The 57,671-nt window shown below is 37.5% G+C and carries 55 protein-coding genes and 2 rRNA genes; 31 read left to right on the plus strand and 26 right to left on the minus strand.

Translation table 11 applies throughout. From position 1 onward, the window contains the following. The 3 genes from J678_RS0104505 to J678_RS18900 all read left to right on the plus strand — a co-directional run. A 23S ribosomal RNA gene (locus J678_RS0104505) occupies positions 1 to 227 on the plus strand; the annotation flags it as partial. Positions 228 to 405: 178 nt separating this feature from the next. Then, positions 406 to 520: ribosomal RNA gene (rrf, locus tag J678_RS18895) — 5S ribosomal RNA — on the plus strand. Between the two features lie 133 nt (positions 521 to 653). Beyond that, on the plus strand, positions 654 to 995 hold the full coding sequence (locus tag J678_RS18900; protein ID WP_006582375.1) for an ankyrin repeat domain-containing protein: 342 nt from the start codon (positions 654 to 656) through the stop codon (positions 993 to 995). 45 nt (positions 996 to 1,040) lie between these two features. On the opposite strand, the gene J678_RS18905 is transcribed toward J678_RS18900, so the two are convergent. The 5 genes from J678_RS18905 to ribF all read right to left on the minus strand — a co-directional run bounded on the left by J678_RS18905 (position 1,041) and on the right by ribF (position 6,624). Further along, positions 1,041 to 1,583 carry an NADPH-dependent FMN reductase gene (locus J678_RS18905; protein ID WP_031956294.1) on the minus strand — a complete coding sequence of 181 codons (543 nt, stop codon included), beginning with the start codon at positions 1,581 to 1,583 and terminating at the stop codon, positions 1,041 to 1,043. A 133-nt stretch (positions 1,584 to 1,716) separates the two neighbouring features. Beyond that, entirely contained in the window at positions 1,717 to 2,199 is a 483-nt protein-coding gene (locus J678_RS18910; protein ID WP_000136002.1) for an FKBP-type peptidyl-prolyl cis-trans isomerase, read from the minus strand. Between the two features lies 1 nt (position 2,200). Next, a complete protein-coding gene (lspA, locus tag J678_RS18915) occupies positions 2,201 to 2,731 on the minus strand; it encodes a signal peptidase II (RefSeq protein WP_001133879.1) in 531 nt (176 codons plus the stop codon). Continuing rightward, positions 2,724 to 5,561 (minus strand): isoleucine--tRNA ligase, encoded by a 2,838-nt coding sequence (gene ileS / locus J678_RS18920; protein ID WP_006582373.1) that lies wholly within the window; start codon positions 5,559 to 5,561, stop codon positions 2,724 to 2,726. The genes lspA and ileS overlap by 8 nt, the downstream gene beginning before the upstream one ends. A gap of 61 nt (positions 5,562 to 5,622) precedes the next feature. After that, positions 5,623 to 6,624, minus strand: coding sequence for a bifunctional riboflavin kinase/FAD synthetase (ribF, locus tag J678_RS18925; RefSeq protein ID WP_006582372.1), 1,002 nt, complete (start codon positions 6,622 to 6,624; stop codon positions 5,623 to 5,625). A gap of 208 nt (positions 6,625 to 6,832) precedes the next feature. Between ribF and J678_RS18930 the strand changes: the two genes are divergently transcribed. Both J678_RS18930 and J678_RS18935 read left to right on the plus strand, forming a co-directional pair. After that, entirely contained in the window at positions 6,833 to 7,966 is a 1,134-nt protein-coding gene (locus tag J678_RS18930) for a TDT family transporter (protein WP_006582371.1), read from the plus strand. A gap of 82 nt (positions 7,967 to 8,048) precedes the next feature. Continuing rightward, positions 8,049 to 8,615: a 5'-methylthioadenosine/S-adenosylhomocysteine nucleosidase gene (locus J678_RS18935; RefSeq protein ID WP_002050511.1), complete on the plus strand. Its 567-nt coding sequence runs from the start codon at positions 8,049 to 8,051 to the stop codon at positions 8,613 to 8,615. Between the two features lie 34 nt (positions 8,616 to 8,649). Here J678_RS18935 and J678_RS18940 read toward each other — a convergent pair whose 3' ends face one another. The 12 genes from J678_RS18940 to ubiG all read right to left on the minus strand — a co-directional run bounded on the left by J678_RS18940 (position 8,650) and on the right by ubiG (position 19,578). Further along, complete coding sequence (locus J678_RS18940; RefSeq protein ID WP_002050490.1) at positions 8,650 to 9,270, minus strand: TetR/AcrR family transcriptional regulator; 621 nt, start codon at positions 9,268 to 9,270, stop codon at positions 8,650 to 8,652. Positions 9,271 to 9,531: 261 nt separating this feature from the next. Continuing rightward, positions 9,532 to 10,332: an ABC transporter ATP-binding protein gene (locus J678_RS18945; RefSeq protein ID WP_000183286.1), complete on the minus strand. Its 801-nt coding sequence runs from the start codon at positions 10,330 to 10,332 to the stop codon at positions 9,532 to 9,534. Positions 10,333 to 10,345: 13 nt separating this feature from the next. Continuing rightward, positions 10,346 to 11,143, minus strand: a complete 798-nt coding sequence (ssuC, locus tag J678_RS18950) for an aliphatic sulfonate ABC transporter permease SsuC (protein WP_002050547.1) — start codon at positions 11,141 to 11,143, stop codon at positions 10,346 to 10,348. Further along, positions 11,140 to 12,315 carry an FMNH2-dependent alkanesulfonate monooxygenase gene (gene ssuD, locus J678_RS18955; RefSeq protein ID WP_000689549.1) on the minus strand — a complete coding sequence of 392 codons (1,176 nt, stop codon included), beginning with the start codon at positions 12,313 to 12,315 and terminating at the stop codon, positions 11,140 to 11,142. Before ssuD ends, ssuC begins: the two co-directional genes overlap by 4 nt. A 26-nt stretch (positions 12,316 to 12,341) precedes the next feature. Beyond that, positions 12,342 to 13,325 (minus strand): sulfonate ABC transporter substrate-binding protein, encoded by a 984-nt coding sequence (locus J678_RS18960; RefSeq protein ID WP_006582370.1) that lies wholly within the window; start codon positions 13,323 to 13,325, stop codon positions 12,342 to 12,344. Positions 13,326 to 13,396: 71 nt separating this feature from the next. After that, positions 13,397 to 14,365 carry a sulfonate ABC transporter substrate-binding protein gene (locus J678_RS18965; protein WP_006582369.1) on the minus strand — a complete coding sequence of 323 codons (969 nt, stop codon included), beginning with the start codon at positions 14,363 to 14,365 and terminating at the stop codon, positions 13,397 to 13,399. A gap of 333 nt (positions 14,366 to 14,698) precedes the next feature. Beyond that, positions 14,699 to 16,054, minus strand: a complete 1,356-nt coding sequence (gene argA, locus J678_RS18970) for an amino-acid N-acetyltransferase (protein WP_031956289.1) — start codon at positions 16,052 to 16,054, stop codon at positions 14,699 to 14,701. 120 nt (positions 16,055 to 16,174) lie between these two features. Then, positions 16,175 to 16,504, minus strand: a complete 330-nt coding sequence (locus J678_RS18975; protein ID WP_002050532.1) for an RcnB family protein — start codon at positions 16,502 to 16,504, stop codon at positions 16,175 to 16,177. Between the two features lie 223 nt (positions 16,505 to 16,727). After that, positions 16,728 to 17,138, minus strand: a complete 411-nt coding sequence (locus J678_RS18980; RefSeq protein ID WP_004706109.1) for an RcnB family protein — start codon at positions 17,136 to 17,138, stop codon at positions 16,728 to 16,730. A gap of 216 nt (positions 17,139 to 17,354) precedes the next feature. Further along, positions 17,355 to 18,101 (minus strand): YciK family oxidoreductase, encoded by a 747-nt coding sequence (locus J678_RS18985; RefSeq protein WP_004706106.1) that lies wholly within the window; start codon positions 18,099 to 18,101, stop codon positions 17,355 to 17,357. A gap of 65 nt (positions 18,102 to 18,166) precedes the next feature. Next, entirely contained in the window at positions 18,167 to 18,868 is a 702-nt protein-coding gene (locus J678_RS18990) for an HAD family hydrolase (protein ID WP_016803557.1), read from the minus strand. Next, positions 18,865 to 19,578 carry a bifunctional 2-polyprenyl-6-hydroxyphenol methylase/3-demethylubiquinol 3-O-methyltransferase UbiG gene (gene ubiG, locus J678_RS18995; RefSeq protein WP_000080759.1) on the minus strand — a complete coding sequence of 238 codons (714 nt, stop codon included), beginning with the start codon at positions 19,576 to 19,578 and terminating at the stop codon, positions 18,865 to 18,867. Before ubiG ends, J678_RS18990 begins: the two co-directional genes overlap by 4 nt. A gap of 179 nt (positions 19,579 to 19,757) precedes the next feature. Between ubiG and J678_RS19000 the strand changes: the two genes are divergently transcribed. Then, on the plus strand, positions 19,758 to 20,375 hold the full coding sequence (locus tag J678_RS19000; RefSeq protein WP_002050528.1) for a thiol:disulfide interchange protein DsbA/DsbL: 618 nt from the start codon (positions 19,758 to 19,760) through the stop codon (positions 20,373 to 20,375). Between the two features lie 78 nt (positions 20,376 to 20,453). On the opposite strand, the gene J678_RS19005 is transcribed toward J678_RS19000, so the two are convergent. Together J678_RS19005 and J678_RS19010 are read right to left on the minus strand one after the other, a co-directional pair. Then, a complete protein-coding gene (locus J678_RS19005; RefSeq protein ID WP_002050537.1) occupies positions 20,454 to 21,101 on the minus strand; it encodes a TetR/AcrR family transcriptional regulator in 648 nt (215 codons plus the stop codon). Positions 21,102 to 21,237: 136 nt separating this feature from the next. Then, entirely contained in the window at positions 21,238 to 21,876 is a 639-nt protein-coding gene (locus tag J678_RS19010) for a TetR family transcriptional regulator (protein ID WP_000027529.1), read from the minus strand. A gap of 173 nt (positions 21,877 to 22,049) precedes the next feature. Between J678_RS19010 and J678_RS19015 the strand changes: the two genes are divergently transcribed. The 6 genes from J678_RS19015 to J678_RS23310 all read left to right on the plus strand — a co-directional run bounded on the left by J678_RS19015 (position 22,050) and on the right by J678_RS23310 (position 28,191). Continuing rightward, positions 22,050 to 23,075 carry a ferredoxin reductase gene (locus J678_RS19015; RefSeq protein ID WP_032027445.1) on the plus strand — a complete coding sequence of 342 codons (1,026 nt, stop codon included), beginning with the start codon at positions 22,050 to 22,052 and terminating at the stop codon, positions 23,073 to 23,075. A 30-nt stretch (positions 23,076 to 23,105) separates the two neighbouring features. Continuing rightward, on the plus strand, positions 23,106 to 24,248 hold the full coding sequence (locus J678_RS19020) for a fatty acid desaturase family protein (RefSeq protein ID WP_080754091.1): 1,143 nt from the start codon (positions 23,106 to 23,108) through the stop codon (positions 24,246 to 24,248). 158 nt (positions 24,249 to 24,406) lie between these two features. Further along, positions 24,407 to 25,123, plus strand: coding sequence for a ribonuclease PH (gene rph, locus J678_RS19025; RefSeq protein WP_001217232.1), 717 nt, complete (start codon positions 24,407 to 24,409; stop codon positions 25,121 to 25,123). A 133-nt stretch (positions 25,124 to 25,256) separates the two neighbouring features. Then, positions 25,257 to 25,388, plus strand: a complete 132-nt coding sequence (locus J678_RS23950) for a hypothetical protein (protein WP_255210327.1) — start codon at positions 25,257 to 25,259, stop codon at positions 25,386 to 25,388. Positions 25,389 to 25,408: 20 nt separating this feature from the next. Further along, positions 25,409 to 27,577, plus strand: a complete 2,169-nt coding sequence (locus J678_RS19030; RefSeq protein WP_031956284.1) for a phosphocholine-specific phospholipase C — start codon at positions 25,409 to 25,411, stop codon at positions 27,575 to 27,577. A 446-nt stretch (positions 27,578 to 28,023) separates the two neighbouring features. Then, complete coding sequence (locus tag J678_RS23310) at positions 28,024 to 28,191, plus strand: hypothetical protein (RefSeq protein WP_031956283.1); 168 nt, start codon at positions 28,024 to 28,026, stop codon at positions 28,189 to 28,191. On the opposite strand, the gene nadC is transcribed toward J678_RS23310, so the two are convergent. Beyond that, entirely contained in the window at positions 28,188 to 29,033 is an 846-nt protein-coding gene (gene nadC / locus J678_RS19040; RefSeq protein WP_031956282.1) for a carboxylating nicotinate-nucleotide diphosphorylase, read from the minus strand. The genes J678_RS23310 and nadC overlap by 4 nt on opposite strands. Positions 29,034 to 29,204: 171 nt before the next feature. Here nadC and ampD point away from each other — a divergent pair, with 171 nt between their 5' ends. Then, the gene (gene ampD / locus J678_RS19045) at positions 29,205 to 29,774 is read left to right on the plus strand and encodes a 1,6-anhydro-N-acetylmuramyl-L-alanine amidase AmpD (protein ID WP_031956281.1); all 570 of its coding nucleotides are present in this window, start codon (positions 29,205 to 29,207) and stop codon (positions 29,772 to 29,774) included. A gap of 74 nt (positions 29,775 to 29,848) precedes the next feature. After that, positions 29,849 to 31,399 (plus strand): murein biosynthesis integral membrane protein MurJ, encoded by a 1,551-nt coding sequence (murJ, locus tag J678_RS19050; RefSeq protein WP_171070758.1) that lies wholly within the window; start codon positions 29,849 to 29,851, stop codon positions 31,397 to 31,399. A 47-nt stretch (positions 31,400 to 31,446) separates the two neighbouring features. On the opposite strand, the gene J678_RS19055 is transcribed toward murJ, so the two are convergent. The 5 genes from J678_RS19055 to J678_RS19075 form a co-directional block, all read right to left on the minus strand. Beyond that, positions 31,447 to 32,142, minus strand: coding sequence for an FKBP-type peptidyl-prolyl cis-trans isomerase (locus J678_RS19055; protein ID WP_031956279.1), 696 nt, complete (start codon positions 32,140 to 32,142; stop codon positions 31,447 to 31,449). A gap of 49 nt (positions 32,143 to 32,191) precedes the next feature. Then, entirely contained in the window at positions 32,192 to 32,914 is a 723-nt protein-coding gene (locus J678_RS19060; protein WP_004884004.1) for an FKBP-type peptidyl-prolyl cis-trans isomerase, read from the minus strand. A gap of 195 nt (positions 32,915 to 33,109) precedes the next feature. Then, a complete protein-coding gene (locus tag J678_RS19065) occupies positions 33,110 to 35,305 on the minus strand; it encodes a polysaccharide biosynthesis tyrosine autokinase (protein WP_031956278.1) in 2,196 nt (731 codons plus the stop codon). Between the two features lie 21 nt (positions 35,306 to 35,326). Further along, positions 35,327 to 35,755, minus strand: coding sequence for a low molecular weight protein-tyrosine-phosphatase (locus J678_RS19070; RefSeq protein WP_031956277.1), 429 nt, complete (start codon positions 35,753 to 35,755; stop codon positions 35,327 to 35,329). A 1-nt stretch (position 35,756) separates the two neighbouring features. Continuing rightward, the gene (locus J678_RS19075) at positions 35,757 to 36,851 is read right to left on the minus strand and encodes a polysaccharide biosynthesis/export family protein (protein WP_031956275.1); all 1,095 of its coding nucleotides are present in this window, start codon (positions 36,849 to 36,851) and stop codon (positions 35,757 to 35,759) included. A 204-nt stretch (positions 36,852 to 37,055) separates the two neighbouring features. Here J678_RS19075 and tviB point away from each other — a divergent pair, with 204 nt between their 5' ends. The 17 genes from tviB (at position 37,056) to J678_RS19150 (ending at position 56,220) form a co-directional block, all read left to right on the plus strand. After that, positions 37,056 to 38,333 carry a Vi polysaccharide biosynthesis UDP-N-acetylglucosamine C-6 dehydrogenase TviB gene (gene tviB, locus J678_RS19080; protein ID WP_031956274.1) on the plus strand — a complete coding sequence of 426 codons (1,278 nt, stop codon included), beginning with the start codon at positions 37,056 to 37,058 and terminating at the stop codon, positions 38,331 to 38,333. Positions 38,334 to 38,362: 29 nt separating this feature from the next. Continuing rightward, positions 38,363 to 39,421, plus strand: a complete 1,059-nt coding sequence (rfbB, locus tag J678_RS19085; protein WP_031956272.1) for a dTDP-glucose 4,6-dehydratase — start codon at positions 38,363 to 38,365, stop codon at positions 39,419 to 39,421. After that, complete coding sequence (gene rfbA / locus J678_RS19090; RefSeq protein WP_031956271.1) at positions 39,421 to 40,293, plus strand: glucose-1-phosphate thymidylyltransferase RfbA; 873 nt, start codon at positions 39,421 to 39,423, stop codon at positions 40,291 to 40,293. The genes rfbB and rfbA overlap by 1 nt, the downstream gene beginning before the upstream one ends. 1 nt (position 40,294) lies before the next feature. Next, positions 40,295 to 41,149: a WxcM-like domain-containing protein gene (locus J678_RS23315; protein WP_080754087.1), complete on the plus strand. Its 855-nt coding sequence runs from the start codon at positions 40,295 to 40,297 to the stop codon at positions 41,147 to 41,149. Further along, positions 41,149 to 42,264: a DegT/DnrJ/EryC1/StrS family aminotransferase gene (locus J678_RS19095; protein ID WP_031956268.1), complete on the plus strand. Its 1,116-nt coding sequence runs from the start codon at positions 41,149 to 41,151 to the stop codon at positions 42,262 to 42,264. The genes J678_RS23315 and J678_RS19095 overlap by 1 nt, the downstream gene beginning before the upstream one ends. A 1-nt stretch (position 42,265) precedes the next feature. Next, on the plus strand, positions 42,266 to 43,516 hold the full coding sequence (locus J678_RS19100) for an O-antigen translocase (protein ID WP_031956265.1): 1,251 nt from the start codon (positions 42,266 to 42,268) through the stop codon (positions 43,514 to 43,516). Between the two features lie 5 nt (positions 43,517 to 43,521). After that, on the plus strand, positions 43,522 to 44,478 hold the full coding sequence (locus J678_RS19105; protein ID WP_031956264.1) for a glycosyltransferase family 2 protein: 957 nt from the start codon (positions 43,522 to 43,524) through the stop codon (positions 44,476 to 44,478). A gap of 7 nt (positions 44,479 to 44,485) precedes the next feature. Further along, positions 44,486 to 45,358, plus strand: a complete 873-nt coding sequence (locus J678_RS19110; protein WP_031956263.1) for a glycosyltransferase family 2 protein — start codon at positions 44,486 to 44,488, stop codon at positions 45,356 to 45,358. 10 nt (positions 45,359 to 45,368) lie between these two features. Continuing rightward, positions 45,369 to 46,436, plus strand: coding sequence for an EpsG family protein (locus J678_RS19115; RefSeq protein WP_031956261.1), 1,068 nt, complete (start codon positions 45,369 to 45,371; stop codon positions 46,434 to 46,436). Continuing rightward, on the plus strand, positions 46,436 to 47,539 hold the full coding sequence (locus J678_RS19120) for a glycosyltransferase (protein WP_031956260.1): 1,104 nt from the start codon (positions 46,436 to 46,438) through the stop codon (positions 47,537 to 47,539). The genes J678_RS19115 and J678_RS19120 overlap by 1 nt, the downstream gene beginning before the upstream one ends. Continuing rightward, entirely contained in the window at positions 47,529 to 48,686 is a 1,158-nt protein-coding gene (locus J678_RS19125; protein ID WP_031956258.1) for a glycosyltransferase family 4 protein, read from the plus strand. Before J678_RS19120 ends, J678_RS19125 begins: the two co-directional genes overlap by 11 nt. Then, positions 48,670 to 49,284, plus strand: coding sequence for a sugar transferase (locus tag J678_RS0104515; protein ID WP_000826952.1), 615 nt, complete (start codon positions 48,670 to 48,672; stop codon positions 49,282 to 49,284). Before J678_RS19125 ends, J678_RS0104515 begins: the two co-directional genes overlap by 17 nt. Positions 49,285 to 49,309: 25 nt before the next feature. After that, positions 49,310 to 50,185 carry a UTP--glucose-1-phosphate uridylyltransferase GalU gene (galU, locus tag J678_RS19130; RefSeq protein ID WP_031956256.1) on the plus strand — a complete coding sequence of 292 codons (876 nt, stop codon included), beginning with the start codon at positions 49,310 to 49,312 and terminating at the stop codon, positions 50,183 to 50,185. A 114-nt stretch (positions 50,186 to 50,299) separates the two neighbouring features. Further along, a complete protein-coding gene (locus J678_RS19135; protein WP_031956255.1) occupies positions 50,300 to 51,562 on the plus strand; it encodes a nucleotide sugar dehydrogenase in 1,263 nt (420 codons plus the stop codon). Continuing rightward, entirely contained in the window at positions 51,559 to 53,229 is a 1,671-nt protein-coding gene (pgi, locus tag J678_RS19140) for a glucose-6-phosphate isomerase (protein WP_031956254.1), read from the plus strand. The genes J678_RS19135 and pgi overlap by 4 nt, the downstream gene beginning before the upstream one ends. Next, the gene (gene galE, locus J678_RS19145; RefSeq protein ID WP_031956253.1) at positions 53,222 to 54,241 is read left to right on the plus strand and encodes a UDP-glucose 4-epimerase GalE; all 1,020 of its coding nucleotides are present in this window, start codon (positions 53,222 to 53,224) and stop codon (positions 54,239 to 54,241) included. The genes pgi and galE overlap by 8 nt, the downstream gene beginning before the upstream one ends. 137 nt (positions 54,242 to 54,378) lie before the next feature. Next, positions 54,379 to 56,220: an LTA synthase family protein gene (locus J678_RS19150; RefSeq protein ID WP_031956252.1), complete on the plus strand. Its 1,842-nt coding sequence runs from the start codon at positions 54,379 to 54,381 to the stop codon at positions 56,218 to 56,220. A gap of 27 nt (positions 56,221 to 56,247) precedes the next feature. Here J678_RS19150 and J678_RS19155 read toward each other — a convergent pair whose 3' ends face one another. Next, complete coding sequence (locus J678_RS19155) at positions 56,248 to 57,618, minus strand: phosphomannomutase/phosphoglucomutase (protein ID WP_006582357.1); 1,371 nt, start codon at positions 57,616 to 57,618, stop codon at positions 56,248 to 56,250. Positions 57,619 to 57,671 lie beyond the last annotated feature (53 nt).

The following is a 57,671-nucleotide window of genomic DNA, read 5'->3' on the forward strand; positions in this document are numbered from 1 at the left end:
GAACCTCTGGTGTACCGGTTGTGACGCCAGTCGCATCGCCGGGTAGCTATGTTCGGAAGGGATAACCGCTGAAAGCATCTAAGCGGGAAGCCTACCTCAAGATAAGATTTCCCTAGGAATTTATTCCTCTAAAGAGCCGTTCGAGACTAGGACGTTGATAGGTTGGATGTGGAAGCATAGTGATATGTGAAGCTGACCAATACTAATTGCTCGTGAGGCTTGACTATACAACACCCAAGCAGTTGTATATAAAGCATCAATCGATTCATAAATCTACAAAGAAACTTGATTTAGTTATTTCACTAGATAAAATGAACACAGTCAGATTCAATCAGCCCAATCTGTAAAGATTTGGAAAACGCTTCGGCAGTCAATAAGACCAAAGCAAGTATCCATAACAGTTGTGCTGGCGACCATAGCAAGAGTGAACCACCTGATCCCTTCCCGAACTCAGAAGTGAAACCTCTTAGCGCTGATGGTAGTGTGGGGTTACCCATGTGAGAGTAAGTCATCGCCAGCTCATTATTCCAAACACCCCAATCTCAAAAGAGGTCGGGGTGTTTTTTATTGCGCGGTATAAAGTGAAAATTTAATTCATAGAAAACACATAACTAAAAATCAGATTTATACAGTTACTCTATTTTAGAGATATAATGAAAAAGCTTTTTATTTGGCGTGATCTCGTGAAATTTAATTCTTTCTCTCAATTACCTGAAAATAATGAAGAACTTTCTCTTCCAGAGTTGATCTATTGGGCATCTTTAGGTGATCTAGAGCAAGTAAAACAATTATTAATAGATGGAGAAGACCCTAACCAGACTGATGATGAAGGGTATAGTGCTTTACAAGCAGCAGCTGAGAACGATCATTTAGAGATAGTGAAGCTCTTGGTTGAAAAAGGGGCACATGTCACTTATAAAAGCGAATACACAGCACTACAGTTAGCAGAAATGGCTGGTAATACAGAGGTAGTGAATTATTTAAAAAGTTTATAAAATTAAAAAGCCACTTTTATTGGGAAAAGAGGCTTTTTGTTCAATTTAAGACAAATGATATTTTTGCAGCTTTTCAACAATTGATTGAAGACCTTTTACTTCAAATTCATTGGCTTCAAACTTTTCATCTTTATTGCGTTTAAAGATATCTCGTATTTCTATTACAGCATTTGGGTCAACAATACTTAAACTTGAGGTGACTTGGCGTATTTGGCTAATAGAGCGAGAGCCATTTGTGGAGCCATAGCCAATAAATGCGGCTGGTTTACCACTCCATTCCTTACCAACATAGTCGAGTGCATTTTTTAAAGCTGGACTGTAACCGTGGTTGTATTCTGGGCTAATAAAGATAAAAGCATCTGCTTGAGCAATTTTGTTTGCCCATTCTTGTTGTTTCGGTTGATCATAAATTCCGGTAGCGGGTGGGTGTGAGCCTGAAAATAACGGTAAATTCCACTCTTTTAAATCAATTACTTCTGTCTGAAAATCTTTTAGATTAAATGATGGAATTGCTGTTTCTAACCAATTGGCAATTTTAATAGCTGTGCGTCCTTCTCGAACACTTCCCACGACAATATAGACCAGCATATATTTTTCCTAAGGATTTTTATCTTTATAACTTAATTCATTACATAGAGCGTGAGAATATAGAATTTGTAAGGATTCTTATGTCATCCATAAAAGGTTAAATAATAAAAAAGCCCTCAATCGAGGGCTTTTTTTACATGATCTTAATGCCTTGCTGGCCAGCTGGAGTTACTTTGAATATCTCTACTTCAAAAGTAATATTTTTGCCAGCTAAAGGGTGGTTGAAATCGATTTCAGTAATATCATCATTCACTGACTTCACAACACCAAATAAAGTTGCTTTTGCTTTATCTTCAAACTCGATCATGTGACCAGGAATAGGTCGTTGTTCGAATTTAACCGTATCAAAAGTTTGTATATTTTCCGGATTCCAAGGACCAAAAGCATCTTCTGGTGGAAGATGTACAGTACGTCGATCACCTGCGCGTAAGCCAAGAAGGGCTTTCTCAAAGCCTGGTAATAAGTTACCGTCGCCAATAGTCAAGCTAACAGGCTCTTCACGGCTACGTGTATTGTCAATTTCTACACCATTTTCGATAGCAACAGAAAAGTGTAGGTCAACTTTAGAACCGTCAGTAATACGAATTTCTTCATTAGGTTGAATAATTTCGGTCATATTATGCATCCGAATTTTTAGGTCTTTGCTTCTCAAGGAAGAATGTATCAATGAGTAGCAAAATGGTACCTAGAGTAATGGCACTGTCCGCTATATTAAAAGCTGGAAAGTGATGATTTTGGTAATAAACATGAATGAAATCGACCACATACCCTAAAGTAATACGGTCAATTAGATTACCTAATGCTCCACCTAAAATTAAAGCGATAGCTACAGGTAGCACCACCATTTTTTTAGGCATACGTAGCAACCAAAATACAAAAAGTATTGAAACTAAGCCTGCCAAAGATGTGAAGAAATAGCGTTGCCATCCTCCAGCATCAGATAAAAAGCTAAAAGCTGCACCATAGTTATGTAATAGTGTCCAGTTTAAAAATGGAAGTACAGGTACAGGATCTGCGTAGTTCAGATGTGTACTTGCAATCCATTTCGTCCATTGATCCAACACAATGGCAAGGACAGAAAGTCCAAGCCAAATGAGGTTGTGCGGATAAAACTGGAATAAGCCTTTTTTAGCTTGTGAATTAGGCATATTTTCTCACTTCGCCACGACCAGTGACGTTCACAATACAACGACCACATAAACCAGGATGATCGGCGTGTGTATTCACATCAGGAAGGACATGCCAGCAACGTGCACATTTTTCACCTTCAGCTGCAGATACTTGTACACGTAAGCCTTCCATTTCAGTTGCTTCACCTTGTTCAGCAAATGGATGTACTACTACTTGCGAAGTAATAAGAACAAAACGGAGTTCATCAGCCAGTTGGTTTAAAACTGTTTGTAATGATTCATTTGCCCAAAGTTCAACTTTGGCTGAAAGATTACTACCGACAAGTTTAGCGTTACGAGCTGCTTCAATCTGTTTATTTACTGCAGATTTTACGCTAATCAATGTTTGCCAATCTGCTTCAGAAAGCAAGTTTGCTTTTGATGAAACAGGTAGGTCATACCATTCAGCTGTAAATACATACTTTTCAGTTTGTTCTGGAATGAGTGGCCAAGCTTCTTGAGCAGTGAAGCTTAAGATAGGGCTCATCCAGCGCACAAATGCTTGTACGATATGGTAAAGCGCTGTTTGTGCAGAACGACGTGCTTGTGAGTCAGCCTTAGTGGTGTATTGACGGTCTTTGATGATGTCTAGGTAGAAACCACCTAAGTCATTAATACAGAAGCTTGTTAATGCACTACAAACGACATGGAAGTTCATTTCTTCATAGGCCGCGATAATAGTTTGTTGTACTTCATTCGCACGTTGCAAGATGTATTGATCAAGGGCAATAAGGTCATCTACTGCCAGAGCATCTGTACTAGGTTTGAAACCATTTAAGTTTGCAAGCAAGAAGCGGAGTGTATTACGAATACGACGGTAGCTATCACTTACACGGCTAAAGATTTCTTTTGATGCTGCAATTTCATAGCGATAGTCGCTAGATGCTACATATAAACGTAAGCCATCGGCACCCAGTTGTTTGATGATTTCTTCAAGCGGAATATAGTTGCCTAAAGATTTCGACAATTTACGACCATTTTCATCCACTGTAAAACCGTGAGTTAACAAGGCTTTATATGGCGCACGGTTGTGAATTGCCATAGAGGTTAATAAAGAAGATTGGAACCAGCCACGGTGTTGGTCTGAACCTTCTAAATATAAGTCAGCAGGGCTTTCTAATTCTTCACGTTGCTCAAGTACAGCGTAATGTGTTGTACCAGAGTCAAACCATACATCGAGCGTATCACGAACAGCATTGTACTGTTCAGCATCTTCACCAATGAAGTCTTTTGCATCACGGTTAAACCATGCATCGATACCTTCTTGTTCGATAAGTTTTGCAACTTCTTCGATAAGTTCAGGCGTACGAGGGTGCAATTCATTCGTATCTTTATGAACGAAGAATGGAATTGGTACACCCCAAGTACGTTGACGTGAGATACACCAGTCCGGACGGCCTTCGATCATTGATTCAATACGGTTTTTACCCCAGTTCGGTACAAACTCGATATCGTTTTCAATCGCCTTAAGCGCACCATCACGTAAACCTTTTTGATCCATGCTGATAAACCATTGTGGTGTAGCACGGAAAATAATCGGAGTTTTATGGCGCCAGCAGTGTGGGTAGCTGTGTTTAATCGGTTGATGAGCCCATAAGCGACCTACAGCACCTAAAGCTTCGATAATCTTTGGATTAGCTTTATAGATGTGCTCACCAGCAAAGATTGGTGCAGTTGGTAAGTAAACCCCGTTACCACCCACTGGGTTTTCAACTTTAAGGTTGTATTGAAGACCTACTTTATAGTCGTCTGCACCGTGGCCAGGCGCAGTGTGTACAGCACCTGTACCGCTTGTTGCGATAACGTGTTCACCTAAAATAACCGGAACTTGGCGATCGGTAAGTAAAGGGTGTTGTAAAGTAAGGTTTTCAAGAGCTGAACCAGTGAAGTCAGCTAAAACAACTGGGTTTTCAAGCTTGTAACGCTCAATTGCAGAAGCAACTAAGTCTTTAGCAAGAATAAAGTTTTGCTTACCACGTTCAGTAGTCACTTGTACCAATTGATATTCAATTTCGGCATGCAATGCAACTGCTTGGTTCGCAGGTAATGTCCAAGGTGTAGTGGTCCAGATCACGATATCAGTTGGATCTTGAACATCTACATTTACACGAGCGCTTAAGTCTTTTAAATCTACAACGCCAAAACCAACGTCAATTGCGTCTGATTTTTTATCTTCGTATTCAACTTCAGCTTCAGCAAGTGCTGAGCCACAGTCCATACACCAGTTCACTGGCTTTAAGCCCGGCTGGATATGACCATTTTTTTGGATTAAACCTAAAGCACGAACGATATCGGCTTCTTGTTTGTAGTTCATGGTGAGATAAGGATTATCCCAATCACCTAAAACACCAAGGCGTTTAAAGTCAGCACGCTGTAAATCAATTTGTTTTAGCGCATATTCACGGCAGAGTTTACGGAAAGTCGCTGCGTCAACTTTTTCGCCTACTTTACCTACTTTTTCTTCAACTTTTAGTTCGATTGGCAAGCCATGACAGTCCCAACCCGGAACATATGGCGCATCGAAACCTGCCAAAGTACGGCTTTTTACGATGACGTCTTTGAGTACTTTGTTAACCGCATGGCCCAAGTGAATTGTACCGTTCGCATATGGAGGGCCATCATGCAAAATATATTTTTTCTTGCCAATACGCGATGCACGAATCTGCTGATAAATGTTGTCGGTATACCACTCTTCTAACCATTTCACTTCACGTACTGCCAAATTTGCTTTCATTGCAAATTGAGTATCCGGCAGGTTTAGCGTGGCTTTGTAGTCCACTGCATTTTCAGTAGTTTGCTTATCGCTCATGCAAGTTGTCTTCCAGTTTAATCAGCTTGGGAGCCGACATGTTTTACAATCAAAATTCGAATTAAAAAGGAAATTGTGTCGTGTCGTTACGATATTGTCGTAATTGCTGCACGTCATTATCAATTCCTGCCTTAAGTGCTTCAAGCGAAGGGTAGTTTAATTCACCATGAAGATAGTGAAGAAAAGTCACCCGCATAAATAAGCCATACAGATTAGCAGAAACATCAGGGAAATGTACTTCTAATCTCCACTCTGGATGTTCTTGTTGAATGGCTGGGCGAGTACCGACATGACCTGCACCATAAAGGCTATTTTCATGATATCCGGCAATTCCCGGTTTTGTAGGGTCATCCTGAAGCACTTTTTGAGTTAGCGAAGTTGTTTCGCAAATGACTTCAACGCCATAAATACCATTTAAACAAGGCTTATGGCGGTTGAGACGAACATTAATCGTTGGAAAATCTAAAGTTCGTCCAATTTGGTCGCCATATTGAACTCGTCCAGTAATATTGTACGGACGGCCTAATAATTTAGCTGCTAAAGCGAGATTACCCACTTGAAGCACTTGGCGAATACGGGTTGAACTGACGCGTTCACCTTCGAGTTCAATCGTATGTAAATTTGTGACTTGAAATCCGTAATTCTTTAAAAATTCGCTGTTACCTTGACGGTCTTTGCCGAAATGAAAGTCATCTCCTAAAACCAAAGCTTGAGCATTTAATTTATCTTTTAATAAATCTGCAAACTCAGAAGCACTCATGCTACGGAAATGCTGGTCAAACTTGGCAACCGCAATGTAATCCACCCCAAGTTCAGCTAGATATTCAACTTTTTCCCGTAAGGAATTAATACGAGGCGGGGCATCGTAGCCTTTAAAGAACTCAAGCGGTTGGGGCTCAAAAATCATGACCAATGTTTTTAAGCCTTGTGCTGCAGCAATTTTTTTCAGTTGAGCAATCATCGCTTGGTGACCTAAATGGACACCATCAAAATTACCAATAGTTACCGCTGTTTGCGGCAACTGGAAATTGGGCGATAACGCATTAAGACGTAGCAGTTTCATGAACTTAAAATATGGCTATTTTTGCAAGGGCTATATATTGCCATAATCTCACAGATTCGTCTTGTTGTTGTGTTTTTACTCAGGTATTTTTCAATATGAATATCTTTTATATCTAAAAAATTGATGAATTAAATAAAAATAAATCAATTTTTCTTATTATTAATTTATCCTACTATAGTTTCATCCACTCTTTGATTAGAGACTTAAGATGAAAAGACCCTTTTACCAATTAAATCAAAGTAAAGATGTTATACGGCATTTTACCCCAAATTGGTTTACAGCAACTATGGGTACTGGTGTGGTGAGTATGATTTTAATTCAGCTTCCATTTGCCAAATCATTTTTATTTATGCTGGCTACACTGTTATGGCAATTTAATATTGTTCTATTTAGTGTTTTTTCAGTTCTCTATTTATTGCGGTGGTTACTATTCCCACATGAAGCGAAGCAAATATTTAATCATCCAAATATGAGCTTGTTTTTAGGCGCTATACCGATGGGGCTTGCAACCATACTAAATGGCTTTTTAAGCTTCGGAATCGGGCTTTATGGTGAAGTGGCAATCCATATTGCTCAAGCTTTATGGTACATCGATGTCTTTTTAGCGTTAGCAATTGCGTGGATCGTACCATTTTGCATGTTTACCCGTCAGAATCATCAGCTACATACCATGACTGCAATTTGGTTGTTACCTGTCGTTGCTTGTGAAGTCGCTGCAAGCTCTGCGGGCATGTTGGTTGCACATTTACCAGCAGATTTTCACAGCTTTCATTTATTGTTAGCGGGATATGTACTCTGGGGAATTTCTGTATTACCTGCATTTGCCATTTTAACGATTTTAATGTTGCGTATGGCTTTGCATCAGTTACCGGAAAAAGAAGTCGCAATTTCTAGCTGGTTATCTTTAGGCCCAATTGGCACAGGTGCTTTAGGTCTATTGTTGCTAGGTGAACAGGCAAAAAGAGTATTGGTAAATGTTGGCTTTTCTGAGTTTACCCATGTATTTCAAGCATTAGGCGTTGTGGGTAGTCTGGTACTTTTAGGGTTCGGGTTATGGTGGCTAGGTCTTGCGATTTTAACAACACTTCGTCATGCAAAAACAGGTATTCCGTTTAACTTGGGTTGGTGGGGTTTAACTTTCCCATTTGGTGTGTTTATTTTGGCTTTATTTAATCTAAGTCATCAGGTTGAAGTTATATTTCTACAATACGTTGCTGTGGCATTCAGTATTTTATTACTTGTAATGTGGAGCGTAGTAATGAAGAAAACCTTAGCTGGCGCATATAGTGGCAAGCTGTTCTTTTCTCCATGTTTGGTAGCTTTACAAGAAAGAATGCAGTAATGGTGAAAAGGTGCAAAAAAAGCTTTTGCATCTGATTTATACTTATTTTCTAATTTATTAATCTTGTATTGAGCCTTTTTGAATGAACAAAGATATCGCTTTAATTATGGCACTTCCTAATGAATCTAAAGGTTTATTTGAGCAAGCAGGTATTGAAGTCCATTACAGTGGTATAGGTAAAATCAACGCTGCTTTTAAAGCATTTGAAGTTATTCAAAAAACAGGCTGTAAAACTCTAATTAACTTAGGTTCGGCAGGAAGTTCGTCTTTTAATCGGCATGATTTGGTCGAAGTAAAAACCTTTGTACAACGTGATATGGATGTTTCACCATTAGGGTTTGAAGTAGGTGTAACGCCGTTAGATGATCACTTGCCCGCTGCAATTCATCTCCAAACGCATTTTGCTGATTTACCAAAAGGGATTTGCGGGACAGGGGACTCATTTGAAACGGGACAGCCGAAGGTCGCGTGTGATGTGGTGGATATGGAAGGGTATGCCTTAGCCAAAGTTTGCCACAAGCTAGGTGTACGCCTAATTTCAGTGAAGTATATTACTGATGGCGCAGACGATACGGCCCATCTGGATTGGGAAGAAAATTTATTATTGGGTGCGCAAAAGCTCTTGGCTCTTTATCAAAATCATTTCTAAAAAAAGATCGGCAAATTTGCCGATCTTTTTTATTTTAGCGAGGTAATACGCCGTAGAGCATCATATGTACTGTATGCTCAATCGAGCGTTGGAACATACTGCGGTTACGCAGTGTTTTTCCAGTCACCATTTCCATTTGCGTGGCAAAATCGGCATAGTTTTGTGTAAGACCCCAAATATTGAGTATTAACAGCTCAGGGTCGATATCAGGAGAAATTTTTCCTTCTTCTTGCCAAGTCTGAATGACCTTGGCTTTACGCTTAAATAGCTTTTTCAAAGGCCCTTTCAGTATAGGCAAAATGTGTGGTGCCCCTTGGATAATTTCCAAAGCAAATAATCGCGAAGCCTTTGGTTGGCTACGAGAAAGTTCGATTTTTTGTATTAAATAGTGAGACAAAGCTTCGGCTGGTTCTAACTCAGCTTCTAAAGTTTGTAAGGGAGCAAGCCATTTTTGTAAAACTGTGGTCAGCACTTCCACATATAAAGACTCTTTATTTTCATAGTAATAGAAAATATTCGACTTATGCATGTCAGCGAGTTGGGCAATTTCATCCAGACTTGCACCACTGAACCCATATAGTGAAAACACATCAAGGGCGGCAGCAAGAAGCTGATTGCGCTTTTGAGTACTCTTCTTTTGTTCCATTTGCTGCATAAATTAAAAAGATAGTGCTCCCATTGTAAGGTAAATCGTTTGATTTGTGCACAGGTGTCTCACTTTTTTAGTGAAAAAACGGATAGTTATTTGAGCAATAGATATACTATTGTGCAAAAAATAGAGAGATTCACTAGTTTATTGTTATTCTTAAAAATATTTTTTGATCTTCGCCCCAAAAAAGAGCAATAAATCATCAGTTTTATTGCTCATTAAGTGGGCATTTTGTTGTTGAAATGGTTCTCATTACTCATCTCAACCTTAAGTTGCTAAGACTGCGTCGAGTACTTGTTGTTCAAGCTGGGCAAAAGTGATGCTCTTTTTACGCGGACGTGGCAAATTCACTTGGAAACTTTGGGCAATTTGGCCCTTATCTAATAGGATAATACGGTCGGCCAGTTGCACTGCTTCACTTACATCGTGTGTGACCAAAATGGCAGTAAAACCTTGCTCTTTCCATAAACGTTCAATCAAGCTTTGCATCTCAAGGCGGGTGAGCGCATCTAATGCACCCAAAGGTTCATCTAGAAGTAAAATACGGGGAGTATGAGATAACGCACGGGCTAGGGCGGTACGTTGTCGTTGTCCACCAGAGAGCTGTGAAGGCCATTGTCCCGCTTTTTCTTTTAAACCTACTTTCTCTAATAATTCTTCTGCTAAAGCATGTTGCGATTTTGGTAGCCCAAGTTGAACGTTTTGAAGAATATTTCGCCAAGGAAGTAGGCGTGGGTCTTGGAACATAACCCGAATGTCATCGTTAGTAATTCCTTCACGTAAATGTCGGGCAGATTTAAACTTGATCTCACCAAAACTTGCTTTTTCAAGTTGGGCAATTAAGCGTAGTAAGGTACTTTTACCGCAGCCACTACGACCAACAATAGCTAAAAATTCGCCCGGTTGAATATGTAGGTTAAGATCTTCAAGAACTTTAACCTCACCATAAAACTTATAAAGCTGTTCAATCAGAATCTCTGCACCTACTACGGGTTCTTGCGACTCTGGATGATTTTCTGGAATGAGCTCTACGTCATTCTGATTAATATTTAAATTCAGATTTGTCATATTTTAAGCTCCTTTATTTTTGATAACCGGCATGCCAGCGTAGTAAATAACGTTCCAAAAGTTGCGCTAGAACATCGGCTAATTTGCCTAATAGGGCATAAAGAAGAATACCGACCAGAACCACATCTGTTTGCAAAAACTCACGCGCATTCATGGTCATGTAACCGATACCTGCTTGTGCTGAAATAGTCTCAGCTACAATGAGCAACACCCAAACCAAACCTAATGCAAAACGTAAACCGACTAAAATAGAAGGCATCGCACCCGGTAGAATAATTTCTTTGTAAAGCTGCCAACGGGAAAGGCCATAGCTTTTACCCATCTCAATCAATTGGGGGTCGACTGAACGAATACCGTGATAGGTGTTGATATAAATAGGGAAGAAAACACCAACTGCCACCAAGAATAATTTTGCTGTTTCATCAATACCGAACCACAAAATCACCAATGGAATAAGTGCAAGAGCCGGAATATTACGAATCATTTGCAAGGTCGTATCGAGCAGGGTAGAGGCAAAACGTGAAGATCCATTGAGCAGACCTAATAGCAAACCTAAACCGCCGCCTATCAGAAGGCCAAGCAGTGCACGACCAGCACTTACTTTAACGTGATGCCATAGTTCCCCACTCACCAAAAGATGCCAAAATGCCGAAACGACAGCAGTCGGGGCGGGCAAAATACGGCTTTCTAAAAGACCCGAAGTTGAGGCAATTTGCCAAACAACCAATAGAAGAATAGGGAAAATCCAAGGCAGCAAACGCTGCCCGATTTGTTTTGTTCCACGTGAAACAACACTTTCAGCTTTGCTCATGCAGGCTCCTTGACGGAACTATTTTGTTTCTTCTCGTCTGGAACGTAGTTATTGGCAATAATTTCACCGAATGGACCGGTTAAATTTGGCTGAGCAAGTTTAGCGCGAGTTTCAATTGGTAATAACGGGAATACTAACTCTGCAAAACGGATTGATTCTTCAAGGTGTGGATAGCCTGAGAAAATAAAGGTATCGATACCTAAATCTGCATATTCTTGAATACGTGCAGCAACGGTTTCTGGATCGCCGACAAGTGCTGTACCTGCACCACCGCGGACTAGACCGATACCTGCCCAAAGATTTGGAGATACTTCAAGTTTGTCTCGATTACCGCCGTGTAGAGCAGCCATACGTTGCTGACCAACTGAGTCCATTTGTGCAAATTTTTTCTGTGCTGCAGCAATAGTTGCATCGTCTAGATACTGAATCAGTTCGTTAGCAGCCGCCCATGCTTGTTCGTTGGTTTCACGAACAATGACATGCAAGCGAATGCCATAAGTTAATTTACGGCCTTTAGCCTCTGCTTTTGCACGAACATGTTCGATCTTTTCTTTCACGGCCGCTGGCGGTTCACCCCAAGTGAGGTAAGTGTCCACTTGCTCAGCCGCAAGGTCGACCGCGACATCTGAGGAACCGCCAAACCAAAGAGGTGGGTAAGGTTTTTGAACAGGTGGATAAAGTAGTTTTGCATCATCGACTTGTAAGCGTTCGCCGTGGAATGTAAAAGCTTCACCTGTATGTGAACGCGTCAAAATTTCGCGCCAGATTTTTACGTATTCATTGGCAGTTTGATAACGCGTTGAGTGATCTTCATATAAACCATCACCACGTAGTTCGGCTTCATCGCCACCTGTCACCAAGTTGAGTAACACACGACCATTGGACAAGCGGTCAAATGTTGCAGCCATACGTGCAGCTAAAGCTGGTGTGGTTACCCCCGGACGTAACGCAACTAAAAACTTAAGGTGCTGAGTTGCATCAATCAGGCTCGCCGCCGTAATCCATGGGTCTTCACATGAACGGCCCGTTGGAATAAGTACACCTTCATAGCCCAAATTATCTACTGCCACAGCAATTTGCTTCATATAGGCATGGTCAACCTGACGAGCGCCTTTACTTGTACCTAAATAGCGACTATCACCGTGGGTAGGAATAAACCAGAAAATTTTCATGTGCATTACCTATATGTCTATTGAAATTACTTGGCACCCCAAACAGCTTGTTTAATGCTGATTGGTTTTGGAATGATGCCTTGTTGAGTAAAGATGTCTGCAAGCTGCTGTTGTTCAGCAATCACTTTGCTGTTAAGAGGAGCTGCTGCTGATGGACGTGGACGACGTTTAATGAATAAGTCACTAGTTGCAGGTTTTAAGCCTGTACTTTGGCCAATCGCACTTGCTGTTTCTGCTTGATGGCTTTGAACCCATTTGTCAGCTTGATTGATCTGCTTGATGAGTCCTGGAACAGCTTTTGGATATTGCTTAACAAAATTTGGAGCGGCTAAATAGAAGGTATAGTTCGGGCTTAGACCTTTACCAGATGCAAGAACACGAGCTTGGTCTTCTAATTGTGCTGAAGCGTAGTAAGGATCCCAAATTGCCCATGCATCAACGGCACCTTTTTGGAATGCAGCGCGAGCATCGGCAGGTGTGAGCCAAATTGGCGTAATGTCGCTCCATTTTAAGCCCGCTTTCCGTACAGCCTGTACAAGTAGGTAATGTGAGCTAGAACCTTTTTGTAGCGCAATACGTTTGCCTTTCAGGTCTTTAAGTTGAGTAAGCTGTGAGTTTTTAGGAACTAAAATTGCTGACGCTAATGGCTTAGCTGCTTCATAAGCAATGTAATATAAAGGCTTGCCCGCTGCTTGAGCATAGACTGGCGGGGTGTCACCAGTAACGCCGACATCGAGTGAGCCAACAGCCAAGGCTTCTAAAATTTGAGGGCCAGCGGGAAATTCATTCCAAGTGATTTTGGCATTTGGAAATTCTTGTTCAAATAGTTTTTGCTGTTTGGCAATCGCGAAGTTAATCGAGCTTTTTTGGAAACCGATACGCAGTTCTTTTACAGTTGGGTCAATTGCCCAAGCAGGCGCTGCGATTGTTAAACCAAATACAGCGAGTGCGCTAAAGCGCTTAACTAACTGAGTCCACTGACTCTTATTAAATAATGACTGATCTTGCATATTGATATCCTTGTTCCCTTAAGGCAAGGCACAGCATTTATATCGTTATTTAAGCTGTGCCAAAGCTAGGTTTATTTCAGTTTTAAAATGGCTTCTTGTATGGTGAGCTTGTTTGGAATGAGCTTTTGCGCATAAAAGGCATCGGCTACATATTGTTGTTCTTGGGCGACCTTGTCAGATATTGGCTGAACACCAAAACCCATTCGCGAAATGGACGTTTTGAGTACATCAAACTCAAGTGCAGTAGGTTTTTCGAGTAGCTTAGCCGCTTCATCTTGATGCGTGCTGACCCATTCAGTTGTCTGATTTAGTGTTTGCACAACAGTGTTGAGTACTTTTGGATTACTTTCTGCAAATTTACGATCAGCTAAGTAAAACTGATGATTGCTTACCAAGTTTTCACCTGTTGCTAAAACTCGAGCTTGAATTTGATGTTCAGCTGCTGCAAAGAACGGGTCCCAAATGACCCATGCATCGACAGCGCCCTTTTCAAATGCAGCACGTGCGTCTGATGGCGGTAAATAAACTGGTTGAATATCACTTAAGCTTAAGTTGTTGGCTTCTAAGACTTTCAATAAAAGGTAGTGAACATTCGAACCTTTATTCAGTGCGACACGTTTGCCTTTTAAATCTTGAATAGAGTGAATAGGAGAGTCTTTTTGTACCAATAATGCTTCTGCTTTTGGTGCCGCAGGCTGGTTTGCAACATAGACTAAATTTGGATTGGCTGCTTGAGCAAAAATAGGTGGTGCTTCACCTGCTTCACCCAATGAAACGCTTCCGACATTTAGACCTTCAAGTAATTGAGGACCCGCAGGAAACTCGACCCATTTCACTTGTACGCCTTGATCTTTTAGCGCTTTTTCCAAGTCTCCACGAGCTTTTAAAATAGGAAGGATGCCATATTTCTGGTATCCAATATTTAGAGTTGTGGTGGTCTGTTCCTCTTTTTTGGCACAACCACCTAGCATCATCACTCCCGCAAGGCCGGCAGCAATGACTGAATATTTTGCCCATGAAGTGGAATTAAAAAGTGCCATGTGGTTTCGTGCTCCCCGAAAGAGAAAAAGAAAAATAATTGGATGAGCAGATACCCTAAAGGGATTTTTATTTCATAAAAAATAAGTATTCGGTCTTTATTTATACAAAAAAAAGCTAAAAACTTTCGGCGATAAACTTATGAAAAAAAAAGATTTATTAAACAGAATAATATTTAGAAAATGGTGTTTAAGGCTTTGTAAATAAAATGAAAAATATGAAATGAAGAAAATTTAAAGATTTAAAAAAAGTACAACCATACATTAATGGTATGTATGGTTGTACTTTTGGGACTAAGCTTATCTGAAATAAGAATATCTTAAAAAATGCAAAGACTAGGGAAATAGTTTTTTAAACACTAAAGAATTTCTTTGATAGTTATATAGTGCCTGACGGGCATTTGGTAATTCATCAACGGTGACTTGGTGGAAACCATGTTCTAAAAACCAGTGTGCAGTTCGGGTTGTTAAAACAAACAATTTACGAATGCCTTGTTGTTTTGCCTTTTCTTCAAGGAATTGCAAAATTTGGCTGCCACGGTTGGATTTACGATAACTTGGGTGTACTGCTACACAAGCAATTTCTGCTGAACGAGTTTCGTTAAACTCCGTCGGAATCGGATAAAGAGCAGCACAGGCCAAAATCATACCGTCTCGTTCAATAACCGCAAACTGGCTAATTTCTTGCTCTAAACGTTCACGTGAACGATAAACCAAAATACCTTCTTCTTCTAACGGGCGTAATAAGTTCATTAAGCCGCCAACATCTTGAATATGCGCCATACGAACTTCTTCATAATGTGCATCGGTAATCATGGTACCTACACCATCACGTGTGAACAGTTCTTCAATGAGTGCGCCATCATAGGCATATGAAATTAAATGAACACGATGTACACCCGACAGAGAAGCTTTTTTTGCTTCTTCTAAATGTAGAGTTAGAGTTGGACTGGTGGTTTGGTATTGCTGAATATAGTAGTCAAGTTGATGCGGACTTAATTCACGCAATAATTGTCCTTCTTCATTGAGCAAACCTTGTTGCTCACCTAAAAATATTAATTTATCTGCTTTTAAATAGGTTGCAGTTTTCGTTGCAACTTCTTCAGCTCTTAAATTAAATACTTCACCTGTGGTTGAATAGCCAGTTGGACCAAGTAAAACAATATTATCGTTATCAAGATGGCGTTCAATCGCGTCGGTGTCTATGGAACGAACCTCTCCTGTAAGCTGAAAATCCATACCATCACGAATACCATAAGGTTTAGCTGTTACGAAGTTCCCTGATACGACGTCTATGCGAGCACCGTACATTGGAGAGTTAGCTAAGCCCATAGATAACAATGCTTCGATTTCTAAACGAATAGAACCGACAGCACTCATGACACAGCTTAATGATTCACGTGTGGTAATACGGCTATTGTCATAAAAAGGTGTTTCGATACCTTTATCTTTAAGGTTTTGATTAATTTGTGGACGTGCGCCGTGGACTAAAATTAAGCGAATACCAAGTGAATGCAATAAAGCAATATCATGGATAATGTGTTCAAAATTAGGATCGCGGACTGCTTCACCGCCGAACATTAAAACAAAAGTTTTATCGCGATGGGCATTAATATAAGGTGCTGAATGTCGGAACCAATGTACATAATGTTGGGTGTTATTATGTGATTTCTCTAAAGACTTAGTTGGCATACCGATCTCGAATCAACAGCAAAAAGATATAAAGATGATTCTAAACAAAAAAGCTTAAAGTCGCATGTATTAGATAGAAAAACACCCAAATTACATTTGGGTGTTTGTTGGTTTATTAAATTAACGAATCACTTTAATAATTTTATGACTTTGCTCATTTACGAGTACGTAGTTACCGTTCACTTTATACCATTTTTGAAAACGTCCAGGCTTAGTCAATTTATCATGCGTGCGATAGTCGATGACATAACGTGGGTGCTGATATTCATGTGGTACGACTTGGCCTTCTCGCCAGATATTGGCACGATCATCTTTATGAATTACTTTGACTGGTCTGACGTCATGGTTTCGGTAGTTATCATGATGGTCATGATCATTTGGTGCAGCCATCGCTGTTGATGCGATTAAACCACTCATTGAAAGAACAATTGCTGTTGTTAGTTTTTTCATAATGGACCTCGAATGATAAATTAAATTTCGATAATTGAAGATTAGTGAAGAATTACAGATAAATCGTGAAGACTAAGAACAATAAATGTGAAAAATATCTAGGAAATAAGAAGAAATTTAGAATATATAAATTTTTAATATCTTATTGATATAAAAATAAAAAAGGATAAAACCGATGGGCTTTATCCTTTTTTACTAACTGATGAGTGAGGAGCTATCAGTTTTATAAACCACGAATGCTAACAATGCTATTAGAATCTGTGTCGACTAAAATATAATCATTATTGATTTTGTACCATTGTTGATTACGGTCTGGTTTAGGCAAGTTATTGTCTCTATAGTCGACCTTATAGCCATTACCGCGATAATGCTGTGGCATAACATAGCCTGGCTGCCAGCGATGTTGCTTTAGACGCTCAAAACCGCGTTCTTCGCGCATACGACGCTCATCGCGAAAACGATCTTCATCATCGTCACGGTCATGTTTATGCCCACGATCATTCCATTCACCACGAGGCCCACCTTTAGGTCCTTTCTGGCCATGTCCTCGGTCAAATGGAGGATCAGCAAAGCTTGCCATACTGGTGGTCAGTACAGTTATGCTAAGGGCTAAGATGGTGAACAACTTTTTCATGATGCATCCTCGTTTACATCTGATGTCTCTCATGTTGAATACTGTACGCGCAAAATGCAGAGAAACTGTGAAGATCATTTAATGCTTCAATTAAAATTACGGATAAATCCAGTGTTTTATCAATAATAAAAAAGGCTTGTATATATCTTTTCAGGTATAGCCAAGCCAGATGTGATGATCGGCCGTAATTTATTTTAGCTTTTCATCTATAGTTATTTAGTCCTGTGCATCAATACTTTGACCATTGAGCGTCAGGCTATCTTCACCCATTAAATAGAGATAAGCTGGCATGATTGACTCTGGTGTTGGTAATGTTTTTGGATCTTCTTCAGGATAAGCTTTAGCACGCATTGCAGTACGTGTTGCACCTGGGTTAATGCAGTTAAAGCGAATATTTGGATAAGTATGCTCAGCTGCAAAAATCTTGCTCACAGCTTCAATCGCGACTTTAGATACTGAATAAGCACCCCAAAGTGCACGTGCTTCGCGACCTACGCCAGAGCTGGTAAACACAACAGAAGCGTTATCTGATTTTTGTAAAAGTGGGAGTAAGGCTTGAGTAAGCGCAAAAGGTGCACGTAAATTGACTGCCATCACATCATCCCACACTTCTGCTGGGTAATGGGCAAGTTCTACTCGATCACCTAAAATACCGGCATTATGCAAAATACCATCTAGACGTCCAAATTGCTTTTCTAACGTATTGACTAAAAAGTCATAATCACGATCAGAAGCACTCGAAAGCTGGAGCGGTAAAATTGCAGGTTGAGGGGCGCCTAAACCTTCAATTTCATCATAAATTACTTCAAGTTTATTTAAGGTTCTACCATGCAAAACCACAGTTGCACCGTGTAAAGCATAACTGAGGGCCGCAGCTCGCCCGATTCCATCACCTGCACCGGTGATTAAAATAATTCGATCTTTGAGTAGATCTGGACGAGGTTGATATTCTGAATATTTCATTGGTAAACCTCCTTCTTTTTATACTGATATAAATAACCGTTAAAAAAGCCTGTAAAACTCTTGTGTTAACTTATCATACGCTGATTTTCCTGTAGAGCAGGAAGCTTTTGACGTAACATCTCGTGTAATTCTGTCACCGTATTTACAATCGAATCGGCTTGCCACGCGGCTAAATCATCACGATGTTCGATAGGTAAATAGCCGTATGCTGCCAAGATGGTATACATATTGGCATTGCGACCAGCATCAATATCACGTGGGTGATCGCCCACATAAATAATTTCATCAGCTGGAATATTTAACTGCTTTGCAGCCAAATACATCGGTTCTGGGTCTGGTTTAGTTTTAGAAACATCTTCCGGACACACTAAAACTGCACAGCGTTCAGTCAGGTTTAGCTTTTCTAGAAGAGATTCACTTAAACCACGTGGTTTATTGGTGACAATACCCCACGGTATTTGCTGGGCTTCCAACTCTGCTAAAAGCGGATACATCCCTTCAAATAGATCTGTATCGACGACAATATTATTACCATACATATCTAAAAAATTTTGTCGATGTGCCAAGAAGATTGGATTGGTTACATCCAGCTCTGGATAGACCAATTTGACCATGGCACGTGCACCTTCAGACACCTGAGTTCGAATAAGGTCTGCTTCTACAACAGGGCGTCTTGCATCACGACACATTTGTTGAATAATGCGAATAAAGTCGGCAGCGGTATCGATGAGAGTGCCGTCTAAATCAAATAAAACAGCTTTCATCATGCACCTGTCTTTACTGTATGAACCATATAGTTAACATCAACATTTGGTGCTAACCAATAACGCTTCGTAATTGGGTTGTAGTGCAAACCTGTCATTTCTTTTAAAGTTAAACCTGCATTACGAATGTCATGTGCCATTTCTGACGGGCGAATAAACTTGTGATAATCATGCGTACCTTTTGGTAGCATACGCAGTACGTATTCAGCACCAATAATGGCAAATAAATAAGATTTCGGGTTACGGTTAATAGTCGAGAAGAACACATGGCCGCCTGGTTTAACCAATGTCTGACATGCTTTCACAATGGATGCTGGGTCTGGAACGTGTTCCATCATTTCCATGCAAGTGACCACATCATATTGGCCTGCTTGTTCTTGCGCCAACTCTTCAACTGGAATTTGACGATATTCAATATTTTGAACATTTTCTTGTTGAGCATGCAAACGGCCTACGGCTAAAGGCGCTTCACCCATATCGATGCCGAGTACGTCTGCACCGCGGCGCGCCATGCTTTCAGCTAAAATACCGCCACCACAGCCAACATCAAGCACCTTTTTACCAGCAAGACCACCGGCACGTTCATCAATCCAATTTAAACGTAATGGGTTAATTTGATGGAGTGGGCGAAATTCAGAATGTTGATCCCACCATTTGGCAGCAAGAGCTTCAAATTTTGCGATTTCTTGTAAATCAACATTCAATTGCGACATGGTGCTACCTCTAAACTTGGGTTATCTTTTTGATGTAGTTCGCTGTTAGTGTAGCGATTATTGGGAAAAAAGCGATAAACCCAATAAAAAACTTCACAGAAGCAAAACGAATTTAGCATATTTGTTTTATATTTAGGGCATAAGCTAATGCATAACAACTTAGAGGAAAAGCTGTAACAATGAAAAAATTGGTTTTGGGTGGTTTGAGTGCAGCAATTATGGCCATATCGGGTAGTGCAATGGCAGCAGATTTCGTTGCTGGTAAAGACTACACCGTAATTGCCAATCCAGGCAAAGTGGAAGTACCGGGGAAAATCGAAGTTCGTGAGTTCTTTTGGTATGGTTGTCCGCACTGTTTTAAACTTGAACCGCATATGCAAGAATGGTTAAAACAGATTCCGAGCGATGTACGTTTCGTACGTACGCCAGCTGCCATGAACAAAGTGTGGGAACAAGGGGCACGTACTTACTATACATCTGAGGCATTAGGCGTACGTAAGCGCACGCATTTACCATTATTCCATGCAATTCAGGTGAATGGTCAGCAGATTTTTGACCAGGCTTCTGCGGCTAAATTCTTTACTCGTTACGGTGTGCCTGAACAAAAATTTAATAGCACTTACAACTCATTTGCAGTAACTGCAAAAGTTGCCGAGTCAAATAAACTTGCTCAACAGTACCAATTAACAGGCGTTCCTGCTGTAGTGGTAAATGGTAAGTATGTTGTACAGGGTGAAGATGGTAAAGTTACTCAAGTACTTAATTACTTAATTGAGAAAGAACGTAAAGCAAAATAATTTTGAGTGCGTTAGTAAAAGGGCTTCATCAGAAGCCCTTTTTTATAAAATTTATTTCATAATCACGAAATCATTCAATTAATTTTGAGAATTCTCGTCTTCAATCTGAAAATTTAGTGCATCAAAATTGGTGGTTTGGGTAGGTAGTGATAATGCTTGGTTAATATATAAATTAATTAATTTTTGGCGAGAACCAATCGAACGCTGATAATAAGTCGAATTTAAAAGTAGTGATGCGCCGTAAGTCAGTGACCAGATATAAGATAAATAGTCACGAATCGACATGTCATAATTTAATGATTTTAAATAACTTTCTGTAATATCTTTAATCGCTAAAATACGTTGCTGACGGATTTCATACAGCTCTTCAAAAAGATGCTTCAACTTAGACTCTGTCATCGTCAGATTTTCTTCAAGCTGATGCAATAAAATCGTTTTTCCCGGTGTGAGCAAATGGTGGAGCATGTAACGCGGAGCATACTCTTTAAAATCAGTATTATATTTTTGAGAAATTTCTAAAATTTGTTTTTCATTTTGAATAATGAGTTCAAGCAGAAGTTCATTTTTACTTCTAAAGTGTTTATAAAGCGTACCTTTTGCGATATCTAGCTCGGCCACTAATTCATCTAGAGTAATTTCCTGATTGTTTTCTAGTAACAATTTTTCTGCAACGCTTAGAATTTTTTCTTTGCGCATCAAAAATTGTGTATGACGATCAAGATTCATAGGTATTCCCACACCAGTTTGGCCTAACGAATAGTTTACTTCCTGTAAAAAGAAAAAGACTTTTCTAGAAATTTTAGCCTTTTTCTTTCACTCTTTACGTATTAACACATAACCTGTTTTTTGTCATTTGCCAGTTTTACCGTTCCCAGTTAGCAATGCCTCTAAACAGTAAGCGAACTTGTGTAGACGCATTTTCAATAAATGCGGTTTGTTGCTGTTTAAGTTGCTCACCTTGATATTGTTTGGCGAGGTTGAGCCACGTCATTGCCCATGTAAATGACATATTGGTCAAAATGGTAGATAAGACATTTAAGTCTTGAGGGTTTTGAATATGTTTAAAATTTTCGAGTTTAGTCAGATCTGTTGTTAGATCTTCAATTAAAAATTCAATTTCTCTAGCAATGGCTGCACGAACGGTTTCGGAACCTCCCCAACGTTCAGCAATCATAAATTGCCACTGTTTAGGGCTATGGTTCACTGCTTGTACAAATAATTCAATACTGGTTTGGGTTTTAGCAGATTTGTGCTGTAAATAACTTTGGCCGAGTTGATGTAAAACGCTTTTTAAATGTAGGGCAACTTGGTCAACCAATTCTTTCCCAAGTTCATCCATGTCTTGAAAATGACGATAGAACGCAGTTGGCACTAAACCTACTTCACGTGCAACTTCACGCAAACTAATACTACTGAACGAACGCCCAGACGTGCTTAGATGCAAGGCTGCATCGAGAAGTGCCTGACGACTTTGCTGTTTTCGTTCATCCCGTATCGACATTAAAAAAACCTATTTAAACCGTGAGCCAAAGTCTAACAAAAAAGAGCAAACTTTCATAAAAAAAATAGTGAACAAGTGTTGACTGAGTGAACACTTATAAATATAGTGTACATATGTTCACTATATGAACATGTGTTCACTCAAATAAATAGCCAGAAACAAAAGAGGAACGTATGAACGCAACACTTAACTATCAACCGCATTGGGTTCGAGAAGATTTCGTTGATTTTATTTTGCAAAAAATTAACGTGTCTTGGGCTTGGAAAAGGGTACTTGCAGAAGTTACCGCTGTTCAGCCGCTTCATACCGATATGGTGCTCATTAGACTTAAACCGAATCGTAATTTTAATTTCGATCAGGTTTGTGCGGGACAAAGTATTCTATTGACGTTGCTTATCGATGGCGTTTATCAACAACGTAGCTATTCGATTATTGAAGTAACCACTCAAGGTGAAATCACTTTAGGTATTAAAGTACAAGGCTTGGTGTCTCGTGCAGCTCAACTGTTACATGTGGGTGAGTGTGTTGAGATTTCACAGCCACAAGGTGATTTTACTTTGCATGAAGGTCAGCAGCCTGCAATTTTAATTGCATCAGGAAGTGGTATTACTGCAATTTATTCACTCTTGCAGCAAGCTTTAAGACAGCAGCTTGAACAAATTCATGTCATTTATTTTAATCGTGCGGAAATTTTTCATGCTGCATTAAAAGCTTTGGCAGAGCAGTACCCACAGCTTCAGTATCATTTTTTTAATACTACCGAGCAAAAGCAGCATTTAACTGAAAGCCTACTACAAAAGCTTGTTCCAGATTTTGCGCAGACTGCGACCTATATATGTGGGCACCACGGCATGATGCAGCAGGCGAATGAAATTTATGTGCAAAAAGGAGCTCAGTCTCAGCTTCACCAAGAATATTTCCAACCACTTCAAGTGACTGGTACACATGCAGCACAGCCTGTTATTTTCCGCCGTGCTCAACACGAATTTTTAGCTGAAACAAATTTACTGAGCAGTGCAGAGCAGGCGGGACTACGTCCGCAACATGGCTGCCGTATGGGGGGTTGTAATAAATGCAGTTGTACCAAAGTGAGCGGGGTCACTCAAAACCTGTTAACAGGCGAAATTGAAGACCAACCGAATCGTCCAATTAAACTATGCGTGAGCCAGGCATTAAGCCCAGTCACGATTGATCTATAAAAAGAATTACAGAGGATTAACCCTATGAATATGGCATTAGAATTTTCTACTGTTTCTAAATCTGCTCATTTAACACCGGAACAAACTGAAGAGTTTGGCCGCCGTGTTGAACAGATTCGACAAGATGTTATGAAAAGTCTTGGTGAGCAAGATGCAAAATATATCTACAAAGTCCGTAACTTTGTTCGCTATACCGAAATCGCATCACGTGGCATGTTGATGTTTGGTGGCTGGATTCCACCTGTCTGGTTATTGGGTACAGGTTTACTAGGTATTTCTAAAATCGTAGAAAACATGGAACTTGGTCATAACGTGATGCACGGTCAGTTTGACTGGTTAAATGAGCCAAGTCTGAATGGTAATACCTATGATTGGGATACCATTGCCTCTGGTGATGACTGGCGTGAAACACACAACTATGTACACCACACCTACACCAATATTGTCGGTAAAGACCACGATGTCGGATATGGAATTTTACGAGTAAGTGATCAACAAAAGTGGGAACCTCGTCACCTGTTTAATATTCCACTCGGTCTACAGTTAATGTTTTTCTTTGAATGGTATGTAGGTGTACAAAACTTACATCTTGAAGATGCATTAGTTTATAAAACCAAGAGTTGGAAACAGGTTTGGAAAGATTCTGCTAAAGTCCGTAAAAAAGCCACACGCCAAGTTTTAAAAGACTATGTATTTTTCCCTGTGATCTCTGGCCCTATGTTTTTACCGGTTTTTGCGGGAAATGTAGTTGCCAATATTATTCGTAACTTATGGTCATCAGCTGTGATTTTTAATGGTCATTTCACTGAAGACGCAGAAACGTTTGAGCCGGATAATACCGACACTGAAACCAAGGCAGAGTGGTATTTACGTCAGATTCGTGGTTCAAGTAATTTTAGTGGTACAGAATGGCTTCATTTTATGAGTGGTAACTTAAGCCATCAAATTGAACACCATTTATTTCCAGATATGCCAGCTAATCGCTATAAAGAAGTAGCACCGAAAATTAAGGCACTCTGTGCAGAATATGGTATTAACTACAACGAAGCGAACTTTATGCGCCAGTTCTGGAGTGTATGGGTGCGTTTAGCAAAATGCTCATTACCAAACCATACAACTGCAAAAGTGATGCAGACATTAGAAAAATTAAAAGCAAAATTCAAATTTGCCTAATCGATAGACCAATAAATAGCTCCTAAAAAGGGGCTATTTTTATTTTTAAGTCATGAAAAGTGCAGACTTACATTTGAAAGTAGGGAATAAACTCAACCTGTCAAAATCCTTTGCTATACTATGCCCAAGTTTGTATTTAAGAGAATTTAGGAAGGATTATGCGTATTGACCAACGTGCATTAGACCAATTACGTGAAGTGAAAATTACACGAAACTACACCCGTTATGCTGAAGGTTCTGTGCTGGTCGAATTTGGTCACACCAAAGTCCTTTGTACTGCAAGCATTGATAACTCAGTGCCACGCTTTTTAAAAGGCCAAGGTCAAGGCTGGGTAACAGCAGAATATGGCATGTTACCGCGTTCAACACACTCACGTTGTGACCGTGAGGCTGCTCGTGGTAAACAAACTGGTCGTACTCAAGAGATCCAACGTCTCATTGGCCGTAGCTTACGTGCGATGGTTGATTTGAAAAAGCTGGGTGAAAATACCATTACCATCGACTGCGATGTCATTCAGGCAGATGGCGGTACACGTACTGCTTCAATCACTGGTGCTGCTGTAGCATTGGTTGATGCGATGAATGTTTTACTTGCGCAGAAAAAAATCAAGCAAGATCCCCTTAAAGGCTTAGTTGCTGCAATTTCTGTAGGCATGTATCAAGACGAAGTATTGCTTGATCTTTGCTATGAAGAAGATTCGAATTGTCAAACTGACTTAAACGTAGTAATGACACAAGCTGGCGAGTTTATTGAAATTCAAGGTACAGCGGAAGACAAACCGTTTACCCGTGCTCAAAGCAATGCCATGTTAGAAATGGCTGAAAAAGGAATTGCCGAGCTGATTAAAAAGCAACAAGAAGCTTTAGGCTGGTAATTTCAAGTTATCTAAAAAACGCATCTTCGGATGCGTTTTTTTATGCCTTCATCAAATCGACATAAAAACATCACTTGTCTGTCACCTTTTCACTTTATTAGTAGTTCGCATTTAAACCGTTTGGAAAAAATCAATGCGAAAATTTTCACTTTTATTAATTACATCTTTAGCGCTTATGCTCAGTGCTTGTAACGATGACAACAACTCAGATAATTCATCGCCAACACCACCAACCAGCAATTGCAAAATGCACTGTGCACCATAATAAAAATTAAGGATGAAAAAATGAATCGTCGCGAATTTCTTTTAAATTCTACAAAAACTATGTTTGGGACAGCCGCTCTGGCAAGTTTTCCGCTAAGTATTCAAAAAGCGCTGGCTATTGATGCGAAAGTTGAAAGTGGAACTATTCAAGATGTTAAACACATCGTGATTTTGACTCAGGAAAACCGTTCATTTGATAATTATTTCGGAACATTAAAAGGTGTACGTGGTTTTGGTGACCGTTTTACCATTCCTATGACAGAAAGCCGCAAGGTGTGGGAACAATACGATGCTAAGAAAAATAAAGTACTGCCATACCATTTAGATAGCCGTTTAGGAAATGCTCAGCGTGTTTCAGGTACACCTCACTCATGGTCTGATGGCCAAGCTGCTTGGGACAATGGTCGTATGAGTGATTGGGTAGCATATAAAAAACCGCAGTCGATGGGCTATTACAAAAAGCAAGAAGTTGAATATCAATTTGCCTTAGCAAATGCTTTTACGATTTGTGACGCGTACCACTGCGCTATGCATGCGGGAACCAACCCGAATCGTAAATTTATTTGGACGGGAACTAATGGACCTACAGGGGCAGGTGTTGCGAGTGTGGTCAACGAATTTGATGGCATTGGCCCATCAACAGAAGGTTATGAATGGACGACTTATCCTGAGCGTTTACAGCAAGCTGGCGTGACATGGAAAGTTTATCAAAACATGCCGGATAACTTTACCGATAACCCCTTAGCTGGTTTCAAACAGTATCGCCGTGCAAATGAGCAATCTGGTCAGCCAGTCAGTAACGATACGCTCACCTGTCCAGCATATGATGAAAAAATCGATGCGGCTCAACCACTTTATAAAGGTATTGCCAATACCATGCCAGACGGTGGTTTTCTAGGAACTTTTAAAGCTGATATTGCTCAGGGTAAATTACCGCAAGTGAGTTGGTTAGTTGCTCCTGCAACTTACAGTGAACATCCAGGGCCATCTAGTCCTGTGCAAGGCGCTTGGTATATTCAGGAAGTATTAAATGCGTTAACTGAAAATGCTGAGTTGTGGAGTCAAACCGTTTTATTGGTGAACTTCGATGAAAATGACGGTTTCTTTGACCATGTTCCTTCACCAAGTGCACCGTCTAAAGATGCAAATGGTGTTGTATATGGAAAAACCACTTTAACGGATCAGCAAGTATCTTATGAGTACTTTAACCATCCAGCAGTAGCGACTTCGAAATCTCAACCTAAGCCAGATGGTCGAGTGTATGGTCCGGGTGTACGTGTTCCAATGTACGTGATTTCACCATGGAGCCGTGGAGGATGGGTAAATTCTCAAGTCTTTGACCATACTTCTATTTTACAGTTCTTGGAAAAACGCTTTGGTGTGCAAGAGCCGAATATTAGCCCATACCGCCGTGCTGTATGTGGTGATTTAACAACGGCTTTTAATTTTAAAACACCGAATCTTTTGCCTGTTGCTGAACTAGATGGGAAGAAAACCAAAGCCGAAGCCGATGCGATTCGTGTTGCTCAAGCTTTATTGCCCCAAGTTCCTGTTCCGAGCCAGCAGCAATTTCCGCAGCAGGAAATGGGGATTCGACCATCACGTGCTTTGCCATATATTTTGCACACCAGTGCCAAAGTTGATGGCACTCAAAAAACAGTTAAATTGATGTTCTCTAATACGGGTAAACAGGCAGCCGTTTTCCATGTGTATAACCGATTGGATCTAACGTCAATTCCACGCCGTTATATGGTTGAGGCGGGGAAACAGCTTGATGACGTGTGGAATACTATCAATGGACAGTACGATTTATGGGTACTTGGACCAAATGGTTTCCACCGTGCGTTTAAAGGTAATTTGAGCCAAGTTAACCAAACTCAAGCGTTACCGGAAATTAGAGTATGTGTGGAAGAGTGTGATGCGAATTTGTATTTAAAAGTGCGTCATGATGGCAGTAAGTCAGTTAAGCTCACAGTCAAAGCAAATGCTTATCTACCAAATAAAACATGGACTATAGAAACGAATAGTTCTGAAAAAGAATTGGTTTGGGATATGTCTGAATTTGGTGGTTGGTATGACTTTACGGTGACATTAGCTGATGATGCAACGTTTAGTCGCCGTTTTGCAGGACGTATAGAAACTCAAGAAGATTCAATTTCTGATCCTTATATGGGTTATTTCGAATCTTAGATTGGTAAGTTATTTCCCTTAATGAAGATATTGAAATTTATTTCTCATTAATTGGTGCTAAAAGTCATCTGCAACCTGTCTATAATCTATAAGAATCTTATTTTTGCAACAAAATAGGATAGAGGATGAAAGTGGGCAGGTTTTGCAGATGACAATGCCTTTGGTTACTTTGGGCAAAACCAAAGTAACAGAATGAGCTGTTGGCAAAAAAAATTCTAAGCGATAAGACTCTGTCGCGTAGGCTGAATAGAGAAAAGAGATATCCATGTCACGATAGTAAATAAAAGGGAGTTATGCTGTTTATATAAAATACTATGTGGGAAGATGCTGTCGTATAGATGAATAATAAAAATAAAGGCTTACCTTTTGTAACAGAATCTCCTAAGCCTGGTCATATTTATCTTTTACCTTGAAACCCTAATTTTTTAAAGTGATGGGGAAAGTTTATGCTACAAGGTTTTATTGTATTATTAGCAGTAGTTACATTTGTTTTAATGGCTGCCGACCCACGAGATAACGGGGCACAAGCGACTCAGTCAGCATGGCAAAAAATACAAGCAGCAGACATGACCAAGTCGCAAAAAAATACCAAGAATGACGTGGATTTTATTTAAGCATTAAAACGCATTGATAAATCAACGGCTTTGACGTCTTTAGTCAATACGCCCATAGAAATATAGTCGACACCAGTCGTCGCTACTTCACGTAAGTTTTCAATAGTGATATTGCCCGAAGCTTCGAGTTTACAGCGACCCGCCACGTGTTTTACAGCATCTATCATTTGTTGTTGGCTAAAGTTGTCGAGCATGACAATATCTGCACCTGCTTCAAGTGCTTGGTTTAGCTCATCCCAAGTTTCAACTTCGACTTCAACAGGTTTGCTTGGTGCAATTTGATGTGCTTTTGCTATCGCTTGGGCAATACCGCCCGCTGCCATAATATGGTTTTCTTTAATTAAGAATGCATCAAATAAACCGAGGCGGTGATTTTGTCCGCCGCCGACGGTTACTGCGTATTTTTGTGCAATGCGTAAGCCCGGTAAAGTTTTACGTGTATCGAGAAGTTTTGTATTTAAACCTTCAAGATGTTGAACATATTCAGCAGTTTTTGTAGCCACAGCCGATAATGTTTGAATAAAGTTTAGAGCAGGGCGCTCTACTGTAAGTAAGCTACGTGCAGAACCTGCAAGCTTTAAAAAGGCTTCATTTGCAGCAACACGGTCACCTTCTTGTTTTAACCAAGTCACCTGTACAGTGTTGTCATAAGCTGAGATGAGAGCATTAACCCATGGCTGTCCAGCTAAAACCATATCTTCACGGCTAATAATGGTTGCAGTGGCCTGCTCATCTTCAGGTGTGAGCATAGCGGTAATGTCACCGTCCCCAATATCTTCTTGTAATGCTTGTTGAATATTGATTTGAATTGACTGTTCAAGCAAAGACTGAGGTATGCTCATACGGTTTCCATTTTGTCGATGACCCTAAAACTTGCGATATATTAGCACCGTCGACTTTAAAAATAAGCTGTTTTATTCGTTTAATCGCGATAAACAATCGTACTGACTACTCTGAAAAGCATATAACTGTTTTAAACTAAAACAATTGGCAAGCAATTTATTGGCATCTCAATGAAGCAAATCACACCGTATGAAGTTATAGATGGGCAGTTAAAAGGGGCGAGACAAGTTCCTTCTCCAAATTTTAACCAGCGTCCGGCTGGTACCGAAATTCAAATGATTGTGGTTCATAATATTAGCTTGCCACCTTCTCAATTTGGGGGAGGCTATATTGAGCAGTTTTTCCAAAATAAATTAGATTGGTCCGTACATCCCTATTTTCAGACTATTGAAGGGATGCAGGTCTCTACGCACCTGTTAATTTTACGAACAGGTGAGGTCCTACAGTTTGTTAATTTTAATGATCGTGCATGGCACGCAGGGCGTTCGAGCTATTTAGCCAAAGTTGAATGCAATGATTATTCAATTGGTATTGAGCTTGAAGGAAGTGATGATTTACCTTTTGAAGAAATACAGTACAGCATACTAACAGATGTGGTTAGGGCTATTCGCCAAGCTTACCCTGAAATTAAGAATCATATTGCAGGGCATTCAGACATTGCACCGGGCCGAAAAACCGATCCGGGTCCTTATTTTAAATGGCAGCATTTTAGACAACTGTTAACACAGAAAAAAACTTGAGTTCATTCATCATTTCACAACGAAAAGATTTTCTAGTTTCATTACAATAGCGACTTTCGAATATATAGCTGTAGGTGAGTACGATGGCATTATGGCGATCGACTTTTATTGTCAGTGCGATGACGATGTTGTCACGTGTGTTGGGGTTGGTACGAGATGTCGTATTACTCAACGTGTTTGGTGCGGGTAAAGATTTCGATACCTTCGTTGTGGCTTTTCGTATTCCCAATTTCTTTCGACGATTGTTTGCCGAAGGAGCTTTTTCTCAGGCTTTTATTCCGGTACTAACCGAATATAAAACAGGCCGAGCACATGCTGAAGTTCAAATCCTGATTAGTCGGGTATTTGGTTGCTTACTCACGGTCATGACCTTACTCACTTTTGTGGCTATGGTGTTAGCTCCGGCGATCATCTATATGTATGCGCCGGGCTTCCATAATGACCCTGAAAAGTTCGATTTAGCGGTCAGCATGTTCCGTCTGACTATTCCATATTTAATGTTTATGTCATTGACTGCTTTTGCCAGCAGTATCTTAAACAGTTATGGTTCTTTTGCTTCCCCAGCTTTTTCACCTGTATTGCTCAATGTAGCAATGATTGCTGGCGCATGGTGGCTTACGCCATATATGGCTGAGCCAATTAAAGCATTAGGATGGTCAGTTGTAGCAGCGGGTATTTTACAGTTAGCTGTACAAATTCCTGAGTTATGGCGTAAAAACCTCCTAATTCCACCTAAAGTTGATTTTAAACACGAGGGTGTAGAACGTATTTTAAAATTAATGCTTCCTGCATTATTTGGCGTATCTGTAACTCAGATTAACCTGTTGTTAAATACAATTTGGGCATCTTTCATGCAAGATGGTTCGGTATCTTGGCTCTATAGTGCTGAGCGTATGACGGAACTACCTTTAGGTTTAATTGGTGTTGCGATTGGTACAGTGATTTTACCTTCGCTTTCAGCACGCCATGCTGAGCAAGATCAAGAAAAGTTCCGCGGTATGATCGACTGGGCAGCAAAAGTTATTGTATTGGTGGGATTACCAGCAAGTATTGCCTTATTTATGCTTTCTACACCGATTATTCAGGCTCTATTCCAACGTGGTGAGTTTGACCTACATGACACTCAAATGACTGCACTTGCATTGCAATGTATGAGTGCTGGTGTAATTTCCTTTATGTTAATTAAGGTATTTGCACCGGGTTTCTATGCTCAGCAAGATACTAAAACACCAGTTCGTGTGGGTTTAATGTCTGTTGCCGCAAATGCTATTTTAAACGTTGTATTTATTGGATTCTTTAAACTAATCCATTGGCAGGCTGAACATATGGCGCTTGCGTTGGCATCTTCTGGTTCAGCTTTGGTAAATGCTGGTTTGCTCTACTTCTATCTACATAAGCGTAATATTTTTCGATTCGGCTCACATTGGAAAAAACTGATTCTTCAATATGGATTGGCAAACCTTGCCATGATCGCAGCGCTTTGGTTTGGGTTAAATTGGTATAACGGCGAGCTTTCTCAATGGATCCGCATTGCTGAGGTCGCAGGTCTATGCGTAGTAGGCGTAATCGCTTACTTAATTGGCTTACTGGTTAGTGGCTTTAGACCAATAGATTTAAAACACTAAAATAAAAAAGCGATCAATTTAGATCGCTTTTTTTATATTTTAGAGGATTACTTTGGCAAAACTTGTAGCAATTCAATATCAAAAATTAACGTACTATTTGGACCGATACTATCACCAGCACCTACTTCACCATAAGCAAGTTTAGCTGGAATGAAGAAACGGGTTTTACCACCTTCTTTCATTGTTTGTAAGCCTTCTTTCCAGCCGGCAATAACCTGATTTAATTGGAAATCTACAGGATGATTGCGTGCAATTGAGCTATCAAAAACAGTCCCGTCAAGTAAACGACCTTCATAGTTGACTTTTACGCGAGAAGTAGCTTTAGGTGTTTTACCAGAACCTTCTTTTAATACCTGATATTGCAAACCCGATTTAGTTGTAATCACACCAGATTTTTTCGCATTTTCAGCGAGAAAAGCAGCGCCAGCCTGAGCATTTTGTTGCCCTAGTTTTTGAAACTCAACGAGCTGTTTAGCTTCCAAAGTTTTCTTATACTCATTAATTGCTTTAGCCATTTCTTCGTCTGTCAAGCGTGCAGTTTTTTTCTGTGCACCTTCTTGAAGGCCTTGATAAAAGATATCAAGATTTAAATCTGTTAATGCATCAGTATTATTACGACCCATTAAATAGCCATAACTATAACTAAACTGATCTTTTGCTGGGCTTTTATTTGTTACAGGTGTCGCGGCAATAACAGATAAACTCATTGTTGATGCAGCAATAACCAAACTGATTTTTTTCATGCCATTTTCCAAAAAAACAGGAGAGCATAATGACTCTCCTGGATTGTTATTATTTCACTGAAATGAGTTCAACATCAAAAATCAGTGTACTGTTTGCTGGGATCCCCGGAAGTTCTTGTGGACCGTATGCAAGGTTTGATGGGATAAAGAAAGTTGCTTTTCCGCCTTCTTTCATGAGCTGAAGACCTTCAGTCCAACCCGGAATGACCTGATTAAGTGGGAATTCAACAGGCTGACCACGTTTATAGGAACTATCAAAAACCTGACCATTAATTAAACGGCCTTCATAATGTACTTTAACAACGGACTGGGCTGTTGGCTGTTTACCGGTACCTTCTTTCGTAATGATATATTGCAAGCCTGATGCTGTAGTTTTTACTCCAGCTTTAGTTTTGTTTTCTGCAAGGAACTGTGCGTCTGCAGATTCAGAGGCTGTACCCGCGTGCTCTTGTTTATCTTGATGCTGCATTTTTTGTTGTAACTCTTTTTCATAAGCTGCAACAGCTGCTTTTAAATCTTCTTGAGTATAAGCACTTGGTTGCTTGCCACGAGCATCATGGATCCCTTGAACAAAGGCCTTAGTGTCCAATTCTGGAGGAGTTTGTTGCGCAACTTCATAACCAAGAACATAACTGATTTTTTGAATTGGAGAAGCATTTTTGTCTGCTTTACGTCCGACTTCTGTGGTCGGATGTTGAGTTGCATAATATACAGGTACAAGTGCAGCACCGCCTAAAACTACAGCGACAGCAATGGGTAAGGCTTTACTCATAAAAGGTTCCAAAAATAATCATTTGAGTCTAAAAGGCTGCTTTGATCTTAGCATGCTTCGACTTAAGCATAGAATGTTTAACAAAAAAAACGAGTGGTTTTTTTATATATTTTAGTTAGTTTTAATTTGGCGAAACTTAAAAAATCAAATAAAAAAACCGGATCATTTGACCCGGCTTTTTAAGAAAACTTTTAATTAATCTTCTTTTTGTGCTTTATAGGCATAAGCGTAGTTATAGCCATAACCACCGCCACTAGAGCGTTGAATATCATTAAGGATAAAGCCATTCACTTTAACACCAGCTTGTTCAAAACGGTTAACGGTTAATTCAAGCTCTTTCATATGAGATTTGATGTAACGGGCAACAATTAAGTTCACACCTGTATACTGTGAAATAATAATACCGTCAGTGACTGCAAGTACTGGTGGCGTATCAATAATGATGTGATCATATTGGGTCTGTAGTTGCTCAAGTAATTCTTTAAATTGTGTAGAACTCAACATTTCTGAAGGATTTGTTGGACTCTTACCACGAGTAATCACATCAAGATTAGCAACTTGCGTTTTATGTAAAACTTGTGTCAAGTCAGCTTGCCCACTTAATAGCTCAGAAAGACCAGGTTTCACATCAACATCGAAGTATTTGTGCATATAGCCACGACGCATATCAGCATCAATCAATAATACGCGTTTATTTCCTTGTGCAAAAATAGTAGCCAAGTTAGTTGAAATAAACGATTTACCGACTTCTGGAGATGGTCCTGCAATCATAATAATATTATTTTTTGCTGAGGTTAATGCGAAGTGAATAGCAGTACGAATACTACGTAGACTTTCAATTGCAATATCATCACTATTTTTAACTGCCAAAATAGGAATACTCTTTTTCTTCTTCAAAATACTCATTCGAGTTTCTTGAATAGGGGAGCGAGGTACTGTTGCATAAACTGGAAGATCTAGTTCATTTTCAATTTGAGCAGAATCTTTAACTCCACTACGCATCATATTGCGTAATAATGCAATTAATACACCAATAAACCCGCCAGCTAATATTGAAAGAATTAGGACAATCAATTTCTGAGGCTTAATCGGTTTAACTGGTTCTACTGCAGTATCAATAATCCGTACATTACCAATCTCGCCAGCATTGGCGATCTTAAGTTGCTGATAAGAATTAAGTAAAGATGTATATAATTCAGTATTTACTTTTACATCACGATAAAGTTGTAAATATAAACGTTGTGTTTCTGGAAGTTGCGTTAAACGATTGTTAAGATCACCAATCTTTTTATTAATCTCTGCAATTTGCGCATCAATTTGCAAGATTAATGGGTGATCATTGGTATATTTAGCAGAAAGTTCAGCTTGCTTTTGCTGTAACTCTATCTTAAGTTTTTCTAGATCAATATTTTGTTTAAGTAATAGTTCCGATTCGGCATTCACATCCACTGTTCTATATTTTTCACGGAACTGGTTAAATTTGATCTCGGAATCCTCTAGCTGCTTTTTAAGCTCTGGTAGTTGCTTTTCAAGGAATGCTAGTGTTTGTTTAGACTCTAAAGACTTTCGTTCAATATTTTGTTCATGATAAACATTTAAGACATTATTAAGTACTTGAGTGATATGTTCTGGATCTTGACCTGAATAACTTAAACCAATAACGCCAGTCATTTTACCTTTCTCGGCAATTTTATAAATAGCATTAAATTGATTTACAGCTGTTAGTAAAGAGAGTTTGATTAAAGTATAACTTTGCTCTTTAATATTACCTTGAGTGTTGATTTTTACCTGCCATAACCCTTTGTTTGTATTTAATATATTGTTTTTATTTAACACACCAGTAAATACAATTTGATCATTAGAAATCAGATTAAAGCGATTAGCATCTTTAAACTCTAATTTTAAAGGCTTATCTAAATAATATTCTGGTACATTAAGCTGATTTACAATTAAACTATAGTCTTTTTTCGAATAAATTACGGCGTCATGACGATACTCAAGTTTACTTTTACCTTGTGTGATTAGTTTAGCTGTGAATCCAGATTGATTATCTTTGATTTTAATATCAAGGTTAAGATTATGGATAACTTGTCCCAAAACCATCCGAGATTTCAAAATCTCAATTTCTGCATCAGTTGGAGATTTTTGACCTAAGCCACCAGTCACTTTAGATAGATCACCTAGTAGGGCAGCAGAAGCAGCTCCTTTACTATCTTCTACCTGTACCATTGCATCTACTGCGTATGTATCGGGCGTTATACGTAAATATAGCAATGCACAAATTAAACTTAAGATTACACAACATGCAATAATTTTCCACTGTGCAATCAACGAAAAGAATAACTCTTTTAAATCAATGCTATCTTCGTTGGTTTTAGAGTTTTGATTCATAAATTTACAACTAATACAGAATTATAATTGAGTACGCCAATCTTGCACATAGCTTTTTATGTTGTGGCAAGTTTGATCAAAAAAAGCTTGGTCATGTTGATAAGGATCGGGTACATTTTGTCCTTGCCAATGGCCTAGCCTAAAGACTTTGCCTTTAGCAAATGGCCAAGTTTGTTCAACATGTTTTTGTTGATTATGACTCATCACCAAAATTAAATCATTTTGCTTAATTAATTCAGCATTAAGCTGACGAGCAATATGAGGACGTATATCGATACTTAATTGGTCCATGCAATAGATGGCCTTATCATCTGCAGTATGCCCTACTAAAGCAGAAATGCCGGCAGATGAAACCTTTAACTGCGGATGTTGAGCTCTTAAAAAATATTCTGCCATTGGACTACGGCAAATATTACCCACACAGACTACTAAGATATTTTGTAACTGCATTTTAGTTTTTACCTAATAGCTGAAATGAATAAATTGCACTAGCAAATGGAACGATTTGCCCAATAACCCGTTGCCAGCGTGTTAAACCTGTTGCATCAATGTAGACAATATCATTTTTTTGCATTTTAAACTGATTGGATAGTGCGAGATTACCAATACTACTTAAATTGAGCTGATAGATGGTTGATCTTTTTGTTTGTAAATCTGTACGCATGACATAAATACGAGCAGCACTTGCAGAGTATGGATTGACACCTTCACTCTCTCCCAGTACATCACTGAGAGTCATACCGTCATCACGCAAATTAATAGCTTTATTTTTATTGGTTTCACCCATGACATAAAGTTTTTGATCTTCTTTTGTGTTGACGAAGATCGTGTCATTTGGTTGTACCAATAATTTATGGAGAGAATATCCTTGTTTCTCTAAATTTATTGCGTTTAGGCTATAAGTTTGACCATTTCGTATGAGTTGAATATTGGTATTATCACCGGTTTGCGGGTTAATACCCCCAGCCATACTTAATGCGGAATAAATACTGATAGGTTGATCATCTAAAGTATATTGTCCACTTTTCTGTACTTGCCCATTTACATAAAATCTGCGTCCTTCATAGGAAAGTACTCTAACAATAACATCGGGCGTTTTTAAATACTTAGCAAATTGGCTTCGTAATAATCGTGTTGCTTCTGGTACAGTTTTACCAGCAATATGGATTTGCCCAATCAATGGAAGTTGTATATTACCATCTATATCAATTGGATAGCCTGTACTTACAGCTCCTTTGTCTTGTGTCGGAGGAGTAATTTCTGGATAGGCCCAAAGTTGAATAGATAATACATCATAAGGACTTAAACGATATTGATAATGTGAGTTTTTAAAAAGAGTACTAATATTATTATTTGGCTGGACAATTTCTGAGTTCAGCTTAGTAAGATTGTCTTGATTGAGTTGTACTACAGAAACTTCTGCTCCTTGTTCTGTTTTAAACGTACCTTGTTCAGGGAGGTCGTAAGTTTGTAAACCTGAGGTGATTGCACATCCTGTAAACGAAAGTGAAATGGCTAAAAATAATAATGTGCTCTGATACTTCACATTCAAACCCTTTATTGTTTGTAATCCAATGATACTTTGCATAAAGACACTGGATTGTAGTCTATAATTAACCCAAATCATACTTTATTTGCCGAGCAGTGATTGTATATTTCGAGAAAATTTTGTTTAAAGTCTGCTATATTAACGTAGTAGGTCGTATCCATGATGTTTCCCCATTTAAAATTAAATGGTTAGGTTTTATATATGTTTCAACTTGAGCAACTAAAAATAGCAATTATCGGCTTAGGGTATGTTGGATTACCTTTAGCGGTTGAATTTGGTAAACATAAACCTACAATCGGATTTGATATAAATGAAAATCGGATATTAGAGTTAAAAAATGGGCATGATCATACGTTAGAAGTTACTTCAGACGAGCTGAAACAGGTAGAACATCTCTCCTACACTGCAGATATCAATGATTTAAAAAATTCAAATTTCTTTATAGTTACTGTACCTACCCCAATCGATGACTTTAAACAGCCAGACCTGACTCCGCTTATAAAAGCATCTCAAAGTATTGCGAAGGTTTTAAAAAAAGGCGATATCGTTGTTTATGAGTCAACAGTTTATCCAGGTGCGACTGAAGAGGTGTGTATTCCTGAATTAGAAAAATATTCAGGTTTAAAGTTCAATCAGGATTTTTTTGTAGGTTACAGCCCAGAGCGTATTAACCCTGGTGATAAACAAAGACGTGTGACCAATATTTTAAAAATTACATCAGGTTCAACACCGTTAGTAGCTGATTATGTTGATCAAGTTTATAACTTGATTATTGACGTCGGTACACACAAAGCACCAACTATTAAAGTGGCAGAGGCTGCAAAAGTCATTGAAAATACACAAAGAGATGTCAATATTGCGTTGATCAATGAATTGGCTCTGATTTTTAATAAAATGGGTATTGATACAGAAGATGTACTCAAGGCCGCAGGTACAAAATGGAACTTTCTAAACTTTAGACCAGGTTTGGTGGGGGGGCATTGTATTGGTGTTGACCCGTATTATTTAACGCATAAAGCAGAGTCAATTGGTTTACATCCAGAAATTATTTTGGCAGCTCGTCGTTTAAACGATCGTATGGGTGAATATGTTGCAACCCAATTGATCAAAGAAATGGTAAAACAGCGCATACAAGTGGTAGGTGCTCGTATATTAATTTTAGGTTTGAGTTTTAAAGAAAACTGTCCTGACATCCGAAATACTAAAATTGTAGATATGGTGAAAGCACTAAAGGAATACGATTTAGATCTTGATATTTACGATCCTTGGGTGGATAGTGCCGAAGTTGAAGGCGAGTATGGCTTAGCTCCGGTTACAGAATTAAAGCAAGATCATTATGATGCAATAGTTATTGCTGTTGCCCATGATCAGTTTAAAGCAATGTCGAGTCAGGAGCTCATTGCATTAGGTAAAGAGAAACATGTTTTATATGACTTAAAATATGTTTTAGATAAAGAACAAAGTGATATTCGACTTTAAAAATTACTAGTTATTAGCATAGGAATTTTATGAAAATTTTAGTCACTGGTGGTGCAGGTTTTATTGGTTCTGCTGTCATTAGAAATATTATAAAAAATACTCAAGATGAAGTGTTAAATATAGATAAATTAACATATGCAGGCAATTTAGAATCATTGTCTGAAATTGATATGGATCCACGATATCAATTTGCACAAGTTGATATTTGTGATAGTGAGCGTTTAACAGAAATTTTTAAAGTTTTCCAACCAGATGCTGTGATGCATCTAGCAGCCGAGTCACATGTTGATCGCTCTATTGATGGTCCCGCTGAGTTTATTACAACAAATATTGTGGGTACTTATACATTATTAGAGGTTGCACGTAAGTACTGGCTACAATTAAATGAAGAAAAGAAATCCTCTTTTAAATTTCATCATATTTCAACAGATGAGGTTTATGGTGATCTAGAAGGTACAACAGATTTATTCACTGAAACGACATCTTATGCACCAAGTTCGCCGTATTCAGCAAGTAAAGCAAGTTCTGATCATTTAGTACGTGCTTGGTATAGAACATATGGTTTACCAACGGTAGTAACGAATTGTTCAAACAATTATGGTCCATACCACTTTCCAGAAAAGCTCATTCCGTTAGTGATCTTAAATGCGCTGGATGGTAAGGCTTTACCAATTTATGGTAAAGGTGATCAGATCCGTGATTGGTTGTATGTCGAAGATCATGCCAAAGCTTTATATAAAGTTGTGACCGAAGGTAAAGTTGGAGAAACTTATAATATCGGTGGTCATAACGAAAAACAAAATATAGAAGTTGTGAAAACAATTTGTAAAATTTTAGATGAATTAAAACCACAAAATAATCATCAACTTTATGAGACATTAATCACTTTCGTAAAAGATCGTCCAGGACATGATTTACGTTATGCAATTGATGCCTCAAAAATTGCAAAAGATTTAGGCTGGAAGCCTGAGGAAACATTTGAAACAGGTATTAGAAAGACTGTTGAGTGGTATTTAAATAATTTAGAGTGGTGCCGCCGGGTACAAGATGGCAGTTACCAAAGAGAAAGATTAGGTGTAAGTGCATAATGACTACAAAAGGTATAATTTTAGCAGGTGGTTCTGGGACGCGTCTGTATCCGATCACAAAAGGCGTTTCAAAACAACTGTTACCAATTTACGATAAGCCAATGGTTTACTATCCATTGTCTGTTTTGATGTTGGCTGGTATTCGTGAAGTTCTTATTATCAGTACGCCAGACGATATAGATGGCTTTAAGCGATTATTGGGTAATGGTTCACAATTCGGTGTTGAATTAAGTTATGCCGTTCAACCAAGTCCAGATGGTTTAGCTCAAGCATTTATTATTGGCGAAGAGTTTATTGGCGAAAGTAATGTCTGTTTAGTACTTGGTGACAACATTTTCTATGGTCAAGGTTTTACGCCAATGCTACGCCAAGCTGTGGCCCGTCAAAAGGGTGCAACCGTATTTGGTTATCAAGTCAAAGATCCTGAACGTTTTGGTGTTGTTGAGTTTGATGAGGAAAAACGAGCAGTTTCATTAGAAGAAAAACCAAAACATCCAAAATCGAATTTTGCGGTTACGGGTCTTTATTTTTATGATAATGATGTAGTGAAAATTGCAAAACAAGTAAAACCATCAGATCGTGGTGAACTTGAAATTACGACAGTGAACCAGATGTATCTAGACCGTGGTGATCTCAATGTTGAGTTACTTGGACGTGGTTTTGCTTGGTTGGATACAGGAACACATACAAGCTTACTTGAAGCAGCACAGTTTGTTGAAACTATTGAAAAACGTCAAGGTTATAAAGTGGCTTGTCTTGAAGAAATTGCACTTCATAATGGTTGGTTGACTAAAGCCCAAGTGTTAGAAATCGGCCAAAGCATGAGTAAGAATGATTATGGTCAATATTTGATTTCTTTGGTAACCGAATAACATGAGCCTTGTAAAATTAATTGACCTGCCGAGTTTTGGTGATGAACGAGGTGGTTTAGTTGCGATTGAGTCTAATCAGTCAATTCCTTTTGATGTGAAACGTTTATATTACATCTTTAATACGTCACAAAAACCGCGTGGCTTCCATGCTCATATTGATTTAAAACAAGTTGCAATATGTTTGAAAGGTAGCTGTAGATTTATACTGGATAATGGTTCTACTAAAGAAGAAGTTGTTTTAGATAACCCGACCCAAGGTTTGGTTATTGAAGGATTGATCTGGCGTGAAATGCATGATTTTTCAGAAGATTGTGTATTACTAGTTTTAGCAAGTGAACACTTTACAGAGCAAGATTATATTCGAAATTACGATGAGTTTCTGCGTGTAGTAAATCAGCCTTATATTCATCCATTATCCGATGTTAAATCTAAAAATATTGGTCAAAAAACAAAAGTTTGGCAATATAGTGTGATTTTCCCACAAGCGGTTATTGGAGAAAATTGTAATATTTGTGCGCACACTATGATTGAAAATGATGTGCAAATTGGTAATAACGTTACAATTAAATCAGGTGTATATGTATGGGATGGGATTACATTAGAAGATAACGTTTTTGTTGGCCCTAGCGTTACTTTTACAAATGATAAGACTCCCCGTTCAAAGCAATATCCCGACGAGTTTCTAAAAACTATAGTTGAACAAGGTGCAAGTATTGGCGGTAATGCTACCATTTTACCCGGCATAAGAATTGGTCGAAATGCATTGGTTGGTGCAGGTGCAGTAGTAACTAAAGATGTTCCGGAAAATGCAATTGTAGTAGGAAATCCTGCAATTATTAAAGGCTATGTGAAATAATGATTCCTTTCTTAGATTTAAAAAGTATAAATAGTCAATATCGTGCAGAACTCATTGAGGCTTGTACTCGTGTCATAGACTCTGGCTGGTACATAGGCGGAAATGAGCTAGCTCAATTTGAAAAAAACTTTGCGGAATATTGTGGCGTAAAATTTGCAATTGGAGTTGCAAATGGTTTAGATGCCTTGATTCTTACGCTTCGAGCATGGAAAGAGTTAGGGAAATTGCATGATGGTGATGAAGTAATTGTCCCATCAAATACATATATTGCAAGTATTTTAGCAATCACTGCAAATAACCTAACTCCAGTTTTAGTTGAGCCGGATATTAATGCTTATAATATCGATCCAAGCAAGATTGAAGCTGCGGTTACTCCAAAAACGAAAGTAATCTTACCTGTTCATTTATATGGGCAATTAGCAGAAATGCCTGCAATTATGGCAATTGCAAATAAATATAATCTACTTGTTTTAGAGGATTCAGCTCAATCACATAGTGCTGAAATTAATGGAATAAAAGCTGGAAACTGGGGAGATGCCTCGGGTTTCAGTTTCTATCCTGGTAAAAATTTAGGTGCGTTAGGGGATGCTGGTGCTGTAACCACTAATAATGAAGAACTTGCACAAATGTTACGTGCTCTTCGTAATTATGGTTCTCATGAAAAATATAAAAATTTAGTACCTGGTGTAAATAGTCGTCTTGATGAAATTCAAGCTGCCATGCTAGATATTAAATTAAAATATTTAGATCAAGAAATAGCTCATCGTCGTAAAATTGCTCAATTATATTTGCAGCATATAGTCAATCCTTTAATCAAATTACCCTTAGCCAAGAAAAATGCTGAAGAGTATCAGCAACACGTTTGGCATTTATTTGTGATTCGTACTGAGCATCGTGAAGCTTTGCAAAAGTACTTGGCTGAACAGGGTGTACAAACTTTAATTCATTATCCTATCCCACCTCATAAGCAACAGGCTTATAAAGAATGGAATGACTTAAGTTATCCTATATCTGAGCAGATTCATGCTGAAGTGATGAGTTTACCTATTGGTCCTACACTAAGCGTTGAAGAGGCTGAGAAAGTAATTCAGATTTGTAATAATTTTAAAGTCTAAAATGAATTTACTAAAAACAAGCGTATTGAATGGTGTTGCTGTTTTAATTAAAACAGCAACACTATTTGTTTTGAATAAAATTTTAGCAATCTATGTTGGTCCAGCAGGTTATGCAGCAATTGGTCAATTTCAAAATTTTATACAAATGGTGACGACCTTTGCGGGGACTGCAATTAATAATGGTGTAGTTAAATATACAGCTGAATATTATGATGATCAAACTAAACAACAAGCAACTTGGAGAACAGCAAGTACCATTATTTTAAGTGCTAGTTTAATTTTTTCATTTTTTATTGTAGTTTTTCAAGAAAAACTATCTATATATATTTTTCATACAAATAATTATAAAAATATTTTTATTTGGTTTGCTATATTTTTGCCTTTTTTTACCTTTAATGCTTTGTTTTTAGCAATATTAAATGGAAAAAAAGAAGTTTTAAGATTGGTTATAGCAAATATTATTGGTAGTTTATTTTCATTGGTTATAACAAGCGTGCTTGCAGTTAAGTACAGCTTATATGGTGCACTAGTTTCACTTTCAATTTACCAATCATTAGTTTTTTTTGTTACTTTATTTTTATGTTATAAAGCGGATTGGTTTAAGATAGCATATTTATTTGGAAAAATAGATAAAAATATTGCGCAAAAGTTTTCAGCTTTTGCATTAATGGCATTTGTTAGTGTTTTTTTTGGAAATGTTGCTCAAATATCATTAAGAACTATTATTATTAATAAGTTTGATATATTCCATGCTGGTTATTGGGATGCAATGACTAGATTAAGTGGAGGATATCTGATGTTTGTAAGCACTATTATCGGAGTATATTATTTACCTAAGTTAGCAGAACTTAAATTTTATAAAGAAATCAAAAATGAAGTTTTTTATGGATATAAGTATATTTTTCCTATAGTTATAGCCATTTCTGGTGTCATATTTTTCTTTAAGGAACTAATAGTAAAAGTTCTTTTCACTGATAAATTTATGCCTATGTTGGATTTACTTGCATGGCAATTAACAGGGGATGTAATTAAAGTAGGTAGTTGGATTGTATCTTATATGATGCTAAGTCAAGCAATGACCAAAATTTTTATTATTACAGAAACTTTTTTTGCTTTAAGTATAATACCAATTACAATTGTATTAACCCAGTATTTTGGATTTAAAGGAGTTGCTATGGCTTTTGCTTTAAATAATCTATTATATTGGATAGTCTGTTCCATATGGTCGTTTGCCCACTTAAAAAGGTACTGAGATAAATGAGATCTTTAGTAACAGTTATTGTGCCTATGTATAATGAAGAAAAAAAGGTTGCATTATGTGTAGATGTTTTGAAAAAACAAACTAATCAAAATTTTGATGTTATATTTATTAATGATGGTTCAACTGATAACACTGTAAAAATTCTTAAAGAATGTTTGGGGTTAGATACCTATTTTAATTATAAAATCATTACACAAGAAAATCAAGGTGCCGCTGCTGCTAGAGAAAATGGTATACAGCAGGCTGATACGGATTTTGTAATGATATTTGATTGTGATGATAAAATTTCAAATAATTATATAGATGAAATTTTAAATATATGCGAAAAAAATGAAGTTGATATTATCTTGCCAAATGCTAAAATAGAAAGAAATATAAATGATTGGGTTGATTTTTCATTTTATACTGAAGACAGAGTATTAAATCCTACAGATTGCATTTTGAATACATTGAATGGATGGCGTGTACATGGATGGTTTACTTGCCGAAAAAATATTTTTTTAAAAAGTTATAATGAATATTATATTTATAATATTAATAAAAAAAACTTTATAAATAATGATGAGATTCTCACTAGATTAAATTTTAAGAATGCAAAAAAAATTATAAGAACTGATGCAGAGTATTATTATTGTTACAATGAGCTTTCTACAACAAAAAAAATAAATGAAAGAAAATATTTAATGGTTAATAATGCTTTAATTTTAAATAAAATTTTTAGTGATAATAGTGATATTAATTTTAGAAAAGAAACACTACAGGAGTTAATAGCTGTTTTATGGGGGACATTTATTTATATGCATAAATATCGAAAAGATCTTGCTAATTTATCGGATTGGCAAAAAATATTAAGAATTAGTTTATCTGATTTACATTACTTTAGTGTTTTTACTGGTCTAGATGTGAAGAAAAAAGTACAATTAACTGTACTTAAATTAGCATATATATTTTGAGAATTTTATGTCAGATCCTTTAGTATCCGTTGTTATACCTTGTTATAATCATGAGTCTTTTGTACAAGACTGTATTCAAAGTGTAGTAGATCAGACCTATCAAAATATTGAACTTATTATTATTGATGATGGTTCTAAAGATAACTCTGTTGCCAAAATTAAAGAAATGATTTCAATATGTGAAGCGCGTTTTACTCGTTTTGAATTTAGGCATAGATCTAATAAAGGTTTAAGTGCAACTCTTAATGAGGCTTTAGAGTGGTCTAAAGGAGATTTTTTTGAAACTCTTGCTTCGGATGATAATATCTTAGTAGATAAGATTTTATTTCAGGTTGATTTTTTTAAAAAGAATCTAAACATAGTAGCATTGTTTGGTAATGTAAACTTAATTGATAATAACAATATAATAATAAAAACTGAAAATTTCCCATCAAGGTACTATAGTTTTGAATCAATTTTTTTAAATAAACATCATATTAATGCCTCAACTCAGATGATTAAAATGGCTGCTCTAAAAGCAGTCGGGGGATTTAAAAATGGGATTACTATTGAAGATTTATATATGTGGCTGAAGTTGTCACAGAAAGGTGATATTTTTGTCCATAATAAAGTTTTATCAAACTATCGTCTGCATGATAATAACTCTATTAAAAAAGGTGAGTTTATTTATAAAGGGACTTTAGATGTAATACATGAGTATTATCGCCATCCTCTATATTTGAAAGCTTTAAAAAAAATAATTTGGACCTATGCAATATCACTTGCTTTGACTGAAAAAAGGAAAAGTTTATCATTTTTAAAAGTTTTAATAGGAAATAAGACTCTTGATCTTTTTACTAAAGATTTTTTGAGGTTTATTAGAAATTATTATTTTAAATAATGAGATATATATGGCATTTTATTACACTGTTTGGTTTCTAATATCTATATTTTCAATGTTTTCGTCTCCGAAGCCAGAAGCTAAAGTTTTGTATATTGTTTTTTTAGCCTTTCTTTGTCTAATGACTGGTTTAAGATATGAGGTTGGTGGAGATTGGGAAAATTATTTAAATATTTATGATTATTTTAAAGGCGTAAATATAATTGAGGCTTTAACCATTACGGAACCAGCTTACGGTTTATTAAATTATATTGGCCAGCTTCTAGACTTTAAAAGTATAATATTTGTGAACGCTATTTGTTCAATTTTTTTCTATTCTTTTTTTTATAAATTTTCTAAAAAGATTGAAAATTACTGGATTCCTATTTTAGTGGCATTTCCATACTTAATTTTAGTTGTTTCAATGGGATATACTAGGCAATCTGTAGCAATCGCTTTTGTTTCTTTTGCCATATTATATGGTTTAGAGCGAGATATTAGAAAATTTTATATATTCTCTTTTTTGGCTATTTTATTTCATAAGTCTGCGATAATTGTATTTATGTTTTTACCTTTATTGCTTAACTTAAAATATTTTAATTCAACTTTGTTTTTTTCTTTTTATTCTCTTTTCTCTTTTCTCACTATGAGTGGTTTGGTTTATTATTCTTCATTGAGTGGTGATAATATTTATACTAATCAAAATAGTGAAGTTTCTTCTGCAGGAGCTATATTTAGGGTTGTTGTTCATTTTTTAGCATTGTTTTTTTATCTTTTATATCGTAAAAAAATTGTTAATAGTTTTAATAATTATCGTATTTTTGATTATATGTCTTTGCTAATCATATTTGTATTTTTACTTGCAATACCATTTTCTACTTTAGCAGATAGATTTAATTTGTATTTAATTATTTTTGATATATTAGTTTTTTCATATTTATTTTCAAATATTTCTGTTAATAGTCGAAAAATTATGGTTTTAACAGTTATTTTCTTTAATTCATTAATGCTATATATCTGGCTGAATTTTGGAGCATGGTCTCATGCATGGTTGCCATATCAGAATTACTTATTACGTTATATTTTAGAGTATATATAATGAATATATTGTACTTGATAACAGGTCTTGGCGGAGGCGGTGCTGAAAAAGTAGTAGTTGACCTTGCTGATCACATGCATTCACGAGGGCATCATGTAAAAATAGCTTATTTAAAGGGTGAAGCAATTGTTAAGCCGCAGTCTGCTAACATTGAATTAATTTGTTTGGAATTAAGTAAAATAACACAGTTTGGTAGTGCTTTTAAAAACTTTAAAACTATTATTGAAAATTTTAAACCTGACGTTGTGCATGCACATATGGTACATGCAAATATATTTGCGAGATTAGCTCGTAAATATATATCTTTTCCTCGTTTAATTTGCACTGCTCATAGTAATAATGAGGGTGGGCGCTTAAGAATGCTTGCATATAGGTTAACACATGGTTTAGCAGATATGACTACAAATGTAAGTCAACAGGCATGTGAAAGCTTTGAAAGTTTTAGAGCTGTTCCTAAAGGTGCTATTTTTACTGTTTACAATGGTATTGATCTTAAAAAATTTAATTACTCAGAACAGGTTCGTATTCGAACTAGAAAATTATTAAAAATAGAAGATAATACATTAATGTTTCTAGCAGTAGGACGTTTTCATGAAGCTAAAAACTATCCTTTATTAATTAATGCTTTTGCAGAGTTCGTACATACTATTTCTAATACGAAAGATAGTATTGGTGCTAAATTATATATTGCTGGTGATGGAGAACTCCGTTCTATTATTGAGGAGTTAATTGAAAAATATCAGCTCGAAGAAAAGGTTATTTTATTAGGTCGTAGAGATGATATTCCTGCTTTAATGTGTGCATCAGATTATTTTGTTCTATCGTCGGTTTATGAAGGTTTTGGGCTAGTAGTTGCTGAAGCAATGGCTTGCAATAACTTTGTAATCGCAACCGACTGCGGTGGTGTGTCTGAAGTGATGGGTGGAACGGGTTTATTAGTTAGTTCTCAAGAAAAAGATAAACTAGCAAGTGCATTTTTAACTGCAAGTCAATTAAGTGGAGAGGAGATAACTCAAAATAATATTCAAGCAATGAAGTATATTAATGAAAAATTTAATCTCGATAATATTGTAAATCAGTGGTTAAGTATTTATGCAAAATAAAAAAATCGCTCTTATTGGTACCACTGGCTCAAGTTTCTATGGATTTCGTGCTGATTTAATACGATCTCTCGTAGCGAATGGCCATCAAGTATATGCTTTCACTTCTGAATATACTGAAGACTGTTTAGAAAAAATTAAAGCCTTAGGTGCTGAACCTGTTACTTATCAATTAAGTCGGGGAGGGTTAAATCCTTTTGCTGATATTGTATCCACATATCAACTCACTCATAAAATAAAAAAAATTAAGCCAGATATCGTTTTTTCATATTTTGCCAAACCTGTGATTTATGGGACATTGGCCGCAAGCTTTGCAAAGGTTCCCCATATTGTTGGTATGCTTGAAGGGCTCGGATACACTTTTACAGCCCAACCGGAAGGTCAAAGCGGTAAAACGAAACTTATTCGTAATATTCAGGTTTTATTATATCGTTTAGCCTTCCCAAGATTGGATGATATGATTTTTTTAAATCCTGATGATGAAAAAGATCTTATACATACATATACTCTACCAGTCAAAAAGGTACATATTCTGGGTGGTATCGGTTTAGACTTGCAAGATTACAGTTATAGTCCTGCTCCAGTAGATCCTGTAAATTTTTTATTTATTGGCCGTTTGTTAAAAGAAAAAGGTATATTTGAATTTATTGATGCAATTAAAATCGTAAAACATAAATTTCCTAACACAAAATTTACAATATTGGGTGGTTTAGACTCGCAGAATATGGGAGCATTGTCGAAGTCTCAGCTAGATGAACTGATCGCAGAGGGTTTGTTTGAATATCCTGGTCATGTTTCTAATGTAAAAGACTGGATTGCTAACTCGAGTGTATTTGTACTTCCATCTTATAGAGAAGGCGTACCAAGAAGTACACAAGAAGCTATGGCTATAGGACGTCCTGTTATTACAACAGATGTTCCAGGATGTAGAGAAACGGTAGTTGATGGTGTGAATGGCTTTATTGTTCCTTGTTGGGATGCCGAGGCTCTAGCAGAAAAAATGTGCTTTTTTATCGAGACACCAACTCAAATAAATCCTATGGGGCTAGAAAGTATGAAAATGGCCCATCAAAAGTTTGATGCTGAAAAAGTAAATAATAGATTATTCGAAATCATGGGTTTAAATAGTTCTTATGAAAAGATTGGTTGATATTTTCATTGCTACAATAGCCTTACTCCTTCTATCTCCTATTTTTTTAATAGTGGGTTATAAGGTGAGAAAAAATTTAGGTTCACCTATTTTCTTTCTTCAAGAAAGACCAGGCAAAGACGGCAAAATTTTTAAAATGATTAAGTTCCGTTCAATGAAAGATGCTTTAGATAAGAATGGAAATCTTTTGCCTGATGAGGAAAGAATCACGCCATTTGGGCAGAAATTGCGCTCTACTACTCTAGATGAAATGCCCCAGCTTATTAATGTTTTAAAAGGTGACATGAGCATTGTTGGACCGCGTCCTCAACTTGCTGATTTTATGAAGCATTATACTCCAAGACAGATGCGTCGTCATGAGGTCAGACCTGGGATGACAGGCTTGGCTCAAGTCAGTGGACGAAATAATTTAAGCTGGGAAGAGAAATTCGAATTAGATGTTGAATATGTTGAGAATCATAATATCTGGTTAGATTTTAAGATTATGGTAAAAACAGTTCTGGTTATGTTGAAAAAAGAAGGTATTAACGCACCAGATCAGTTAGTGGGGGCAAGTCGTTTTTCTGGTTCTCCAAAAAAAGATGAAGTACAGTATTAATTGTTAGTTAAATAAAGTTAGCCGCATGATTAAAAAAGCAGTTCTACCAGTGGCCGGTTTAGGTACACGTTTTTTACCCGCAAGTAAGTCTATTCCGAAAGAAATGGTTACTGTTGTTGATCGTCCTGCTATTGAGTATGTGGTGCGTGAAGCGGTTGAAGCGGGAATTGAACAGATTATTTTAGTGACTCACTCTTCAAAAGCTTCGATTGAAAATTATTTTGATCGAAACTTTGAATTAGAAACAATATTAACTGAAAAGAAAAAATTGGATTTGCTTGCAGAGATTACGCAAATTGTTCCTTCTCATGTGAGTGTTGTGAGTGTACGACAACCTCAACCTCTAGGCTTAGGGCATGCTGTTTTATGTGCGAAAAGTGTAGTAGGACAAGATGATTTTGCTGTGCTATTACCAGATGTATTGGTGAAAGATAGTTCGGGGCAGAATGATTTATCGCGTATGATTTCTCGTTATGATGAAAGTAATGCGGCACAGATAATGGTAGAAGCTGTGCCTGATCATTTGGTAGATCAATATGGTATTGTTGATGTTGCACAAAGTCCAAATGAAGGCGAAAGCATTGCTATGCAAGGTATTGTTGAAAAACCTGCTGTAGGTTCTGCACCGTCTAATTTATCTGTTGTTGGTCGCTACGTTTTACCTGCAAGAATTATGCAAGTACTCGAAAACACACCGAAAGGTGCGGGTAATGAAATTCAATTAACAGATGCGATTGCTATGCTGCAACAAACTGATGTAGTGGAAGCCTATCGTATGCAGGGGCAAACCTTTGACTGTGGTAGTAAGCTTGGTTATTTAAAAGCTGTTCTACACTATGGTGTTGAGCATCCTAAATTAGGAAATGATTTTAAACAGTTGATTCAAGAACTTAAATTATAAATTTTGTAGCTCAACTTAAGTATTTGTAAAAAATAATGAATATGTGAGCTGTTCAATATATTTTCTTCCCATAATGGGAAGAGAATTCTATAGAATATTAAAATCAGGTGTACAATGAAAATCGCGGTATTTGGAACCACCTTGCACGCTGGTGTAATGGCAGCGTTACTAGCTGAATATGGTAATCAGATCTATTGGTGTACAAGTGTCACCTGTGAAGAGAATATATCTGTACTTTCATATCAAGATCAAGAAGTTAATCATTATTTAAATAAACAACGAAAAGCAGGTTTTTTAACAGAAAGTCCTTTTTCTGAAATCCCATTGGATGTTGAAGTTTATTTATTTTGTTTTAGCCCAACACAAATAGACCTAGCTTTAAAAACAGTTGAGAAGTTAAGTGAACGTCCAATTGTTCATCCAAGGTTAATGGTGAATGGTTCCACTTTTGGTTTACATGGTACAGAGAAATTAAAGCAACATTTATCTAAAGACGAGTGGGTTTATTTCCCTGACGTGATTCAGGAGGGTAATGCGATTAATAGCGTTCTCAGTGTAAAACATGTCATTGTTGGGGTTGAATCAAGCTATGCTCAAGACATAATGCAAGAGTTATTGCGTCCTTTTTTCCGTTTTAGCTATCAGTATTTATTTATGCCAATTTTAGATGCTGAATTTACCAAACTCAGTATTTCCGGAATGTTGGCAACTCGTATTAGCTACATGAATGATTTAGCGATGGTAGCCGAAAAACTAGGTATTGATATTGCTAATGTAAAGCATGGCATTGCTGCAGATACACGTATTGGCGCAGCTTATTTATCAGCAGGTGTTGGATTTGGCGGTGAAAACTTTTCACATGATATTTTAACACTTTCCAGTACGGTTTCTGAAACAGGTGTAAAAAGCCGTCTACTAGAACAAGTATGGGCGATTAATGAACAACAAAAAGAAATTTTATTCCGTAAATTATGGAACTATTATCATTGTGACTTGAGTGGAAAAACGGTTGCAATTTGGGGGGCTTCATTTAAAGAGAACACACCAAGTACACATAACTCACCTATTCATATCCTATTGGCTGCTTTATGGGCCCAAGGTGTAAAAGTACGGTTACATGATCCGCAAGCTCTTGATGAAATTGCGGCTTTATATGGCAGCCGAGAAGACCTGATTTTATGTGCTGATCAATATGAAGCAGCGGAAGGAGTGCATGCACTGTGCTTAGTTACAGCATGGAAGCAGTATTGGAGTCCTGACTTTAAACAGTTACAACAATTGATGCAGCATCCTCTTATTTTGGATGGGCGTAATATTTATGATCCAGCATATGTGAAATCTAAAGGTTTTGCTTATGAAGGAGTAGGTCGATTATGATTAAATCTATCGAGAAGTTTCCCAAAGAGCTAGTTTCTCCTATCGCGCAGCTTCATTCTTTGGTTGAGAAAAATTTAAATTTACATATAAAAGAATTATTTGCATCAGAGCCTGATCGATTTCAGAGCTACTCGGTAAAGTTTGATCAACTGGTTTTTGATTATAGTAAGCATCGTGTAACTAAAAGTGTATTAGAGCAATTGGTGGCTTTAGCAAAAACTAAACAATTGTCTCACTGGATTGAACGATTATTTTCTCAAGATAAAGTCAACTGTACCGAACAGCGTGCTGCAATGCATTGGGCTTTACGTTTACCATTAGAATATTCTAAATTTCCGGAATTAACTGAAAAGGTTCATAGCCAATTGCAGCGTATGTATGCGTTGGTTGAGAAAATACATGCTGGACAATATCGTGGTGCTACAGGTGAAGTCATTCAGGATGTTGTTAATATTGGGGTAGGGGGATCTGATTTAGGGCCACAAATGGTGACCCATGCATTGTGTGATTTTAAAGTAAAAACAGCTAAACCACTCAATGTACATTTTGTATCGACTATGGATGGTAGTCAGTTATCGGACCTCCTGCATCAACTACGTCCAGAAACGACTTTATTTATTATTTCGTCGAAGTCGTTTGGTACTATTGATACTTTGTCAAATGCTCAAACAGTTCGACAGTGGCTTGAAAAAGCATTAGGAAAGCACGAACGAGTAGTAAAAAGCCATTTTATTGGTGTTTCTACAAAAGCTGACAAAATGTCAGAGTGGGGGATTGCTCCTGAAAATCAATTATTACTGTGGGATTGGGTTGGTGGACGTTATTCTCTGTGGTCGTGTATTGGGCTCCCTATCGCATTGTCAGTTGGGGTTGAAGGTTTCCAACAACTTTTAGCTGGTGCCCATGCTGTTGATGAGCATTTCCAAAATACAAGTTTTGAGCAGAATATACCTGTGCTTATGGCATTATTAGGTGTCTGGAATAATAACTTTTTAAATATTCAGACCCATGCTGTATTACCTTATGATGGCCGTTTAAAATATTTTGCAGCTTATTTGCAACAGCTCGAAATGGAGTCTAATGGTAAATCGGTACAACGTGGTGGACAAAAAGTTGAATTAGATACTTGCCCAATTGTATGGGGTGAAGTTGGGCCAAATGCCCAACATGCATTTTATCAGTTACTCCATCAAGGAACTCAGGCCGTAAGTTGTGATTTTATTGCTCCTATACAACGTTACAATGCAGATCATTTTACTTATGTAGAAAATGCTGAAGCATTAGTTGAGCAACATCATCTTGCGCTTTCAAACTGTTTAGCACAATCACGTTTATTGGCTTTTGGTAACGAAGCTCTAGATACAAAAGAACTGGAGAGTTTGCCTATTTATAAGCAATATGAAGGAAACCAGCCAAGTTCAACATTACTTTTAAAAGAGCTTAATCCTTATAGTTTAGGAATGTTGATTGCTTTATATGAGCATAAAGTATTTGTTCAGTCTGTAATCTGGAACATTAATCCCTTTGATCAGTGGGGAGTGGAAAAAGGTAAGCAGATTGCTGACCAGTTACTCCCGATTTTAAATGGTGTTCAAAACGATCTTTCAACACTCGATGCTTCAACGCGTGGATTAATTAAAATTTTATTAGGAAAAATAGATGGCTAAAATTCTGGTTACTGGCGGTGCTGGCTATATTGGTTCACATACCTGTGTAGAGCTTTTGAATGCTGGCCATGAAGTTATTGTTTATGACAATCTTTCAAATAGTTCAGAAGAGGCTTTAAATAGAGTTCAAGAACTCACTCAAAAAAGTTTAACTTTTGTAGAGGGTGACATTCGTAATGCAGATGAGCTTGATCAGGTATTTCAAAATCATACCATCGATGCAGTTATTCATTTTGCAGGTCTAAAAGCGGTTGGTGAAAGTCAGGAAAAACCCCTTATTTATTTTGATAATAATATTACAGGTAGTATCCAACTGGTTAACTCAATGGAGAAAGCAGGTGTTTATACATTTGTGTTTAGCTCATCTGCAACAGTATATGATGAAGCCAATACTTCACCACTAAATGAAGAAATGCCTACAGGGATGCCTAGTAATAATTACGGTTACACTAAATTAATTGTTGAGCAATTATTACAAAAATTGTCTGTTTCTAATTCTAAATGGTCGATTGCTTTACTTCGTTATTTTAACCCGGTAGGTGCACATAAAAGTGGACGTATTGGCGAAGACCCGCATGGTATTCCAAATAACTTAATGCCCTATGTTACGCAAGTTGCTGTTGGCCGCCGTGAAAAACTTTCTATTTATGGCAATGACTACGATACAGTGGATGGTACAGGTGTACGCGATTATATTCATGTTGTTGACTTAGCTAATGCACATTTATGCGCTCTCAATAACCGTTTACAGGCGCAAGGATGCCGTGCATGGAATATCGGCACAGGTAATGGTTCTTCTGTTTTACAAGTTAAGAATGCCTTTGAACAAGTTAATGGCGTAGCTATTGCTTTTGAATTTGCACCGCGTAGAGCTGGTGATGTAGCGACTTCTTTTGCAGATAATGCCCGTGCTATTGCTGAGTTGGGGTGGAAACCTCAATACGGTTTAGAAGATATGCTTAAGGATAGCTGGAATTGGCAAAAGCAGAATCCAACGGGTTATAAAAATTGATTATTTAATTTTTCTAAATATCAATTACCTACCTTTCTTGAATTGAGATAAAGCTCTTTTCTAAAAAGAGGCTACAGTTGTAGTGACTACTTTCATGCTAGTATTCGCGACAATTCTGTTAGTCTCTTTTTGTCATCATGGTTTTTCTCCGTCAGCAATTGTTGTTTATCTTTATTGCCTTTTTATCCACCTCTGTCGGTGTATATGTTGCATGGGATATGAACCTGACTTGGCATAAGTTTTATAGCTATTTGATTTCAGAAAAAGCTATTTTTTCAATTCTATTTAACTATGCCGTAATTCAACTATTTTTTATTGTAGTTGGTCGTAAGTATACGGCTCTTTTTTTAAGCCAATTATTCGTTATATTTTTAAATTTTATTAATAAGAAGAAGCAACAATATCTATTTAGTAATTTAAGCCCTGAAGATATTTTTTTACTTCCTGAGGCTATGAAAGCGACTCCTTGGCACTTACAGCTCATCTTTTTTATGCTGATTATTTTCTTTCTTATTGTACTGCTTATCGCTATACGTAAAGAAAGTAAAGCTACTTTTCATACCTATGTTCCTAATATTATTATTTTTGCATTGCTTGCAAGTGGCTTAATTTATTTAAATTTTATTAAAAATCCCACAGGAGCGTGTTTTTCAGAAAATAAACCTATGATTTGTACCAGTTTACAAGAATTTCCAAATACGAGAAATGACTGGATTGGCGACTATCGAAAAATTCAAGATTACGGGTTTGTGACTTTTTACGTATCTAAGGTATTGGATAATGTAACCAGTGTTTTATTACCTAACCGTAAAGTATCTGAGCAAGAGATACAGCAGATTTTGCAGGAACATCATTTGGTTCAATCTTTAGACGACAATGAGAAGGAATATCCGAACATTGTTATCGTGATGGAAGAATCTTTTTGGGATTCTCATCATTTAGATAGTGGTTTACCAAAAGACTTACTATCTTTTGTTCAACAAAATCAGGTCTCTAATTTACTGTCTCCTTCTTTTGGAGGAGGTACTGCGAATGTTGAATTTGAAGTCCTTACGAGCCTCAATACAACTTTTTTCCCAAATGAGTTGTTATATGTTTCTAAGCTGAAAAAGCCAATTTATGCATTACCTTATTATTTAAATTCAATTGGTTATCAAACAATTGCAATGCATAATAACTATGGTTATTACTATAATCGCAATAAGGTATATCCAGCATTGGGGTTTGATAAATTTATATCACTTGAAAATATGATTGCCCAAAAAGATCGGTCTACAGTCTTTAATTTAGGTGGATGGGCCACAGATGATCTTATTTTTGATTCGATTAAGTCTACTTTAGAAGAGAACGAGCAACAGCCAAAGTTTATTTATGCGATTACTGTTGAAAATCATCCTATGTATAACGATGATCGTTTTGGTAAGCAAAATTATAAATTTAACAAAGAGCTGTCTGAGACTGAAAAGCAAAAGTTAAGTACTTATACTGCTGGAACTGCGCGTGCTAACCAAAAACTAAAAGAGCTCGCTGAATATTTAAAGACAGTAGATCGACCAACAATTTTAATTGCTTTTGGCGATCATTTGCCGAATCTACAAGAGGTTTATGAGAGTTATGGATTTTTTAAAGATGATCCTGAGCGAACTAACTTAAAAAATTACCAGACACCTTTTGTCGTGTGGAGCAATTATAAATTAGACAAGAAGCCTTTGAAGCAACCTTATATTGCCGCAAGTTTCGTTGCTCCAAAACTATTAAAGTTAGCAGGGTTACCTTTATCAGATTACTATCAATTTGTTGATGATGTTTCGAGTTGTTATAGTGCCATTCACCAAAAATTTATCAATGAAAATCCAACGTGTAATTTTGATAAGAAAGCGCTGTTAAAAGGTTATGAAAATCTAAATAAGGATGTATTAGATGGACATAATCATACTTATAAAATTATGCAGAATAACCAAAAAGAGATGGAACAATAATGTTCCATCTCTTTGAGATGAACTCTATTAAGACTGAATTAATCCAGTCAATTCATCTACATAATGTTGCATTGGCTGAGCTTGGCGGTCTGCACGGCTTTCAATATTAAGACGTAACAAAGGCTCGGTGTTTGAAGCACGGACATTAAAACGCCACGCACCAAAGTCGAGGCTTACACCATCGGTACGGTCAATTTCCGGATTTTGAGCAGCATAGAAATCAAAAATCTTTTGAATCGTAGTTTGTGTATCAGTTACTTTAAAGTTGATTTCACCACTACAAGGAAACTTGGTAATCATATTTTCAACGAGTGTTGAAAGTGATTGTCCTGTTTCAGAAAGCAAGGCAACGGTGAGTAACCATGGAATCATACCGCTGTCACAGTAAGCAAAGTCACGGAAATAGTGATGAGCACTCATTTCGCCGCCATATACGGCATTGTGTTCACGCATAACGTCTTTAATGAACGCGTGACCAGATTTTGACTGTACAGCAACACCTTTGTATTCATCTACGATATCAAACGTGTTCCACACTAAACGTGGGTCATGCACAATTTTTTCGCCTGATTGTTTAATCAAGAAAGCTTGAGCCAATAGACCCACAATATAGTAGCCTTCAATAAACTGACCTTTTTCATCGAACAAGAAACAGCGGTCAAAGTCGCCGTCCCATGCAATACCCATATCTGCTTTATGCTCAAGAACAGCATTTCGGGTACTGTCACGGTTTTCAATTAAAATTGGGTTGGGGATACCATTTGGGAAAGTACCATCTGCTTCATGATGAATTTTAATAAATTCAACTGGTACATTAAGCGCTTTAAATTTTTCTTCAATGGCATCAATCACATGACCAGCTGCACCATTACCCGCGTTTACCACTAACTTTAATGGACGGATTTTTGCAGGTTCAATATAAGTAATTAAGTGATCAACGAACTCAGGCAAAATGTTATAGCTTTGCGTTGTACCTTTTTGGCTAACTTCTTCAAAGTTATTAGTTTCTGCTAAAGCCTGAATTTCTTTTAAACCAGTATCGGCACTAATTGGACGAGCATTTTCGCGAACCAATTTCATACCGTTATAGTCCATTGGATTATGACTTGCAGTAACTTCTATACCACCTTGTACATCGAGATGGAAAGCAGCAAAGTAAACTTCTTCAGTCCCCGTCATGCCCAAATCAAGAACGTCCACTCCCGCATCATTTAACCCGCGGATGATCGCTTGCTTTAAGGCTTCACTGCTTAGACGAATATCACATCCTACAACCACAGTCTTTGGTTTATAGATTTGTCCGTAAGCGCGGCCAATTTTATAGGCGATTTCTTCATTCAATTCGGTGCCGAGCTTGCCTCGGATATCATAAGCTTTAAAACACGTTAAAGTAGTCATTATTCAATTCAATACATGTGGTTTGAGTTGTGTGCACATTATACATAGATCAT

It is taken from the genome of Acinetobacter sp. 1424608 (genome assembly GCF_000588255.1).
GTDB classification, from domain to species: Bacteria; Pseudomonadota; Gammaproteobacteria; order Pseudomonadales; family Moraxellaceae; genus Acinetobacter; species Acinetobacter nosocomialis.

What these genes read in the sequence shown, in the direction of transcription:
- ampD (WP_031956281.1), top strand. Translation starts at nt 29,205, where the DNA reads ATGAAGCAAATCACACCGTATGAAGTTATAGATGGGCAGTTAAAAGGG.
- J678_RS18960 (WP_006582370.1), bottom strand. Translation starts at nt 13,325, where the DNA reads ATGCAAGATCAGTCATTATTTAATAAGAGTCAGTGGACTCAGTTAGTT.
- J678_RS18980 (WP_004706109.1), bottom strand. Translation starts at nt 17,138, where the DNA reads ATGAAAAAGTTGTTCACCATCTTAGCCCTTAGCATAACTGTACTGACC.
- J678_RS18975 (WP_002050532.1), bottom strand. Translation starts at nt 16,504, where the DNA reads ATGAAAAAACTAACAACAGCAATTGTTCTTTCAATGAGTGGTTTAATC.
- ssuD (WP_000689549.1), bottom strand. Translation starts at nt 12,315, where the DNA reads ATGAAAATTTTCTGGTTTATTCCTACCCACGGTGATAGTCGCTATTTA.
- J678_RS19010 (WP_000027529.1), bottom strand. Translation starts at nt 21,876, where the DNA reads ATGTCGATACGGGATGAACGAAAACAGCAAAGTCGTCAGGCACTTCTC.
- J678_RS19005 (WP_002050537.1), bottom strand. Translation starts at nt 21,101, where the DNA reads ATGAATCTTGATCGTCATACACAATTTTTGATGCGCAAAGAAAAAATT.
- J678_RS19095 (WP_031956268.1), top strand. Translation starts at nt 41,149, where the DNA reads ATGATTCCTTTCTTAGATTTAAAAAGTATAAATAGTCAATATCGTGCA.
- J678_RS18910 (WP_000136002.1), bottom strand. Translation starts at nt 2,199, where the DNA reads ATGACCGAAATTATTCAACCTAATGAAGAAATTCGTATTACTGACGGT.
- J678_RS19065 (WP_031956278.1), bottom strand. Translation starts at nt 35,305, where the DNA reads ATGAATCAAAACTCTAAAACCAACGAAGATAGCATTGATTTAAAAGAG.
- J678_RS18930 (WP_006582371.1), top strand. Translation starts at nt 6,833, where the DNA reads ATGAAAAGACCCTTTTACCAATTAAATCAAAGTAAAGATGTTATACGG.
- J678_RS19060 (WP_004884004.1), bottom strand. Translation starts at nt 32,914, where the DNA reads ATGAGTAAAGCCTTACCCATTGCTGTCGCTGTAGTTTTAGGCGGTGCT.
- rfbA (WP_031956271.1), top strand. Translation starts at nt 39,421, where the DNA reads ATGACTACAAAAGGTATAATTTTAGCAGGTGGTTCTGGGACGCGTCTG.
- nadC (WP_031956282.1), bottom strand. Translation starts at nt 29,033, where the DNA reads ATGAGCATACCTCAGTCTTTGCTTGAACAGTCAATTCAAATCAATATT.
- J678_RS19135 (WP_031956255.1), top strand. Translation starts at nt 50,300, where the DNA reads ATGAAAATCGCGGTATTTGGAACCACCTTGCACGCTGGTGTAATGGCA.
- J678_RS18900 (WP_006582375.1), top strand. Translation starts at nt 654, where the DNA reads ATGAAAAAGCTTTTTATTTGGCGTGATCTCGTGAAATTTAATTCTTTC.
- galU (WP_031956256.1), top strand. Translation starts at nt 49,310, where the DNA reads ATGATTAAAAAAGCAGTTCTACCAGTGGCCGGTTTAGGTACACGTTTT.
- J678_RS18940 (WP_002050490.1), bottom strand. Translation starts at nt 9,270, where the DNA reads ATGCAGCAAATGGAACAAAAGAAGAGTACTCAAAAGCGCAATCAGCTT.
- J678_RS19105 (WP_031956264.1), top strand. Translation starts at nt 43,522, where the DNA reads ATGAGATCTTTAGTAACAGTTATTGTGCCTATGTATAATGAAGAAAAA.
- J678_RS0104515 (WP_000826952.1), top strand. Translation starts at nt 48,670, where the DNA reads ATGAAAAGATTGGTTGATATTTTCATTGCTACAATAGCCTTACTCCTT.
- tviB (WP_031956274.1), top strand. Translation starts at nt 37,056, where the DNA reads ATGTTTCAACTTGAGCAACTAAAAATAGCAATTATCGGCTTAGGGTAT.
- J678_RS19110 (WP_031956263.1), top strand. Translation starts at nt 44,486, where the DNA reads ATGTCAGATCCTTTAGTATCCGTTGTTATACCTTGTTATAATCATGAG.
- J678_RS19030 (WP_031956284.1), top strand. Translation starts at nt 25,409, where the DNA reads ATGAATCGTCGCGAATTTCTTTTAAATTCTACAAAAACTATGTTTGGG.
- J678_RS18990 (WP_016803557.1), bottom strand. Translation starts at nt 18,868, where the DNA reads ATGATGAAAGCTGTTTTATTTGATTTAGACGGCACTCTCATCGATACC.
- J678_RS19115 (WP_031956261.1), top strand. Translation starts at nt 45,369, where the DNA reads ATGGCATTTTATTACACTGTTTGGTTTCTAATATCTATATTTTCAATG.
- J678_RS19000 (WP_002050528.1), top strand. Translation starts at nt 19,758, where the DNA reads ATGAAAAAATTGGTTTTGGGTGGTTTGAGTGCAGCAATTATGGCCATA.
- J678_RS19100 (WP_031956265.1), top strand. Translation starts at nt 42,266, where the DNA reads ATGAATTTACTAAAAACAAGCGTATTGAATGGTGTTGCTGTTTTAATT.
- J678_RS18985 (WP_004706106.1), bottom strand. Translation starts at nt 18,101, where the DNA reads ATGAAATATTCAGAATATCAACCTCGTCCAGATCTACTCAAAGATCGA.
- J678_RS18935 (WP_002050511.1), top strand. Translation starts at nt 8,049, where the DNA reads ATGAACAAAGATATCGCTTTAATTATGGCACTTCCTAATGAATCTAAA.
- J678_RS19070 (WP_031956277.1), bottom strand. Translation starts at nt 35,755, where the DNA reads ATGCAGTTACAAAATATCTTAGTAGTCTGTGTGGGTAATATTTGCCGT.
- J678_RS19120 (WP_031956260.1), top strand. Translation starts at nt 46,436, where the DNA reads ATGAATATATTGTACTTGATAACAGGTCTTGGCGGAGGCGGTGCTGAA.
- lspA (WP_001133879.1), bottom strand. Translation starts at nt 2,731, where the DNA reads ATGCCTAATTCACAAGCTAAAAAAGGCTTATTCCAGTTTTATCCGCAC.
- ileS (WP_006582373.1), bottom strand. Translation starts at nt 5,561, where the DNA reads ATGAGCGATAAGCAAACTACTGAAAATGCAGTGGACTACAAAGCCACG.
- J678_RS19020 (WP_080754091.1), top strand. Translation starts at nt 23,106, where the DNA reads ATGGCATTAGAATTTTCTACTGTTTCTAAATCTGCTCATTTAACACCG.
- ubiG (WP_000080759.1), bottom strand. Translation starts at nt 19,578, where the DNA reads ATGTCGCAATTGAATGTTGATTTACAAGAAATCGCAAAATTTGAAGCT.
- J678_RS18945 (WP_000183286.1), bottom strand. Translation starts at nt 10,332, where the DNA reads ATGACAAATCTGAATTTAAATATTAATCAGAATGACGTAGAGCTCATT.
- J678_RS23315 (WP_080754087.1), top strand. Translation starts at nt 40,295, where the DNA reads ATGAGCCTTGTAAAATTAATTGACCTGCCGAGTTTTGGTGATGAACGA.
- galE (WP_031956253.1), top strand. Translation starts at nt 53,222, where the DNA reads ATGGCTAAAATTCTGGTTACTGGCGGTGCTGGCTATATTGGTTCACAT.
- pgi (WP_031956254.1), top strand. Translation starts at nt 51,559, where the DNA reads ATGATTAAATCTATCGAGAAGTTTCCCAAAGAGCTAGTTTCTCCTATC.
- J678_RS23310 (WP_031956283.1), top strand. Translation starts at nt 28,024, where the DNA reads ATGCTACAAGGTTTTATTGTATTATTAGCAGTAGTTACATTTGTTTTA.
- rph (WP_001217232.1), top strand. Translation starts at nt 24,407, where the DNA reads ATGCGTATTGACCAACGTGCATTAGACCAATTACGTGAAGTGAAAATT.
- ssuC (WP_002050547.1), bottom strand. Translation starts at nt 11,143, where the DNA reads ATGAGCAAAGCTGAAAGTGTTGTTTCACGTGGAACAAAACAAATCGGG.
- J678_RS19125 (WP_031956258.1), top strand. Translation starts at nt 47,529, where the DNA reads ATGCAAAATAAAAAAATCGCTCTTATTGGTACCACTGGCTCAAGTTTC.
- rfbB (WP_031956272.1), top strand. Translation starts at nt 38,363, where the DNA reads ATGAAAATTTTAGTCACTGGTGGTGCAGGTTTTATTGGTTCTGCTGTC.
- J678_RS18905 (WP_031956294.1), bottom strand. Translation starts at nt 1,583, where the DNA reads ATGCTGGTCTATATTGTCGTGGGAAGTGTTCGAGAAGGACGCACAGCT.
- J678_RS18965 (WP_006582369.1), bottom strand. Translation starts at nt 14,365, where the DNA reads ATGGCACTTTTTAATTCCACTTCATGGGCAAAATATTCAGTCATTGCT.
- J678_RS19015 (WP_032027445.1), top strand. Translation starts at nt 22,050, where the DNA reads ATGAACGCAACACTTAACTATCAACCGCATTGGGTTCGAGAAGATTTC.
- argA (WP_031956289.1), bottom strand. Translation starts at nt 16,054, where the DNA reads ATGCCAACTAAGTCTTTAGAGAAATCACATAATAACACCCAACATTAT.
- J678_RS23950 (WP_255210327.1), top strand. Translation starts at nt 25,257, where the DNA reads ATGCGAAAATTTTCACTTTTATTAATTACATCTTTAGCGCTTATGCTC.
- J678_RS19150 (WP_031956252.1), top strand. Translation starts at nt 54,379, where the DNA reads ATGGTTTTTCTCCGTCAGCAATTGTTGTTTATCTTTATTGCCTTTTTA.
- J678_RS19155 (WP_006582357.1), bottom strand. Translation starts at nt 57,618, where the DNA reads ATGACTACTTTAACGTGTTTTAAAGCTTATGATATCCGAGGCAAGCTC.
- J678_RS19055 (WP_031956279.1), bottom strand. Translation starts at nt 32,142, where the DNA reads ATGAAAAAAATCAGTTTGGTTATTGCTGCATCAACAATGAGTTTATCT.
- ribF (WP_006582372.1), bottom strand. Translation starts at nt 6,624, where the DNA reads ATGAAACTGCTACGTCTTAATGCGTTATCGCCCAATTTCCAGTTGCCG.